Here is a 57,671-nt window from a genome sequence, read left to right as displayed (position 1 = left end):
TTCCGCCGGGACACGCCGCTGGCCACGCTCGCGGCGGTGGTCGACGAGCCGCTGCCGGAGCCGCACCGGGCGGGCGCGCTGGCGCCGGTGCTGGCCGCGCTGATGGGCAAGGACCCGGCCGGGCGGCCGGGCGCGGACGAGGCGCTGCGTATGCTGCGCGAGGTCGCGGCCGGGGCGACGCTGGGCATCCGGGTGTCCGGGCCGGGCCCGGCGGAGCCGTCCCGGGTGCCCACCCAGTACGTGCCGGTGGTGGACCGGGTCGACCCGCCGGCCGCCGGCCCCGCGGCGGACGGGGCGGCCTCGCCCACCGCCGCCACCGCACCCGCCGGTCCCGCAGACCCCGGTGTTCCCGCCGTTCCCGGTGTTCCCGCCGTTCCCGGTGTCCCCGCAGGTCCCGGCGCTCCCGCCGGTCCCGCGGCTCCCGGCGCGACCGCGGCGACCCTGCCGGGCGCGCCGACCGAGCCGGTCCCCGCGGTGAGTCCCCGTCCGGCCCGTCGTCGGCGCCGGCCGCTGGTGCTGCTGGGCGGCGCGCTGGTGCTGGCGCTGCTCGCGGGCGGCGGCGCCTGGGCGGTGCTGCAGAACCGTGCCGACGGCCCGGGCGGCGACCCGAACCCGTCGGCGACCGCGGTGGACCCGATCGCGTCGGGCGACCCGGCGCCGGCCGGCTGGACCTGGCGGGACGACGTCGAGGGCTTCCGCTTCCTGCTGCCCACCGACCAGCAGTGGCTGCGCACCGAGGAGAACGGGCAGGTCTACTACAGCCCGGACGCCAAGGTGCACTACCTGCAGTTCGCGGTGACGGTCGGGCAGCCGCTGACCCCGCGCGAGCACTTCAAGGAGATGGAGGCGTCGGTCAGCAAGAGCCTCAAGGACTACCTGTCGCTGAGCATGGCCGCCGCCCGGATCAACGACCGGGAGGGCGCGGTGTGGGAGTTCTCGTACACCGCGAAGGATGGCTCGCGCCGGCGGGCGAAGGAGGCGGAGTTCCGGGACACCGACGGCACCTCGTACGCGGTGTACATCTCCGGCCCGGAGAAGGACTGGACGGCGCTGCAGCGCCGCTTCACCACCGTCCTCAACAGTTTCGCGCCCACCCGCTGAGGTAACTCCGACACAGAGCATTTCCTGTTACCGACGGGTACACAACGGCGCGCGGAGCGCCTAGGGTGTCCGCCATGACGGACATCTCGGCAGACGCACAGGCCCCCGCCGCCGGCACGGCCGGGCGCAACCCCGCGGCGCCCGGCGGCGGGCGCACGGTCGGCTCGGCGGTCACGCCCGCCGTGATCGCCCGGCTGGCCCGGGGCGTCACCGCGGACGGCAGCGCCGGCACCGCCGGCACCATCGCCCCGCTGACCGGCGAGAAGCTGGCCGAGCTGCCGCTCTCCGGCCCGGTCGACGTCGAGCGCGCCTTCCGGCAGGCCCGGGCGGCGCAGCCCGCCTGGGCGGCGCTGCCGGTGCGCCGCCGGGCCGCGGTGCTGCTGCGCTTCCACGACCTGCTGCTGAAGCGGCAGGACGAGGTGCTGGACCTGATCCAGGCCGAGACCGGCAAGGCCCGGCTGCACGCCTTCGAGGAGGTGATGGCGGTCGCCTCGGCCGCCCGCCACTACGGCCGCAAGGCCGCCTCCTACCTGCGCGACCGCCACCGCGGCGGCGCGGTGCCCGGCCTGACCAGCGCCGTCGAGGCGCGCCGCCCCAAGGGCGTGGTCGGCCAGATATCGCCGTGGAACTACCCCTTCGAGCTGTCGGTCGGCGACGCGCTGCCCGCCTTCGTGGCCGGCAACGCGGTGGTCAACAAGCCGGACACCCAGACCGCGCTCACCGCGCTGTGGGCCCGCGAGCTGTTCGTCGAGGCCGGGCTGCCCGCCGAGATCTGGCAGATCGTGCTCGGCGACGGCCCGGTGGTCGGCCCCGAGGTGGTCGACCGGGCCGACTACGTGGCCTTCACCGGTTCCACCCGCACCGGCCGCGAGGTCGCCCAGAAGGCCGCCGCCCGGCTGGTCGGCGCCTCCCTGGAGCTCGGCGGCAAGAACGCCATGCTGGTGCTGGCCGACGCCGACCTGGACAGGGCCGCCGAGGGCGCCGTCCGGGCCTGCTTCTCCTCCGCCGGGCAGCTGTGCATCTCGATCGAGCGGCTGTACGTGCACCGCTCGGTCGCCGAGGACTTCCTGGCCCGGTTCGCCGCCCGCACCGCCGCGCTGCGGCTCGGCGGCGGCCTGGCGTACGGCGCCGACATGGGCTCGCTGGTCTCCCCGCGCCAGCTGGAGACGGTCGCCCGGCACGTCGAGGAGGCGGTCGGGGCCGGTGCCACCGTGCTGGCCGGCGGCCGCGCCCGCCCCGACCTCGGCCCGCTGTTCTACGAGCCGACCATCCTGGACGGCGTCACCCCCGGGATGGCGGTCTGCGCCGAGGAGACCTTCGGCCCGGTCGTCTCGATCTACCGCTTCGACACCGACGACGAGGCGGTCGCCGCCGCCAACGCCACCCCGTACGGCCTGAACTCCAGCGTCTGGACCAGGGACACCCGGCGCGGCCGGGCGGTCGCGGCCCGGCTGCGCACCGGCACGGTCAACGTCAACGAGGCGTACGCGGCCGCCTACGGCTCGGTCGCCTCGCCGATGGGCGGCATGGGCGAGTCCGGCCTCGGCCGGCGGCACGGCTCCGAGGGCATCCTGCGCTACACCGAGGCGCAGACCGTGGCCGTGCAGCGGATCCTGCCGATCGGCCCCTCGATGGGCCTGGACGACGAGGCGTTCGCCCGGCTCTTCACCACCGGCCTGAAGGCCATGAAGGCGTTCCGGCTCAAGTGAGCGACCACCACACCCGAAAGCAGGAGTCGGTCATGACGGACAGCGGTTTCGACTACGACGTGGTGGTGGTTGGCTCGGGATTCGGCGGCGCGGTCTCCGCGCTGCGGCTCACCGAGAAGGGCTACCGGGTCGCGGTCCTGGAGGCCGGGCGCCGCTTCGGCCGCGACGAGCTGCCGAAGAACTCCTGGGACACCAGGAACTACCTGTGGGCCCCGGCCCTGGGCCTCTACGGCATCCAGCGGATCCACCTGCTGCGCAACGTGCTGATCCTGGCCGGCGCCGGCGTCGGCGGCGGGTCGCTCAACTACGCCAACACCCTCTACGTCCCGCCGAAGCCGTTCTTCGAGGACCGCCAGTGGGCGCACATCACCGACTGGCAGGAGGAGCTCGCGCCCTTCTACGACCAGGCGCAGCGGATGCTGGGCGTGCGGCTCAACCCGACGCTGACCCCCTCGGACGTCCACCTCAAGGAGGCCGCCGAGAAGATGGGCTGCGGGGACACCTTCCACATGGCCCCGGTCGGCGTCTTCTTCGGCGACGGCCAGGACTCCGACGGCGAGGCCAGGACGACCCCCGGCGCTGAGGTCCCCGACCCGTACTTCGGCGGCGCCGGCCCCAGCCGCAAGGCCTGCGTGGAGTGCGGCGAGTGCATGACCGGCTGCCGGCACGGCGCCAAGAACATGCTCACCGAGAACTACCTCCACCTCGCCGAGCGGAACGGCGCCGAGATCCACCCGCTGACCACCGTCGCCCGGCTGCGCCCGCACGGCGAGGGCTACGCCGTGGACGTGCGGCGCACCGACTCGCGCTCGAAGGACCCGAAGAAGGCCGGCGCCCGCACCGTCACCGCCGCCCGGGTGGTGGTCGCGGCCGGCACCTACGGCACCCAGACCCTGCTGCACCGGATGCGCGAGGGCGGCCACCTGCCCGCGATCTCCGGCCGGCTCGGCGAGCTGACCCGCACCAACTCCGAGGCGCTGGTCGGCGCGCAGACCACCGACCGGCGGTACGGGGAGAGGGTCGACTTCACCAAGGGCGTCGCCATCACCTCGTCCATCCACCCGGACGCGAACACCCACATCGAGCCGGTCCGCTACGGCAAGGGCTCCAACGCGATGGGCGCGCTCTCCATCCAGCAGGTCCCCGGCGCCGGGCGCGGCCCGCGCTGGCTGCGCTACGCGCTGACCGCCGCCCGCCACCCGTGGATCTTCGCCCAGTCGATGAACCAGCACCGCTGGTCCGAGAAGATCATCATCGGGCTGGTGATGCAGTCGCTGGACAACTCGCTCACCGTCTCGCTGAAGAAGTCCGGCACCGGCAAGGGCAAGCTGACCTCCCGCCAGGGCCACGGCGCGCCCAACCCGACCTGGATCCCGGCCGCCGAGGAGGGCGCCAAGGCGCTCGCCGAGTCGATCAACGGCTTCCCCGGCTCCACCGTCGGCGAGATCTTCGACATCCCGATGACCGCGCACTTCCTCGGCGGCTGCCCGATCGGCGACAGCGCCGAGACCGGAGTCGTCGACCCCTACCACCGCCTCTACGGCTACCCCGGGATCAGCGTGGTGGACGGCTCCGCGGTCTCCGCCAATCTCGGCGTCAACCCCTCGCTGACCATCACCGCCCAGGCCGAGCGCGCCATGTCGATGTGGCCCAACCGCGGCGAGGCCGACCCGCGCCCCGCCCAGGGCGAGGACTACCGCCGCGTCCGGCCGGTCGCGCCGGAGCGGCCCGCCGTCCCCGAGAACGCCTTCGGCGCGCTCAGGCTGCCGCTGCTCGCCGTGCCGGAGGTGCCGAAGCGCACCGGGGCCTGAGCGTCCGACAGCCCCCGCGGCCCCATGGGATATAACAGCCCTTCCGGTGAACCACAGGGCTACGGGGGCGGGGACGGCATGGCGATCTGCATGGTCTGCGGGGCGGGCTCACCGGAGGGCACCCGGCGGTGCGCCTCCTGCGGCACGGCCTTCACCACCGGGAGCGGTGCCGCCCCGGGCACCGGCGCCGACCCGTTCGGTCCGGCCATCGGCGAGGTGGTGGAGGAGACCGGCGGCGAACCGGCCACGTCGGTCTGGGGCAAGGGCGTGGTGCACCACGCCCGCGGCGAACGCCTGCGCTTCGACCGCGCCTGGCTGGTCGCGCCCCGTGTCCTGCTGCTGCCGACCGCGCTGCTGCTCGTCGTCCCGCTCGTCCTCGGCGGCGCCGCGAGCGGCTGGCTGATCCGCGGCGGCGGCGACTACGCGGAGCACTACGGCACCTGGCTCGGCTTCGTCCTCACCGCCTTCGGGGCGCCCTGGCGCTCGACCACCGTGTTCGAGGGCGGTGCGGTCTCCTTCGGCACCACCACCGAGCTGCGGGCCGTGCCGCTCGTGGTGTCGCTGGGCTGGCTGCTGCTGCTCCGCCTCACCGCGCGGCGGGCCCTGCGCGCCCGGGTCCGGACCGGCGCCGCGCCCTCGCTGCGCGAGGCGGGGGTCGAGGCGGCCCGGACCGCCCTCGCCGCGGGCCTGATCGCCTGGCTGCTGGCCACCGTCGGCGGCGTGCGGATCGCGGTCGGCACCGACGAGGACATGGACCGCTACACCGGGATCGACGCGGGAGCGGTGGTCTGGCAGGCGGCCCTGACCTTCGCCCTCGCCGCCGGCCTGCTCGCCTTCGCCACCTACGGCCGGGACGCGCTGCGCGCGGAGGCCGGCCGGCGCCGCGCGCTCGACGACTGGCTCACCGCGGCGGGCATCTCGGCCCGGGTGGCCGCGGCCACCCTGGGCCTGGCCGCCGTGGTGGGCTGGGTCTTCGCCGCGCTCGACGGGGAGAGCTGGACCCGCTCGCTGCTCGGCGCGAACGTCGGCATGTTCGCGCTGGGCATCGGCTCCGGCGCCGAGGCGGTCGCGCCCGAGGGCGGCTACCTCGGGGCCGGCGAGCAGGTCTCCGTCTCGCTGCTCGACCTCGACGGCAGGTCCCCGCACCTGTGGTGGCTGGTGCTGCTGCCGCTGGCCTGCGCGGCGCTGCTCGCGGTGCTCGCCCGCCGCGCGGCCCTCGGCCCGGCGGACCGGCTGAAGCTCGCGGCGGTGCACGGCGCGGTGCTCTGCGGGCTGACCCTGGCGGCCGGGGCGACCTTCACCTTCTCCCGGAACAGCCCCGACGAGTTCGGTGCGGAGGCCGTCCGCAACGCCCAGTCGCTCGACCTCTCCACCGGGTGGACGGCGGGAACCGTCCTGCTGGCGAGCGTGTTCTGGGCCGCGCTCGGCGCGTTCAGCGGGGTCTCCTCGCTCCGGCCCGCCCCGCCCGTCGTCCCGGCGGAAGGGGCGGTGCCGGCTCAGGTCGAGCAGGTCGGTGCGGTGCTGCCGGACGGGCCCGCGCCGGTGTCGGACGGGCCCGCGCCGGTGTCGGCGCCCGTCGGCGGGGACGCGCACGCCGCCTACCGGCGGCCGGTCGGCGACTGAACCCGCGCGGGACGGCGGCGGAGCGGCCGGGCCGGGCAAAGGGCCGGGCCGGGCAGGGCAAAGGGCCCCGCGGGGGAACGGGGCCCTTTGTCGCTCAGCACGCGGCGTCAGGGCTGCGCCGGTGCTGGGGTGACGGCGCCGGGGGAGGAGCGCCGTCTCGTCGAATGGTCTGTGGCACGCGCGCGGGCCACGTGGGGCTCACGGAGCGTGAGGTGATAACCGTTCTCGTCAACGGTCTTCGGGTGGGCCGGATCGGTGGTCCGGTGGCCCCCACATCAGCATCGTGCTGGAAGGAGGCCTTACTGTGCAACCGATTCGACGCACTTCGGCACAGTCCAATTTCGGGCGGACCGCCCCGGACCGGCCCGTCCGGGAGCCGGCGGGCAGTCACGGTGCGTAGTAATCGGCAGGTGGGGGCGCACTGGGGCGTACGCCGGGGCGGGCGGTCCGAAGGGGTGTGGCGGTCGGCACCGGTACCGGCCGCCACACCCCCGGGTCCGCCCGGTCGCGGTCGGGGGTCGCTGTCCCCTGCTGACCCGACCGCAGCACCGGGGCGCGGTCCCACGGCGGGCCCGTGCCCGCCACGCGCACCGGTGGACCGGAGTGTTGATCCACGCGTGGTTCCCCGTACCCACCGCCCGCTTCCTGGCTGGCCGCGCGGCGGTCGTACGGTCTGCCGGGTGCAACGATTCGGCACCCCGGCCGGTCACGGTGCGCCGGATCGGCAGACGAGTGAACCGGGGGCGTTCGAGCAGCCCGGTAGACTCGACCTCAGACACTCCCCACACCGCTGCCGGAAGGCCGTCCGTGTCCTCTGCTATTCCCGTTCAGTCCGTACCTGAGAACGACACCGTCCTGGTGGTCGACTTCGGTGCCCAGTACGCCCAGCTCATCGCCCGTCGGGTGCGTGAGGCGCGGGTCTACAGCGAGATCGTGCCGAGCAGCATGCCGGTCGCCGAGATGCTCGCCAAGAACCCGAAGGCGATCATCCTCTCCGGCGGTCCGTCGTCGGTCTACGAGGAGGGCGCGCCGCAGATCGACCGGGCGCTCTTCGAGGCCGGCGTCCCGGTCTTCGGCATGTGCTACGGCTTCCAGCTGATGGCCGTGACGCTCGGCGGCACCGTCGACAACAGCGGCGCCCGCGAGTACGGCCGCACCCCGCTGTCCGTCTCCCGCCCCGGCTCCACCCTGTTCGAGGGCACCCCGGCGCAGCAGTCGGTGTGGATGTCGCACGGCGACGCCTGCTCCGCCGCGCCGGAGGGCTTCACCGTCACCGCCTCCACCGACGTGGTGCCGGTCGCCGCCTTCGAGAACGACGCGCTGAAGCTGTACGGCGTGCAGTACCACCCGGAGGTCATGCACTCCGAGTACGGCCAGCAGGTGCTGGAGCACTTCCTGTACCGCGGTGCCGGCATCGCCCCGAACTGGACCACGGTCAACGTGGTCGACGAGCAGGTCGCGCTGATCCGCGAGCAGGTCGGCGACAAGCGCGCCATCTGCGGCCTGTCCGGCGGCGTGGACTCCGCCGTCGCCGCCGCGCTGGTGCAGCGCGCCATCGGCGACCGCCTGACCTGCGTCTACGTCGACCACGGCCTGATGCGCAAGGGCGAGACCGAGCAGGTCGAGAAGGACTTCGTGGCCGCGACCGGCGTCAAGCTGGTGGTCGTGGACGCCGAGGAGCGCTTCCTGAACGCCCTCAAGGGCGTCTCGGACCCCGAGGAGAAGCGCAAGATCATCGGCCGGGAGTTCATCCGGGTCTTCGAGCAGGCCCAGGCCGACATCATCGCGGACGAGGGTCCGGCGGTGGAGTTCCTGGTCCAGGGCACCCTGTACCCGGACGTGGTGGAGTCCGGCGGCGGCACCGGCACCGCCAACATCAAGTCCCACCACAACGTCGGCGGCCTGCCGGAGGACCTCGAGTTCCAGCTGGTCGAGCCGCTGCGCAAGCTGTTCAAGGACGAGGTCCGGATGGTCGGCCAGGAGCTCGGCCTGCCGGAGGAGATCGTCCAGCGCCAGCCGTTCCCCGGCCCGGGCCTGGGCATCCGGATCGTCGGCGAGGTCACCAAGGAGCGCCTGGACCTGCTCCGCGACGCGGACGCGATCGCCCGCGAGGAGCTGACCGCGGCCGGCCTGGACCGTGAGATCTGGCAGTGCCCGGTCGTCCTGCTCGGCGACGTCCGCTCGGTCGGCGTCCAGGGCGACGGTCGCACCTACGGCCACCCGATCGTGCTCCGCCCGGTCTCCTCCGAGGACGCGATGACCGCCGACTGGTCGCGCCTGCCGTACGAGGTGCTGGCGAAGATCTCCACCCGGATCACCAACGAGGTCCGCGACGTGAACCGCGTGGTGCTGGACGTCACCAGCAAGCCGCCGGGCACCATCGAGTGGGAGTAGTCTCCCCACGCGTTCGAAACGGCCGCGCCGCCGCTCCCGTACGACAAGGGAGTGGCGGCGCGGCCGTGTGTGCACCGTGTGTGCGCACGAGAAGGCAGAATCGGACCGGAACCGGTCGGAAGTCGACCGGTGGTGAGCGAGAGGCAGCGGCATGACGGGCGGGCATGGCGACCAGCGGACGACGGACAGAGCCGGCTGGAAGGAGACCGCTTCCACGTACGCACTGCTGCCGCTGCGGCTCTTCCTCGGCGTGACCTTCGTCTACGCGGCCTTCGACAAACTCTCCGACTCCCACTACCTGGCCGGCGCCGGGGACGCGGCGTCCTTCTACTCCCAGACCCAGGCGGTCAAGGGGAGCAGCCCGATCGGCTTCCTGCTCGGCCCGGCGCTGTCCGCGCCGACCCTCTTCGGCCTGCTGATCGCCTTCGGCGAGCTGGCGGTCGGCCTCGGCACCCTGTTCGGCCTGTGGGGCCGGGTCGCCGCGGCCGGCGGCGCCGCGCTCAGCGCCACCCTCTGGCTGACCGTCAGCTGGGGCGTCAGCCCGTACTACCTGGGCAACGACCTCGCCTACCTCTTCGCGTGGACGCCGCTGCTGCTGGCCGGAACCCCGTACCTCTCGGTCGACGGCTACCTGGCCGCCCGGGCGCGGCGCGACCGGCGCCGGGGCCTGGACGACGCCGCGGTGCGCCGGCGCTCGCTGCTGGACGGCGGCATCGCGGCGGTCGCGCTCGGCGGCGCCGGGCTGCTGGCCGGCTCGCTGACCGCCACCTTCGTCCGGAAGAAGGACACCGCCCCGGTCGCGGCCACGCCCGGCTCCACCGCCCCCGCGCCGGCCGCGTCCGGTGGCGCGCCGGGCGGGGCTTCCGGCGGGGCTTCCGGCGGGGCGAAGGTGACCGTGGCGGCCTCCTCGGTGCCGGTCGGCGGCTCGGCGCAGGTGCAGGAGCCCGGGACCGGCGACGCGGTGTACATCGTGCAGCCGACCGCCGGCCAGTACTGCGGCTTCTCCTCGATCTGCACCCACTCCGGGTGCACCGTCAACGCGCCGAAGAACGGCGAGCTGTACTGCCCCTGCCACGGCTCCAAGTTCAACGCGACCACCGGAGCGGTGATCACCGGCCCGGCCACCAAGCCGCTGCCCAAGTACACCGTCACCAAGAACGGCGACCAGCTGGAACTCGGCGCCAAGCAGAGCTGACCCGCCCCCCGGCAGGTCAGCCGCCCCGGCAGGTCAGCCGCCCCGCCGGGTCAGCCGCCCCGCCGGGTCAGCGGCCCCGCCGGGTCAGCGGCCGCGGCCGCGGCGGGCCATCGCCACCACCGCCCCGCCGAGGCCGCCGGCCACCAGCGTCACCACCGCGACCGGCACCACCAGGTGCCCGGCCACCTCGCGGTCGGTCGCCGCCGCCACCAGGTACAGCACCGCGATCCCGGTGAACAGCACCCCCGCGACCAGCGAGAACAGGTCGAACCCGTGCTTCCTCATCCCTGCACCACCTCAGCGTCGCCGAGCCCGACCAGCACCGTGAGGTCGAGCGTTCCCCTGGCGGTCCGACCGCCCGTCGGATGGAGCTGCACGTCCCGGTCGGTGCCCCCGCCGGAGATCTTCTCCCCGCCCGGCAGCGTCACCTCGCCCAGGCCGTTGCGGACCGTCAGCCGCACCTCCACGTCGTCCGGCACGGTCACCGTCAGATCGCCCGCGCCGAGCCGGACCTCGGTGGTCAGCGTTGCGCCCGCCGGGTCGAGCCCGGACAGGTCCAGCTTCACGTCGCCCGCGCCCAGGCTGTAGTGCGGCTTCAGATCGGCCGCCGAGGTCACCGTCCAGTTCCGGTCGCCGAAGGTCGAGTCGACCGTCGCCGCCGAACCCGCCGACCCGGCCAGTCCCAGCGTCAGCAGCATCGCCGGCACGGCCAGCCCCCGCACCCGGCCCCACCGGGTGCCGACCAGCATCGCCAGGCCGAGCGGCAGCAGCGCCGCCGCCAGCACCGCGGTGAGCGGCAGACCCGGGTGGTCGCGGCCGACCAGGAACGCCGCCGTCCCCGCCCCCGCCGAGGCCAGCACCGCGAGCGGACCCAGGTACGAGCGGTGCTTCACCACCTTCACCGGCGCCGCGGCCCCGCCCTCCGCGTCCAGGGGCCGCTTGCGCAGCGGGTCGCCCTCCGGCAGGTCGGTCCGCTGCCACCAGGCCGGCGCCGCAGCCCCCGGCGGCGGCGTCGCCCCCTGGTACGGATTGCGCTCCGGATGCCGCGGGTCCCACAGGTAGCCGCTCGGGCCGGCCGGCGGGGTGTCGGCGGGTACCTTGCCGCTCTCCCGCGCCTCGGCGTGCGCCCGGTGCGCCGCCGTCATCCGCTCGTGCACCTCCGCCGCCCGCGCCTCCCACTCGCTGCGCAGGTCCGCCGAGAGCCGCCGGCCCCAGGTCGCCCAGTCCACCGGCTCGCCGGAGTCCGCCAGCCGGTCCCGCGGGGCCTTCGCGTCCGCGCCGGGACTGCCGTGGCCGTGCCCGTGCCCGTGCCCGTGCCCATGCCCATGGCCATGGCCGTGCTCGCCGTGCGCCCGGCGACGGCGCTCCGGGTCGTACCGGACCGCCAGGAACACCAGGCCGCCGAGCAGCAGCAGCGGGAACAGCTGATCGCCGTCGCCCATCGAGGAGAAGAACACCCCCGTGCCGATCACGGTCAGCAGCACCGCGCCGATCGACTGCCCGTCCACCCGCCCGGTCAGCACCCGCTGCACCTCGCTGCGGCCGCCGTCCCCGTCGCCGGCCACCGCCTCGCGCGGAACCACCAGCCAGGCCAGGCCGTACAGGAAGAGGCCGAGGCCGCCGGTCAGCCCGAGCACCGCGACGACCACCCGGAAGACCACCGGGTCGATGTCCAGGTAGCGGCCGAGGCCGCCGCAGACACCCGCCACCACCCGGTGCCGGGAGGAACGGGTCAACGGCGGTCGAGCCGGGGTCTGTTCGCGCTCGTTGTCAGGGGCGTCCGTCATACCCACCATCCTGGCCGCTCCGGTCGCCTTCTTTAACCGCCGGACGCCCCGGCCGGACCCTGAACTCTCCCTGATACCCGTCTCAGGGCCGGACCCTGATGCGCCCGCACCCGCGCACCTGCGACCATCGGACCCGTGGCAGCACCCGACACCAGGCCGAGCGCCCCCGAGACCGCGGCGGGCGACCCCGCGACCGCCGAACCCCTCCCGTACCGCCGGCTCTACCGCAGCCCGCGCGGCCGGATCCTGGGCGGCGTCGCCCACGGGCTCGCGGTCCACCTCGGCCTGCCGGTCGCCTGGGTGCGGATCGCCTTCATCCTGCTCTTCTTCACCGAAGGCATCGGCGCGCTGCTGTACGCCGCGTTCTGGGTCGTGGTGCCGCTCGGCATCGGCGAGCCCGCCCCCGGCAGCGCCGACCGCTGGGTCTACACCCGCGGCGGCTTCGTCCGGGCCGGCGCCGGCGACGGCGGCGGCGAGATCAGCAAGGGCGCCTCCGGCCGCGCCGGCCGGCTGCGCGAACTGGTCCAGCGCTCCTTCCACGGCGAGACCGACCGCGACCCGGCCGCAGAACCCGGCGCCGTCGGCGCTTCCGGGGCCTCCGCGGCAGGGGCCGGCGACACCAAGCGCGGCGGCGGGCTCGGCCAACTCTTCGCCCTGCTCGCCCTGGTGATCGGTCTGATGGCCCTGCTCAGCGCCCTCGGCATCCAGACCGCCAAGCCGTACGTCTGGCCGCTGCTCGCCGTCGGCGTCGGCGTCGCCCTGGTCTGGCGGCAGGCCGACGACTCGCGCTGGCAGCGCTGGTTCGGCCTGGAGGACGGCAGCCGCAAGAGCCGCGCCTACCTGCGGATCGGCGCCGGCGTCCTGCTGGTCCTGGTCGGCATCGTGGTCTTCTTCATCCTCCAGGGCCACGCCTCCCCGCTCGCCCTGGTCATCGAGTCGATCGTCGCCGTCCTGGCCGGCTGCCTCGTCCTGGTCGGCCCGTACGCGCTGCGCCTGTGGCAGGACCTCGGCGACGAGCGCACCGCCCGCATCCGCGCCCAGGAGCGCGCCGAGATCGCCGCGCACGTCCACGACTCCGTCCTGCACACCCTCACCCTGATCCAGCGCCGCGCCGAGGACCCCAAGGAGGTCCTGCGCCTCGCCCGCGCCCAGGAACGCGAACTGCGGCTGTGGCTCTACCGCCCCGAGGCGGTCGCCGAGGCCGCACCCGACACGCTCGCCGAGCGGATCCGCTCCGTGGTCGCCGAGGTCGAGGACCGGCACGGCGTCCCCGTCGAACTCGTCTGCGTCGGCGACTGCCCGATGGACGAGAAGATCTCCGCGCAGATGCAGGCCGCGAGGGAGGCGATGGTCAACGCGGCCAAGTACGGTGGCGGGGGACCGGTCCAGGTCTACGCGGAGGTCGAGGGGAGGACGGTGTCGGTGTTCGTCCGCGACCACGGCCCCGGCTTCGACCCCGACGACCTCCCCGAGGACCGGATGGGCGTACGCGAGTCGATCATCGGCCGGATGAGGCGCAACGGGGGCACCGCCAAGGTGCGCCCCGCGCCGGACGGCGGCACCGAGGTCGAGCTGGAGATGGAGAGGGCAGATGACTGAGTCCGGCGTTGAGACCGCCGCGGAACCGGGACGCACCGCACGCGTGGTCCTGGTCGACGACCACCGGATGTTCCGGACCGGCGTGCGCGCCGAGATCGGCCGCACCGAGACCACCGGCATCGACGTGGTCGGCGAGGCCGACGACGTCGAGTCCGCCGTCCAGGTGGTCGCCGAGACCCGGCCCGACGTGGTCCTGCTCGACGTCCACCTGCCCGGCGGCGGCGGCGTCGAGGTGCTGCGCCGCTCCGCCCCGCTGATGGGCGAGTCCGGCGGCGTCCGCTTCCTCGCGCTCTCCGTCTCCGACGCCGCCGAGGACGTCATCGGCGTCATCCGCGGCGGCGCCCGCGGCTACGTCACCAAGACCATCACCGGCACCGACCTGGTCAACGCCATCTTCCGGATCGCCGACGGCGACGCCGTCTTCTCCCCGCGGCTGGCCGGCTTCGTCCTCGACGCCTTCGCCGCCACCGACACCCCGCCCGTCGACGAGGACCTCGACCGCCTCACCCAGCGCGAGCGCGAGGTGCTGCGCCTGATCGCCCGCGGCTACGCGTACAAGGAGATCGCCAAGCAGCTCTTCATCTCGGTGAAGACCGTCGAGAGCCACGTATCCGCCGTGCTGCGCAAGCTCCAGCTGAGCAACCGTCACGAACTCACCCGCTGGGCGGCCGCGCGCCGCCTGGTCTGACCGGGGCCCGGCGGGAGGTTCGGCCGGGGGCTCGGTCCGGGGGTGACCGGGTCGGTGCGGCGGACGGGCCGTCAGGCGGGGCGCACCGCCCCGGCGAAGGGCATCGCGTCGATGGACTCGTAGCGGACCGGGGCGCCCGGGTGCGGGGCGTGGATCATCCGGCCGTTGCCGGTGTAGAGGCCGACGTGGCTGATGCCGGAGAAGAAGAACACCAGGTCGCCCGGGAGCAGCTGGTCGCGGGTGACCCGGGGCGCGGCCGCGATCTGGGACCAGGTGGTGCGGGGGAGCGAGACGCCGGCGCTCCGCCAGGCCGCCTGGACCAGGCCGGAGCAGTCGTACGAGTCCGGGCCGGTGGCGCCCCACACGTAGGGCTTGCCGAGCTGGGCGCGGGCGAAGGCGATGGCCTGGGCGGCCCGCGCGTCGGTGACCGGGACCAGGGCGTCGAGGGCGGTGGCGGTCAGCGCGTCGAGGCCGGTGCCGGTGTCGAGCAGGGCGCGGGCGCCGCTGCGGGAGGCCCGGGCGACGGCAGCGCGCTGGACCGGGTCGAGGCCGGCGAGCAGGGTCTGGGTCTCGGCGAGCCGCCGCTGCACCTCGGCCTTCTGGCCGGCCAGGCGCTGCTGCCGCTCGGCGAGGTCGGCCAGCCTGGCCCGGGCCTCGGCGGCCCGGTCGCGGGCGGCGGCCTGCTGGCGGCCGAACTGCCGCAGCGCCTCCTGCTCGGCCTGGCCGGCCTGCCCGAGCCGGGCGGAGCGCTCCAGGAACTCCTGCGGGTCGTCGGAGAGTGCCAGCTGCATCGCGGCGGAGAAGCCGCCGCTGCGGTACTGCTCGGCGGCGACGGCGCCGAGCCGCGTCCTGGCCTCCTCCGCCTCGGAGGTGCGCCGGGCCAGCTCGTCCTGGAGCTGGGTGACCTGCCGCTGCAGGGTGTCGATCTCGTCCTTGGTGCCGTCGTACTGCTGGGTGGCCTGCTCGGCCTGCTGGTACGCCTCGTCGATCCGGGCGGCGATCAGGTCCGGACCCGCGAGCGGCTCGGCGTGGGCGGCCGGCGCCAGCGTGCCGGTGACCGCGGCGGCCCCGGCGGCGGTGGTGAGTGCGAGGGCGTGGGTGCGGCGGACCGGGGCGGGCTTGCGGTGGCGGTTGCCGACCGGTTTTTTGTGCGACGCCATGGCGGCGCTCTCCTTTCGAGCCGGCCCGCGCGGGTGGTTCCGGGGTGGGCGGTCCGGCGATGGGAGGGCGACGCTAGCGGGCCGCGGCGCGCGACAGGCCGTGCGTCACGGGCGTGAGCGCAATCCTGCGGAACTGTCCGTTCCTGTCCGCCTCGGTGGCGGTGATGGTGCGGACGGTGACCGCTTCGGGTGGCCGGGGCGACCGGAGATGAAGGGCCTCCGGACTGTCGGCGGCGGGCCATAGACTCGGAGTGCCATGAGTAGCCTCTTTGACGACCTCCCGCTCCCCGGTTTCGAGGACCCCGCCGTCGGGTCGAGCCGTCCCGCCGCCGAGCCCGTGCCCTACGACGAGGAGCCCCCGTACGAGGAGGCTCCGCCCTACGACGCCGTGCCCTACGACGCCGTGCCGTTCGAGGAGGAGATCCCGGGGGATCTGTTCCAGACCGACTTCGCGGCGCAGGACGAGCGCGACGCCTTCTACCGCAACGGCGCCGCCCGGCCGGTGATCGACCCGGCGCAGCTGCTGGAGGGCATGAACGACCCGCAGCGCGAGGCGGTGCTGCACCACGGCTCGCCGGTGCTCATCGTGGCCGGCGCCGGCTCGGGCAAGACCCGGGTGCTGACCCACCGGATCGCCCACCTGCTGGCCGCGCGCGGCGTGCAGCCCGGCGAGATCCTGGCGATCACCTTCACCAACAAGGCCGCCGGTGAGATGCGCGAGCGGGTGGAGGCCCTGGTCGGGCCGCGGGCCCGGGCGATGTGGGTGTCCACCTTCCACAGCGCGTGCGTGCGGATCCTGCGCCGCGAGTCCAAGCTGCTCGGCTTCACGTCCAGCTTCTCGATCTACGACGCGGCCGACTCGCAGCGGCTGATGGCGCTGGTCTGCCGCGACCTCGACCTCGACCCCAAGCAGTTCCCGCCGAAGTCCTTCACCGCGAAGATCAGCAACCTGAAGAACGAGCTGATCGACGAGGAGACGTACGCCGACCAGGCCGCCAACCCGATGGAGAAGAAGCTCGCCGAGGCGTACTTCCTCTACCAGCGGCGGCTGCGCGAGGCCAACGCCCTCGACTTCGACGACATCATCATGACCACGGTGAACCTGCTGCAGGCGTTCCCGGACGTCGCCGAGCACTACCGGCGCCGCTTCCGGCACATCCTGGTCGACGAGTACCAGGACACCAACCACGCCCAGTACACGCTGGTCCGCGAGCTCAGCGGCGGCGCCGCCGCGCACGCGCCGAAGCTCACCGCCGACGGCGACTTCGTGAACCCGGCCGACGCCCGGCTCGCCCAGATCGCCCCCGCCGAGCTCTGCGTGGTCGGCGACGCCGACCAGTCGATCTACGCCTTCCGCGGGGCGACCATCCGCAACATCCTCCAGTTCGAGGAGGACTACCCGAACGCGACCACGATCCTGCTGGAGCAGAACTACCGCTCCACCCAGACCATCCTGAGCGCCGCCAACGCCGTCATCGAGCGCAACACCAACCGGCGCAAGAAGAACCTCTGGACGGCGGGCGACCAGGGCGAGCAGGTGGTCGGGTACGTCGCCGACGACGAGCACGGCGAGGCGCAGTTCATCGCCGACGAGATCGACCGGCTGACCGACGCCAAGGACGCCCGCCCCGGCGATGTGGCGATCTTCTACCGGACCAACGCGCAGTCCCGCGTCTTCGAAGAGGTGTTCATCCGGGTCGGCCTGCCGTACAAGGTGGTCGGCGGTGTGCGCTTCTACGAGCGCAAGGAGGTCAAGGACGTCCTCGCCTACCTGCGGGTGCTGTCCAACCCCGAGGACACCGTGCCGCTGCGCCGCATCCTCAACGTGCCCAAGCGCGGCATCGGCGAGCGCGCCGAGGCGATGATCGACGCCCTGGCGGCGCGCGAGCGGATCAGCTTCGCCCAGGCGCTGGTCCGGGTCGACGAGGCGTACGGGATGGCCGCGCGCTCCGCCAACGCCGTCAAGAAGTTCAACGACCTGCTGGCCGGGCTCCGGCAGGTCGTCGAGTCCGGCGCCGGGCCGGCGGCCGTGCTGGAGGCCGTCCTGGAGGAGACCGGATACCTGGCCGAGCTCCAGGCCTCCACCGACCCGCAGGACGAGACCCGGGTGGAGAACCTCCAGGAGCTCGCCTCGGTCGCCCTCGAGTACGAGAAGGACCCCGGCGAGCGCCCCGAGAGCGACGGCGACGACGGCCCGCCGGTCGGCTCGCTCGCCGACTTCCTGGAGCGGGTCGCCCTGGTCGCCGACTCCGACCAGATCCCCGAGGACGACGAGGACGGCGGCGGCGTCATCACCATGATGACCCTGCACACCGCCAAGGGCCTGGAGTTCCCGGTGGTCTTCCTGACCGGCATGGAGGACGGGATCTTCCCGCACATGCGCGCCCTCAACCAGGTCAAGGAGCTGGAGGAGGAGCGCCGGCTCGCCTACGTCGGCCTCACCCGCGCCCGGCAGCGGCTCTACCTGACCCGCTCGGTGCTGCGCAGCGCCTGGGGGCAGCCCTCGTACAACCCCGCCTCGCGCTTCCTGGAGGAGATCCCGGACTCGCTCGTGCAGTGGAAGCGCACCGGCGCCGCCTCGGCGCCGCCCTCCCGGCTCACCGGCGGGTCGTACGGCTCGTACGGCGGCTCCTCGGGCGGTTCCGGCTCGGGCGGTTCGGGCGGTTCGCGGGGCGGCGGGCGGATGTCGGGCGGCGGCGCGCACGCCGCGCCGAAGGCCGGCTGGGGCAAGTCCGCGCGCACCGTCGCCGACCGGGACGTCGTCGCGCTCGCCGTCGGCGACCGGGTCACCCACGACACCTTCGGCCTCGGTACGGTCGTCGCCACCCAGGGCGTCGGCGACAAGGCCCAGGCCACCGTCGATTTCGGCTCCGCCGGGCGCAAGCAGCTCCTGCTGCGCTACGCGCCGGTGGAGAAGCTGTAGCGGAGCACCGGCCGGCCTGGTAGCCGGCCGCTCGGTCGGCGCGGTCGGCCGTTCGCTCGGCGCCGCGGGCGGCCGGTAGCCGGTCGGTGGTCGGTCAGCGGGGGTCCAGGCCGTGGCCGAGCAGCCACGGGACGGGGTCGACCGGGTCCTCGCCGTCCGGCCGGACCTCGAAGTGGAGGTGCGGCCCGGTGCTGTTGCCGGTGGAACCCGAGTAGGCGATCACGTCGCCCGCCCGGACGGGGCCCTTGCGCACCCGGTACGACCGCAGGTGGCCGTACCAGGTCTGGGTGCCGTCCGGCGCGGTGACCGTCGCCAGGTAGCCGTACGCGCTGCTCCACCGGGTGGAGACGGTGCCGTCGGTGACCGCCCGGACCGGCGTGCCGGTGGCCACCGGGAAGTCGATGCCGGTGTGCCGGGCGGTCCAGTGCGCGCCGGTCTGTCCGAAGCCGGCGCTGAGCCCGTGCTGCTCGACCGGCAGCGCGTAGCGCGGTCGGGCGGCCTCGGCCTCCGCCTGGCGCTGGGCCGGGGCGGCGTGGTCGGCCCGCTCGCGGTCGGCGCGCTGGGCCTCCCGGCGGGCGAGCTGCCGACGGACGGCCTCCTGCTGCTCGGCCCGCTGTTCGGCCTGGTGCCGTCCGGCCCCGCCGACGTCGGTGCCGGCGAGTCCGGTGCCGGCGCGGGCGTCGGTGGCGCCGTTCCCGCCCCGGCCGGAGGAGGGGGTGGGGCGGTCGGCGGTCCGCTGGTGCACCGCCACGGCGGCCGCGGCGAACACGCCGAGGGTCGCCGCCGAGGGCAGCGCCACGGTCAGGACGGCCGTCCGGGTCGCGCTGCGGGCGCGGGCGCGTCGCTCGGCCCGGAGTTCGCCGCGGTTTCCGGTGCGGGTGGTCGGTGCCATGGTGCCGCCTCGGGGAGGTGCTGCCGAATCAGGAGAAATCAGCCGAGACTGTAGTCCTTTGCGGTCAGAGCGGACAAAGTGTGCATCTCAGCAGGCGTGGCGCTCCGTCAGCTCCGGCCCGGAGAGCGCGTGCCGGACCAGGTCGAGCGCCAGCGGGTGCGCGGGCAGCGCGAGATGGCCGACGCCCGGGACCATCAGATTGTCGGACGGCAGGTCCGGGTGGCGGATCCAGGCGCTGCGACGGGGCACCACCACCTCGTCCAACTCGGCGGCGAGCGCGGTGAACCGGGCGGTGCAGCCCGGCGCAGGCCGCCGCAGCTCGACCAGCAGGTCGCTGCCCGGGCGCAGCTGGCGGGTGATCGGCAGCAGTGCGGGCAGCCGTGCGACGGCCGTGCCCTCGTGCGGGGTCGCGAGGGTGACCACGTGCGGGGCGAGGCCCGCCCCGCCGAGGCGTTGGACGTAGTACCGGGCGATCAGGCCGCCCAGGCTGTGCCCGATCAGGGTGACCGGGCGGCCGTCGTGTGCGCGGGCCGCCCACTCGACGTGCCGGGCGAGCAGGACGGCGGCGGCCCGGACGTCGGCGGTCAGCGGTGAGTGGTTGAGGGCGTGCAGGTGCGTCCAGCCGTGCCGGTGCAGGTGGCGCAGCAGCGGGCCGAAGACCGCGCGGTTGTCCACCAGGCCGTGCAGCAGCAGGACCGGGCCGTGGTGCGGCGGGGCGGTGACCGGCCGGGCCGGGCACACGGCGGCGACCGTACGGTTGCCGCCCACGCCGGTGGGGTAGCGGAGCAGGTGGTGGGCGAGCGCGGCCGCTTCGCCGCCCGCGCCCCGGAGCGCGGCGGTGGTCCGGCCGAACGGGATGGTCATCGGCTCTCCCGGGGTGGGGCTTTGATTTTCCCCGCGCCGCGGCAGCCGGAAACGGCCGACCGGCCCGGCGGGCGCCACCCGCCGCCCGGTCCGGAGGGAACCCGTCGGCACGGTAGTCGTGGACGGCGTCGCCCGGGAGGCAGCGATGGGTGTGGCAGGGCCGATCCGTGTCGTGGTCGCCGGGCCGGGGCTGGACGGCCACGACCGCGGGGCGAAGGCCGTCGCCCGCGCGCTGCGCGACGCCGGCATGGAGGTCGTCTGCACCGGCCCGCACCAGACGCCGGAGCAGATCGTCGACACGGCGATCCAGGAGGACGCGGACGGCATCGGGCTCTCCGTCCTCTCCGGTGCGCACATGACGCTCTGCGCCGAGGTCGTCGAACTGCTCCGCGAACGGGACGCCGAGGACATCACCGTGTTCTGCGGCGGGATCGTCCCGGACGAGGACATCGCCGAGCTGAAGGCCCTCGGCGTCGCCGACGTCTTCACGCCCGGCACCTCCACCCGGGCCCTGGTGGGCTGGGCCGAGGCGAACCTGCGCCCGGCGGGCTGAGGCCCGTCCGTGCGGCGGCGCGGGGGCCGGGCGGGTGCCCGACCCCCTTCGCGCCTCGTCCTGCGTCCGGTGCTCGGTGCTCGGTGCTCAGTGCTCGGTGCTCGATGCTCGGTGCGGTTGCCCGGTGAGCTCGTCGAGCATCGCCGCGCGGAAGCGCAGGGTGCCGGCCAGCCGGCCGAAGGTGTCCGCCCAGGCGGTGTCCGGCGAGGCGCCGGCGGCCAGCGCCTCCACCGCCGGCGCGGTCTCCGGGGCGAGCGCCCGCTCGGTCATGCCGAGGACCCCGCTGTGGCTCCACGGGTACGCCCCGGTGGTGGCGGCCCGCTCCAGCGCGGCCACCACGGCGGTGCTGAGCGGTGGCGTCCACGGCGTCGCGCAGGCGCCGAGCAGCTGGAAGGCATCGCCGAGCCCGTGGGTCCGGACGAACGCGGCCGTCCAGGTGGCGCGCTCGGCCGGGGGCAGGACGGCCAGCAGCCGGGCGGGCGCGCCGGGGGTGCGATCGGCCCGGTCGGGCTTCGGCGCGGGGCCGAGCAGCGCCCGGGCCCAGGTCGCGTCCTGCTGGCGGACCGCGGCGCGGGCCCAGGCCTCGCGCAGGTCGTCCGTCCAGTCCGCGTCGCCGTCGGCGGCGGGCAGCCGCAGCAGCTCGTCGGGCGTCAGGCCGGTGTCCGCGGTCCACAGCGAGAGCGGGGCGGCGGCCACGATCTCGCCGAACCACCACGCCCGCTCGCCCCGGCCGGTCGGCGACTTGACGGGTATTCCGTCGTGCTGCATCGCGGCGTCGCACTCGGCGGGCGGGGTGACGACGATCCGCCCAGGGGCGGACTCCAGGTGGACGGCGGCCCGGGCACGCTCGGCCATCCGGGCCGCGAGGGCGGAGCCGGGCAGGGTGGAGAGCAGCTCGGCGGCGGTGGCCCGGACGTTCTTCGAACGGTCCGTCAGGGCCGCCTCGACGAAGGGCTCGTCGGCGAGGGAGAGGCCGTCCTGCAGGGCGTCCAGGAAGAGCACCCTGTCCTCGGCGCGCTCGGTGGACCAGGTGGAGCGGAGCAGGGCCAGGCCGGCGGCCGGATCCCGACGGCGCAGCCTGGTCAGGTGGGTGACCCGCTCGGCGAACAGGCCCTCCTGCCAGAGCTGGTCACCGCTCTCGGCGCCGCCCCGGCCGTCCGCGTCGGCCGCGTCGGCCGCGTCGGGTGCGTCGCCGGGGTTGCCGGTGGGGTTGCCGGCGGCGGGTGCGGGTGTGGCTTCCGGGGCTTCGGCCGTCCCGGCGGTCCCGGCCGTCCCGGCGGTCTCGGCGACGGTGCGGGCGACGAAGCGCCACTCGGTGTTCCGCGCGGCGAGCCAGCGGCCGAGCGGGCCGGCCAGGGCGACCGCGTCGGGCCGCAGCTCGCTGCGGGCGCGGGCGGCGTCGAGCAGCGCCGGGACGAGCGCGGGCGGCAGCCGGTACTCGTGCTCGCGGGCGACGGCGAGCCACTGCGGCAGCAGCTCGGCCAGATTGGCGGTGGTGACGGCGGACCGGCCGCCGAGCAGGACGGAGAGCCGGCGGGCGGCGGCCTCGGTGACCTCCGGGCGCGGGTCGGCGGGTGCCGGCTCCGGCAGCTCGGGTGCCGGGTCGGCGAGCGCGCCGGCCCGGCGGCGGACGGCGGCGAGCGCGGCCAGGTCGAGCAGCGCGGTGGCCTGGTCGGTGCGGTCGATCGCGTCGGCGGCGGCCAGCAGCGCGGTGCTGCCGACCGGTGCGGGCAGCGGCCGCCGGTCGGTGCCGAGCAGGGCGGCGGTGCGCAGCTCGGTCCAGTCGTCGCCGACGGGCGCGGCGGCGGGCGTGGCGGTGGTGGCGGTCACGGCCGGGCTCCGATCGACGGGCGCGCTCCGACCGGACGGCGGGCGCCGGGCGCCGGCCGGCCGGTGGCGCGCGCGGTGCCCGGGCCGGGGGCCGGGCGCCCGGCGAGGGCCGGCGCCTCGCAGCGGCGGACGGTGCGCCACCTGCGGCTCCAGCCGGTGGCGGTGGGCATGAGGTGCGTCGTCACTGGCTCACTCCGATCGGTCGGGCGGACTGCGTCCAGGCGGTGACGGGGGCGAAGCCGGCGTGGCCGCACTCGCCGAAGAGGGTGACCGGGTGGCCGGCCGAGACGGCGGCCAGCCGCCACAGGGCCGACTCGGGCACCGAGCCGGGGCGGACGCGCAGGGCCCGGTGTCCGTCCGTCAGCTGCCAGCCGTCTGGTCCGAGGACCGGGACCACACCGGTGAGGACGGTGGGCCAGGCGTCCAGCCAGGGATCGTCGGCGACGGCGGAGCCGTACTCGGCCATCGCCTCGGCGGGGGACAGCCCGGCCGGCGGCTCGGCCGGCCCGGCCTCGGGCGCGCCGTACCGGGTGCCGAGGACGGCGCGCAGCTGCCGGGCGCCGGGGTGGAAGGCGAGCTCGGCCTCGACCGTCTGCCCGGTGGGCAGGGCGAGGTCGGGGGCCTGGCCGGGCCGCCCGAAGGCGAGCAGCAGGGCGTCGCGGCCGGTCTTGGCGCCGCGCAGCCACAGCCGCCGGGTGGTGAGCCGCTCGTCGGCCGTGTCGCGGCTGCCGAGGACGTGCCAGCGGTCGCGGACGGTGGGGCCGGCCAGCAGCTCGGCGGAGTCGGCGGTGAAGCCGACGCGGGTGCGGACGGTGGCCGCCAGCGGGGCGGGCAGGGCGTCGATCCGGCCGTAGGCGCCGGCCAGCAGGTGCAGCATCGCGTACTCCTCCAGCAGGCTCTCCTGCGGTGCGTCGGCCAGCTCGCGGACCCGGCCGGCCAGGCCGGGGGCCTGGGCGTCGACCATGCGGGCCGCGACCTCCTCCCAGACGCCGGGCGGGGTGGGCTCGGCGAGGCCGCGCCGGATGTCGTCGGCCAGGCGCAGCCGCAACTCCTGCGCGCCCGCGGCGACCCGGGCGGCCCGCCGCTCGGCCCGGCGGCCGGCGGCGGCCGGGTCGGCCTCGGCGGCCCTGGCCTGCTGCCGGGTGGCCTTCTGCTCGGCGGCCCGGCGACGCCCGCCGGTCCACTCGGAGACCCACTCGGGCGGCTCGGACCCCTCCTGGACCGCCTCCGGGCTGCCGCTCCACAGCAGGAGCAGCCCGAGGGCGTGCTTGCACGGGAACTTCCGGCTGGGGCAGCTGCACGTGTACGCGGGCGTGCCGAGCTCGACGGCCGTCCGGTACGGCGTGCTGCCGCTGCCCTTGCACTGGCCCCACAGGACGCCCCCGCCCCAGCCGGTCTCGGACCATGGCGCGGGGGCGGACAGCTTGCCGGCGGCCTTCCGGGAGGCCGGGTCGGGGGCGAGGGACAGGACGTGTTCGGTGCTCCAGCGTTCCTCCATGGCCACGACGCTAGGAGCCGCCACTGACAAATCCGGGAGGGTCGGGCCCGGCTGTCACTCGAACTGATGAACGATCAAAATCCGGGCCGGGTTCTGTCAGTGCCGGGGTGCATGGTTGTTCCCACAGGCCGCGAACGGGCGTACGAAACGCCTGGTCCCGGCCCCTGCACGGCCTCTGCGCCGATGGTCCCGCCGACCCCCTGAGCTGCTCGCGCCCCGCCACCGGTGCATCCCGAGCCGCCCGTCCGAAGGAGCAGTTGATGACCACGACGACCAGCGAGCCGACGACCACCGGGGCGGTGCTCCGGCAGCACGCGGAGGACGCCTTCGCCGCCGAGCTGGCCGCGCTCGCGGCGCACGACGACCGGCCGCGCCCGGAGCGCTGGCGGCTCTCGCCGTGGGCGGTGGCCACCTACCTGCTCGGCGGCGAGCTGCCCGACGGCACCGTGATCACGCCGAAGTACATCGGCCCCCGCCGCGTGGTGGAGGTCGCGGTCACCACCCTGGCCACCGACCGCGCGCTGCTGCTGCTCGGCGTCCCCGGCACCGCCAAGACCTGGGTCTCCGAGCACCTCGCGGCCGCGATCAGCGGCGACTCCACGCTGCTCGTCCAGGGCACCGCGGGCACCCCCGAGGAGGCCGTCCGCTACGGGTGGAACTATGCGCAGCTGCTCGCCCACGGCCCCAGCCGCGACGCCCTGGTCCCGTCCCCGCTGATGCGGGCGATGGCCGACGGCCGGATCGCCCGGGTGGAGGAGCTCACCCGCATCCCCGCCGACGTGCAGGACAGCCTGATCACCATCCTCTCCGAGAAGACCCTGCCGGTCCCCGAGCTCGGCACCGAGATCCAGGCCGTCCGCGGCTTCAACCTGATCGCCACCGCCAACGACCGCGACCGCGGCGTCAACGAGCTCTCCTCCGCACTGCGCCGCCGGTTCAACACCGTCGTGCTGCCGCTGCCGGCCACCCTGGAGGAGGAGGTCGAGATCGTCACCCGCCGGGTCGGCCAGCTCGGCCGCTCGCTCGACCTGCCGGAGCTGCCCGGGGGCGCGGAGGAGATCCGACGGGTCGTCACCGTCTTCCGCGAGCTGCGGGCCGGCCTGACCGCCGACGGCCGCACCAAGGTGAAGACGCCCAGCGGCACCCTCTCCACCGCCGAGGCGATCTCGGTGGTCACCAACGGCCTCGCCCTCGCCACCCACTTCGGCGACGGCGTGCTGCGCGCGGGCGACGTCGCCGACGGCATCCGCGGCGCGGTGGTCCGCGACCCGGTCGCCGACCGGCAGGTCTGGCGCGAGTACCTGGAGGGCGTGGTCCGCGAGCGCGACGGCTGGAAGGACTTCTACCGGGCCGCCCGGGAGGTGCGCGCATGACGACCCCCCAGGTGACCCTGCTGGGCATCCGCCACCACGGTCCCGGCTCGGCCCGGGCGGTGGCCGCCGCCCTGGAGCAGCTCCGGCCGGACGCCGTGCTGATCGAGGGTCCGCCCGAGGCGGACGCGCTCGCCGCGATGGCCGGCGACAAGGAGCTGGTGCCCCCGGTGGCCCTGCTCGCCCACGTGGTGGACGACCCGGGCCGGGCCGCGTTCTGGCCGTTCGCCGTCTTCTCCCCGGAGTGGGTGGCCCTGCGGTACGCGGCCGACGCCGGGTCCGCGGTCGGCTTCATCGACCTCCCCGCCGCGCTGACCTTCGCGCTCGCCGCCCGGCGGGCCGAGGAGGCGCAGGGCGGGCCGGGCGCCCCGTCGGGAGTGCCGGGGGGCACTTCCGACGGGACGGGCCCGCAGGAGGACGACGGCCCGACGATCGGCGACCCGATCGGCGAGCTGGCCCGCGCCGCCGGCCACGACGACCCCGAGCGCTGGTGGGAGGACGTGATCGAGCACCGCTCGCCCGGCGCCGACGCGCTCGCCCCGTTCGCGGCGGTCGCCGAGGCGATGGCCGCCCTGCGCGAGGAGGGCGCCGCCGGGCGGAGGGACGAGCTGCGCGAGGCGTGGATGCGCCAGCAGATCCGGGCCGCCCGCCGCGCCGGACACCAGCGGATCGCCGTGGTCTGCGGCGCCTGGCACGTCCCCGCCCTGCAGTCCATGCCCAGCGTCGCCCACGACCGCGCGCTGCTCGCCGGCCTCCCGAAGAAGCCGAAGACCGAGGTCACCTGGGTGCCGTGGACGCACCGCAGGCTCTCCCAGCACACCGGGTACGGCGCCGGGATCGACTCGCCCGGCTGGTACCACCACCTCTTCACCACCGGTCAGGACGACACCCGAGTCACCGACGGCACCGGCCCGGCCACCGGGCGGAACACCATCGCCCACTGGATGACCCGGGTCGCCGAACTCCTCCGCGCCGAGGACCACCCGGTCTCCTCCGCCCACGTCATCGAGGCCGTCCGGCTCGCCGACACCCTGGCCGCCGTGCGCGGCCGCCCGCTGCCCGGCCTCACCGAGACGCTGGACGCCGTGCGCGCCGTCATGTGCGACGGGTCGGACGTCGCGCTCGCCCTGGTCCAGGACCGGCTGGTGGTCGGCGACGCGCTCGGCGAGGTCCCGGCCGACGCACCCGCCGTGCCGCTCCAGCGCGACCTCGCCCGGGTCCAGCGCAGCCTGCGGCTCAAGCCGGAGGCGGGTGAGCGCGAGCTCGTCCTCGACCTGCGCAAGGAGCTCGACGGCGAGCGCTCCCGGCTGCTGCACCGGCTGCGCCTGCTCGGCATCGACTGGGGCACCCCCAGCCGATCCGCCGTCAACTCCACCGGCACCTTCCGGGAGACCTGGCGCCTGCGCTGGGAGCCGGAGTTCGCCGTCCGGGTGGTCGAGGCCGCCCAGTGGGGCACCACCGTGGAGTCCGCGGCGACCGGCAGGGCCGTCGAGGAGGCGGTCCGCGCCGCCGAGCTCGCCGAGCTGACCGCGCTGGCCGAGCGCTGCCTGCTGGCCGGGCTGCCCGACGCCCTGCCCGCCGTGATGCGGCTGCTCGCCGACCGCGCCGCGCTCGACACCGACGTCGCCCACCTGGCGGCCGCCCTGCCCGCCCTGGTCCGCTCACTGCGCTACGGCGACGTCCGGGCCACCGACGGCCACGCCCTCGGCGAGGTCGCCCACGGCCTGGCCGAGCGCATCTGCGTCGGCCTGCCGCCCGCCTGCACCGGCCTGGACGCCGACGGCGCCACCGCCATGCGCGCCCACCTGGACGCCGTCCACGCCGCCGTCGCCCTGCTCGCCGGCCCCGGCCGCGCCACCGGCTCCGCCGCGCCGGCGACGGACGGCGGAGAGGCCGGCGGCCCGGCCGCCGCCGCCGCGGGCCCTGCTGCCGCCGCCGCGGGAGCCGACCGGGGCCGCCCCGCAGGAGCCACGGGCGCGCACGGCACGGTCGAGGCCCACACCGAGTCCGGTGCCCAGCCCGCCACCGTGCCCCAGCCCGCGCCCCCGTCCGAGCCCGGTGCCGGTGCCGGTGCCGGTGCCGTTGCCGTCGCCGCGCACGCGGGCGCCCCGGGAGTCCCCGCCGACGGGGCCGGGATCGACGAGCGGTGGGCCGCCGCCCTGCGCTCGCTGGCCGAGCGGGAGCCGGCCGGCGGCCCGGCGACCGGGGTGCCGGGGCTGCTGCGCGGCCGCGCGGTCCGACTGCTACTGGACGACGCCCGGCTCGACACCGCCGAGGCGGGCCGCCGGATGGGGCTGGTGCTCTCCACGGCGGGCGCGCCCGCCGACGCCGCCGGCTGGATCGAGGGCTTCCTGGCCGGCCAGGGCGCCCTGCTGCTCCACGACACCGCCCTGCTCGGTCTGCTCGACGACTGGCTGTGCGCGGTCCCCGCCGACTCCTTCACCGATCTGCTGCCGGTGCTGCGCCGCACCTTCTCCGCACTGGAGGCGGGTGTCCGCCGCACCGTCGGCGAGCGGGTCGCCACCGGGCCGCTCACCGACCGGCCCGTCCCGGTCGCCGCGGTCGCGGCCGACCTCGACCCGGACCGCGCCGACGCGGCCCTGCCCACCCTCGCCCTGCTGCTCGGGCTGCCCGCCGCGGCCCCGTGCCACCGGCCCGGCGGGCCGCGCATCCCCCGCCAGACCGACCGCCGGGCCTCCTGACCGGGCACCGCTGCCCGGCCGCGTCGCCCGCCGCCCCGGAGCGCCTCCGCCACCGCGGACAACGCCCCGCCCCACCCCCAGCTCGAAGGAGTGTCAGATGACCACCGTTCAGGCACCCGCCGACCCCGCCGTCGAGCGGCTGCGCCGCTGGCGGCTCGTGCTCGGCGGGGAGGCCGACGGCACCGGCTGCCGGCTCTCCGGCCGGGACGCGGCGATGGACGGCGCGCTGGCGGCGCTGTACCGGGGCGCCGAGTCCGGCGGCGAGGCCCGGTCCCGGTCGGCCCGCTCGGCGGGCCTGGGCGGTTCGGCCCCGCAGGTGGCCCGCTGGCTGGGCGACATCCGCGAGTACTTCCCGACCTCCGTGGTGCAGCTGATGCAGCAGGACGCGATCACCCGCCTCGGGCTCGACCGGCTGCTGCTGGAGCCGGAGATGCTGGAGGCCGTCGAGCCGGACGTGCACCTGGTCGGCACCCTGCTCTCGCTCAAGCACGCGCTGCCCGAGACCACTCGGGAGAGCGCCCGCGCGGTGGTCGGCAAGGTGGTGGCGGAGCTGGAGCGACGGCTGGCCGACCGCACCCGCTCCACGCTGGGCGGCGCCCTGGACCGCAGTGCCCGGGTCAACCGGCCGCGCCACCGGGACATCGACTGGGGCCGCACCATCCGGGCCAACCTGAAGAACTACCTGCCCGACGCCGGGCCGGACGGGCGCGGCACGGTCGTCCCCGAGCGGCTGGTCGGATACGCCCGCGCCCAGCGGGCGGTGAAGAAGGACGTCATCCTCTGCATCGACCAGTCCGGTTCGATGGCGGCCTCGGTGGTGCACTCGGCGGTGTTCGGCGCGGTGCTGGCCTCGATGCACAGCCTGGACACCCGGCTGGTGGTCTTCGACACCTCGGTGGTCGACCTGACCGAGCAACTGGACGACCCGGTCGACGTGCTGTTCGCGACCAGGCTCGGCGGCGGCACCGACATCAACCGGGCCCTGGCGTACTGCCAGTCGAAGATCACCCGGCCGTCGGAGACCGTCGTGGTGCTGATCAGCGACCTCTACGAGGGCGGCATCCGCAACGAGATGCTCAAGCGGGTGGCGGCGATGAAGGCGTCGGGCGTCCAGTTCATCGCGCTGCTCGCGCTCTCCGACGAGGGCGCCCCCGCGTACGACCACGGCCACGCGGCCGCGCTGGCCGCGCTCGGCGCGCCGGCGTTCGCCTGCACACCGGACGTGTTCCCGGACATCATGGCCGCCGCGATCGAGAAGCGGCCGCTGCCGGTGCCGGAGCAGCGCTGACCCGATCCGGTTCACCCGGCCGAGTGATCCCGGCGGGTGCTTTCCGGACGCTTCCGGTCCGGTCGGGGTCGGCCCCGCCGGACCTCACGGTGCGTCGGCGGTGGAGGTGAGGCCCACGGAAGGACAAGGCCGGAGCCACCCGCTGTGACGGTTCTCACCAAAGCGGACCCGGTCCCGGGCGAAACACGCCCGTCGTACGGGGATAACCTGCCAGACGGACGTGACGCGCGTGTTGATTGACGATGCGCCCGGTAGCTGCGTGGGCCGCAAGGCTGTACATCTGCGTACCCGCTCAGCCCCGACGACCCGCAGCGAAGATCCTGCCGTGGCACGCTCGTAGAGACACATTCCGCGACCACGAACAAGGACAAACACGTGGACCTGTTCGAGTACCAGGCGAGGGACCTCTTCGCCAAGCACGGTGTACCCGTGCTTGACGGTGATGTCATCGAGACCGCCGCAGACGCTGCCGCCATCGCGGAGCGCTTCGGCGGCCGCGCCGTCGTCAAGGCTCAGGTGAAGGTGGGTGGCCGAGGCAAGGCCGGTGGCGTGAAGCTCGCCGCCGACCCGGCGGACGCCGTCGCCAAGGCCGAGGCGATCCTCGGCATGGACATCAAGGGCCACACCGTGCACAAGGTGATGCTGGCCCAGACCGCGGACATCAAGGACGAGTACTACGTCTCGTTCCTGCTGGACCGCACCAACCGCACCTTCCTGGCCATGGCCAGCGTCGAGGGCGGCGTGGAGATCGAGGTCGTGGCCGAGGAGAACCCGGACGCGCTGGCCAAGATCCCGGTGGACGCCAACGAGGGCTGCACCCCGGCCAAGGCCGCCGAGATCGTCGCCGCGGCGAAGTTCCCGGCCGACGTCGCCGACCAGGTTGCCGATGTCCTGGTGCAGCTGTGGAAGGTCTTCATCGCCGAGGACGCGCTCCTCGTCGAGGTCAACCCGCTGATCAAGTCCGGCGACGGCAAGATCATCGCGCTTGACGGCAAGGTCTCCCTGGACGAGAACGCCGAGTTCCGCCAGCCCGAGCACGAGGCGCTCGAGGACAAGGCCGCCGCCAACCCGCTCGAGGCGGCGGCGAAGGCCAAGGGCCTGAACTACGTCAAGCTCGAGGGCGAGGTCGGCATCATCGGCAACGGCGCGGGTCTCGTCATGAGCACCCTGGACGTCGTCGCCTACGCCGGTGAGAAGCACGGTGGCGTCAAGCCCGCCAACTTCCTCGACATCGGTGGCGGCGCCTCCGCCGAGGTGATGGCGAACGGCCTGGAGATCATCCTGGGCGACACCGACGTCAAGTCGGTCTTCGTCAACGTCTTCGGCGGCATCACCGCGTGCGACGCGGTCGCCAACGGCATCGTGCAGGCGCTCGCCCTCCTCGAGGAGAAGGGCGAGGCCGTCACCAAGCCGCTCGTCGTCCGCCTGGACGGCAACAACGCCGAGCTGGGTCGTCAGATCCTGACCGACGCCAACCACCCGCTGGTCCAGCAGGTGGACACCATGGACGGTGCGGCCGACCGCGCCGCCGAGCTGGCGAACGCCAAGTAAGGAAGGGGACTAACACCATGGCTATCTTCCTTACCAAGGACAGCAAGGTCATCGTCCAGGGCATGACCGGCTCCGAGGGCATGAAGCACACCCGCCGCATGCTCGCCTCCGGCACCCAGATCGTCGGCGGTGTGAACCCGCGCAAGGCCGGCACCACCGTTGACGTCGACGGCACCGACGTGCCCGTCTTCGGCACCGTGGCCGAGGCCATGAAGGAGACCGGTGCCGACGTCACCGTCATCTTCGTGCCGCCGAAGTTCACCAAGGACGCCGTCGTCGAGGCGATCGACGCCGAGATCGGCCTCGCCGTCGTCATCACCGAGGGTGTGCCGGTCCACGACTCGGCCGCCTTCTGGGCGTACGCCGGCTCCAAGGGCAACAAGACCCGGATCATCGGCCCGAACTGCCCCGGCCTGATCTCCCCCGGACAGTCCAACGCGGGCATCATCCCGGCGGACATCACCTCCACCGGCCCGATCGGCCTGGTCTCGAAGTCCGGCACGCTGACCTACCAGCTCATGTACGAGCTGCGTGACCTCGGCTTCTCCTCCGCCGTCGGCATCGGTGGCGACCCGGTCATCGGCACCACCCACATCGACGCCCTCGCGGCGTTCGAGGCGGACCCGGAGACCAAGATCATCGTCATGATCGGCGAGATCGGCGGCGACGCCGAGGAGCGTGCCGCGGCCTACATCGCCGAGCACGTCACCAAGCCGGTCGTCGGCTACGTCGCGGGCTTCACCGCGCCCGAGGGCAAGACCATGGGCCACGCCGGCGCCATCGTCTCCGGCTCCTCCGGCACCGCCCAGGCGAAGAAGGAGGCCCTCGAGGCCGCCGGCGTCAAGGTCGGCAAGACGCCGTCCGAGACCGCCCGCCTGGCCCGCGAGCTGTTCAACGCCGCGAAGTAACACTCGGGGCGACACCCACGCGGTACACGCCGAGGGCGCCGCGGACGGTTCTTCCGTCCGCGGCGCCCTCGGCGTTCGTGCGCTCTGGAGAAACGTTTCAGCGGGTAGCCGGCGGCGGCTGCACCGACTGCGTCGGATCCTGGGCGGCGGGTGCCTGCCCGACGGGCCCCTGCCCGGCCGACGGCTGGACCCCGGACGGCTGGACCCCGGACGGCTGGGCGGCCGCGGCCAGGGCGGGCGGCGCGACGAACCGGGCTGGCAGGCCCGGCGCCGGGCTGCACCACGCGCTGCGCAGACCGGGCGCGCCGTCCGGCAGCGCGGCCGGTCCGGCGCTGCCCAGCGACGCCGTGGTGCACACCGCGGGCGGCGCGGGCTCCGCCGGCCGGAACAGCTCGGACGGGCCGCTGCCCAGCAGCGTCGTCACCACCGCCGTCCCCATCGCCGCCGACAGCAACGCCGCCGAACCCGTGGTCACCGCCGACCGCAGCCGGCTGCCGGACACCAGCATCGCGGCAGCGGGCAGCCGCGGCGAAGGGCAGCCGTGCACCGCCGCCCGGTACAGCAGGCCGCCGAGCCGCTCGCCGAACCCGTCCTCCGTCGGATCCCCGCCGACCAGCTCCGGCACCGACCTGGCCAGCGCCGCCCGGGCCGTCAGCACCCGTCCCTCGGCGGCCGCCGTGCTCGACTCCACCGACGCCGCGACCGCCGACACCGGCAGGCCCAGCGTGTCGTGGAGGACCAGCGCCTGGCGCTGCGGGCGGGACAGCCGGTGCAAGGCCTTCAGCAGCGCCCGGTCACGCGGGGTCAGCCGGTCCGGTGCCTCCGGTTCCGTCGCCGGGCCGACCCTGATCCGGCGGTGCGGCAGCCGCAGCAGGTGCGAGCGGCGCGGGCTGCCCCGGCGCCACGGCGACAGTGCGGACTCGAACGCCCGCGCCCGGACCCAGCCCTCCGGGTCGGGCAGCGCCGACACCGCGGCCCAGCTGCGGCACGCGTCGCCGAGCGCGAGGTTCACGCAGTGCGTGGCGCGGCGACGGTGCCCGGTCAGCAGGTACGTCTGCTGCACCAGGCGGGTGTGGGCGACCGCGCACAGCTCGGCGAAGCCCACCGGTGCGGCCTCGGCCGCGACGGCCGGCGGGGGTGCGGGGTCCGGCTCCGTGGGTGCGGGCCTGGCGGGCGCCGGCGAGGGCCGGTGGGCCTCCGCCCCTGGAGTCGCGACCGGGGCGGGTCCGGACCCGGGGGCCGTGTCCGGCGACGGAGCCGCCACCGGAGTCGGGGGCGCAGCCGGGGCCGGAGCCGGGGCCGGGGTGGCGGTCGGGCCGGGGACGAGGGGCGCGGCCGCAGCGGGTGACGGTGTCGGGCTCGGCGCGGTCGCGGGGGCCGGAGGCGTAGTCGCGGGGGCCGGAGGCGTGGTCGGCGTCGTGGCGGTCGGGCTCGGGCTGAGGGGCGCAGCCGCAGCGGGCGGTGGGGCCGGGGCTGCGCCCGGTGTCGGCGGCGGTGCGGGCGCGGAGGCCGGTGCGGGCGCCGGGGTGGGGCCGGCGAGCAGGCCGGTGAGGGCGAGGGCCTCGTCCCGGCTGCTGACGCCGAGCTTGCGCATCGCGCGGTGGACGTAGGCGCGCACGGTGGCGGGCGCCAGGTCGAGGTGGTCGGCGGCGGCGCGCAGGTCGTCCCCGGCGGCGAGCCGGGCGAGGACCTCGGCCTCGCGGGGCGTCAGCAGGCGCAGCGCCTTGGCGGCGTCGGCCCGGGCGCGTGCGGACGGACCTCCGGGCTGCGGGGGCTCGGCGGTCTCGGGCGAGGTCGGGGGCGAGGGGGTGGTCACCGGGCGTGGACCTCCCCACCGGACGGGCGTCCCGGAATTACGCACATAGCCTGATAATCAGGGACACGGCGAAGGTTCGCCCGTTGACACCCCGCAACGGGTGATCTTGGGAGCATGAAGCCCATGACGCAGCTGATGGGTCGTCCGATTCTGGGGCTGCCGGGCGAACTGGGTGCCCGTTCGGCCCTCGCCGACCTGCTCGCCGGGGTCCGTGCCGGGCTGCTCACCTTCTCCCTGGTCGCGGTCCCCGTGCTGGGCCTGTGGGTCCTGGCCCCGTACGGCGACGACACCGCGCCCGCAGCGGCCCGGGTGGCGTCCGCGGTCTGGCTGCTCGGCCACGGCGGACCGCTGCGCAGAGGCGTGGAGGAAGCGCCGGTGACGGTCGCCCCGCTGCTGCTGACCGTGGTCGCGGCGGTCCTGCTGCACCGCGCGGGGCGGCGCATCGCCCGGCGCGGACGGTTCAGCTGGCGCGCCCCGCTGGCGGTGGGCGCCGGATACCTGCTGGTGGCGGCCGGGGCGGTGGCACAGTGCGCGGTACCGGACGCGACCCTGCGCGCCCGTCCGGTGGCCGACCTGGCGGCGGTGGCGGCACTCGCCGCAGCCGCGCTGACCACCGGCGTACGGGCCGGCCTGCGCGGCGCCCACCGGGACGGGACGGCCCGGCACCCGGCCGCCCGACGTGCTGTCCGCCCGGCCGCGCACCGGGCGGCCGGCGGGGTCGACGGGACCCGCGGGGCCGGCGGGGGCGAACGCCGGACGGGCCGCTGGTCGCACCGGGTGCCGGCGGCGCTCCGGCCCGCCGGGGCGGCCCGGGTGGCCGGCCGGGCAGCCGCGCTGTGGCTGCTGGCGATGGTGGCGGCCGGGGGAGCGGTGCTGGTCCTCGCGGTGGTGCTGGGCACGGCGGGCCGGTCGGCACGGCTGCTCGGGAGCGGGCCGGCGGACTGGCTCGGGATCCTGCTGGCGTGCGCCGCGCTGCTGCCGAACGCGGTGGTCTGGGCGGCGGCGTACGCGCTCGGCCCGGGCTTCGCGGTCGGCACGGGGACGGTGGCGGCGCCGCTCGGCACCCGGCTGGGCGCGGTGCCCGACTTCCCGCTGTTCGCGCTGGTACCCGCGCCGGGCGGTGCGGGCTGGGGGCTGCTGGCCTGCGCCCTGCCGCTGGGGGCGGGCGTCCTGCCCGCGCTGCTCCTCGGCCGGGCGGCGATCGAGGCGGACTCCCGGTACCCGGCCGACCCGGCGGGACCTGAGAGGGCGGGGGACCTGGTCGACCCGGTGGAGTACGGCGCTTCCGGCGACGGGTCGCGGGTCCTGCGGGGCCGGGTGGTGGCCGCCGACGGCCGGGCCCCGTTCGGCTCGGCCCGCTACGGAGACCACGGCTACGGAGACCACGGCTACGGAGACCACGGCGCGGTGGGGGCGGCCGACGCGGGGCACGGCCCCGGCGGTCGGTGGTACCCGGGCGGCTCGCGGCACTCCGGCGGGCGGTACGCCGACGCCGCGCAGGGCCCGGCCGGTGCCCTGCGGGACGGCGGGCGGTGGGGGGTGCGGGGGACGGCGGTGGCGGCGCTCGGGGCGGCGGGGTGCGCGGGGATCGCGGCGGCGGTGGTGGCGTGGGCGGCGGGCGGTGCGCTCGGGGCGGGGCGGATGTCGGCACTGGGGCCGTCCGTCTGGCAGACCGGGGTGGCCGCGGCGGGCTGGCTGGCGCTGGCGGCGGTGCCGGGCGCGGTGCTGGTCCGCTGGTGGGGCCTGCGCGGCGCGGAGCGGGACTGGTGGGCGCGGCTGACCCGGCTGGGCGTGCGATGGACGGCACGGCCGCGGGTGGCGCTCAACCGGACGCTGGCGTGGCTCGCCGCTCTGCCGTCACCCTGGGCGGCCCTCCGGCGAAACGGCTGACCCGCCCGGCGGAGTCGACGGGCCGGGCCGGTCGGGGCCGGTCCGCTGCCCGCAGGGCCGCCTGCGGCGGGCCGTCCGGGGCCGGTCGCGGGCTGAGGACGCCGGCGCCGGGCTGTCGCTGCGCGGCCGCCGAGTGCGGGGCGTGGAAGGAGCGCGGCCTGTCGAGCCCAGGTGGTCAGGGCTGGTTCGTTGCCACAGGGCCGCCCGGGGCCGCCCGGGGCCGCCCGGGGCCGGGTCGCGGGCTGAGGACGCCGGCGCCGGGCCGTCGCTGCGCGGCCGTCGAGCTCGGGCGCCGGGGGCCGGGACCGGGGTGCTGCTCCGGTTCCGGCGGGGCCGGCTACTGCGGGCCGGTGATCAGGTTGACCAGCCAGTGCGGTGCGAGGTCGCTGCAGGAGGCGGCGCCCTGGTCGGTGAGGGCGTCGCTCACGCAGCTCAGGTAGTCCTGGTAGTACAGCTGGACGCCGAACCAGGCGAAGGTGAAGAGCAGCGCGATGCCGCCGGTGATGAGTCCGCCGAGCGCGGCCGGGACCTGGGGCGGGGTGGGCCAGCCGGCCAGGTTCCCGCCGTTGCCGTTGCCGCCGACGGCGGGCGCGCCGCTCGGGGCGGGTGCGGCGGCGGCGCGTCCGGCGCGCAGGGAGCTGAGCGCCCAGTGGACCGCGAGCAGGCCGAGCACCAGGGCCACGTACGACAGGCTGAGCAGGGTGCAGAACATCGCCCCGAGGCCGGCGCTGAGCGCGTAGCGGGAGCGGCGCTGGACCGGGTCGTTGGGGTCGAACTTCGGCTGCGGCGGTGTGGGCGGCTGCTGCGGGGGAGCGGACCAGCCGCCCCGGTAGCCGGGGCTCCAGGGGTGCGGCGGCGGCACCTGGACGGGGCCGTCCTCGTCCGCACCGCCGGACCAGCCGTTGCCGGACGGACCGTTGTCGGCAGACCCGCCGTTCGGGCCGCCGTTCGGCCCGCCGGCCGGGGTGCGGGGACGCCACGGCTGGTCGGGGGTGCCCTCCGGCGGGGGCGCGAAGGGGTTGCGCTCGCCGGTGTCCTCGCCGCTGCTCATGGTGTCGGCCCGTTCCTTCTCGTGGGGGCGTGCGGGCGCCGGGGTGGCGGCCCGCGGGTCAATGATCCCCCAGCCGTTCGACGCCCGGACGGCGCCCCGCCCGTTGGGTTCGGCGGGTGGTGGCGGGAGCTCGGCCCGGGTCGGGTCCGGACCGGGGCGAGATCCCCGTCTCAACTACGCGCGTAGCGTTGCCCGGCGGTTACGGATGGCCTTCGACCAGCCGTTATCGTGGTGACGGTCAGCAGCTCACCACGGTTCCCGGGCGGTCCGCAGCGCCGCGTCTCCCGGTGCATCCGCCGGTACCCGGTTCGACCTTCCGCGCCCCTTGTAGTGGCCCCACCGCCGGTGGATGTACCAGCACGGGGGCACCTCCCGGCCGAAGGCTGGGGGGAGCAACATGACGTACGGAGATTCGCGCAGTGGCCGCCGCTTCCGCCCAAGTGTTCCCGCCCCGCACGCCCGGACCGGCCCGGCTGGTGGTGCTGGTCTCCGGTTCCGGCACCAACCTGCAGGCGCTGATCGACGCCGCGGCGGACCCGGCGTACGGCGCCGAGATCGTCGCCGTGGGCGCCGACCGCACCGACATCGCCGGCCTGGACCGTGCCGAGAAGGCCGGTATCGGGACCTTCGTCGAGCGGATCAAGGACCACGCCGACCGGGCCGCCTGGGACGCCGCGCTGACCGCCGCCGTCGCCGCCCACCAGCCCGACGTGGTGGTGACGGCCGGCTTCATGAAGATCCTCGGCCCGGAGTTCGTCGCCGCCTTCGCGGGCCGGATCGTCAACACCCACCCGGCCCTGCTGCCGGCCTTCCCCGGTGCGCACGGCGTCCCGGACGCCCTCGCGTACGGCGTGAAGGTCACCGGCTGCACGGTCCACCTGGTCGACGCCGGGGTGGACACCGGGCCGATCATCGCCCAGGGCGTGGTGGAGGTCGAGGACGCCGACCACGCCGACGGCGGCGAAGCGCTGCACGAGCGCATCAAGACTGTCGAGCGCAAGCTGCTCGTCGAGGTCGTGGGCCGGCTGGCCCGCGAAGGCCATCGCATCGAAGACCGAAAGGTATGGATTCCGGCATGAGCGCCGCCTCCAGCACCACGCCCCCCGTGTCCGAGAACGTCCGCCCGATCCGCCGCGCGCTGATCAGCGTGTACGACAAGACCGGTCTGGAGGAGCTGGCCCAGGGCCTGCACGCCGCCGGGGTCACCATCGTCTCCACCGGCTCCACCGCCGGCCGGATCGCCGCCGCCGGCGTGCCGGTCACCGAGGTGTCCGAGCTGACCGGCTTCCCGGAGTGCCTGGACGGCCGGGTCAAGACCCTGCACCCCCGCGTGCACGCCGGCGTCCTCGCCGACCTGCGCCTGGAGTCGCACCGCGCGCAGCTGGCCGAGCTCGGCGTCGAGCCCTTCGACCTGGTCGTGGTGAACCTCTACCCGTTCAAGGCGACCGTCGCCTCCGGCGCCACCCCGGACGAGTGCGTGGAGCAGATCGACATCGGCGGCCCGTCGATGGTCCGCGCCGCCGCCAAGAACCACCCGTCGGTCGCCGTGGTCGTCGACCCGGCCCGCTACGGCGACGTGCTGAAGGCCGCCGCCGAGGGCGGCTTCGACCTGCTGACCCGCAAGCGCCTGGCGGCCGCCGCGTTCGCGCACACCGCCGCCTACGACGTGGCCGTGGCCTCCTGGTTCGAGGAGTCCGGCTACACGGAGTCCGAGGCTGCGGACACCAGCGGCTCCGCCGCGGGCTTCCCGGCCTTCCTGGGCGCCACGTACGAGCGCCAGAACGTGCTGCGCTACGGCGAGAACCCGCACCAGTCGGCCGCCATCTACTCCGACGGCTCCGGCGGCCTGGCGGGCGCCGAGCAGCTGCACGGCAAGGAGATGTCGTACAACAACTACGTGGACACCGACGCGGCCCGCCGCGCCGCGTACGACCACGCCGAGCCGGCCGTCGCGATCATCAAGCACGCCAACCCGTGCGGCATCGCCACCGGCGCGGACGTCGCCGAGGCGCACCGCAAGGCGCACGCCTGCGACCCGCTGTCGGCGTTCGGCGGCGTGATCGCGGTCAACCGCCCGGTGAGCGTGGAGATGGCGGAGCAGGTCGCCGAGATCTTCACCGAGGTCGTGGTGGCCCCGGGTTACGAGGACGGCGCCGTCGAGGTGCTGGCCCGCAAGAAGAACATCCGCGTGCTGGTCGCGCCCGAGGCCCCGGCCAACGCCAAGGAGGTCCGTCCGATCTCCGGCGGCGTGCTGCTGCAGGAGACCGACCGGATCCACGCCGAGGGCGACGACCCGGCGACCTGGACGCTGGCCACCGGCGAGGCGCTGGGCGAGGCCGAGCTGGCCGAGCTGGCGTTCGCCTGGCGGGCCTGCCGGGCCGTCAAGTCCAACGCGATCCTGCTGGCCAAGGACAATGCCTCGGTGGGCGTGGGCATGGGCCAGGTCAACCGGGTCGACTCCGCGAAGCTCGCGGTCGAGCGGGCCGGCGAGCGGGCCAAGGGCTCGTACGCCGCGTCCGACGCGTTCTTCCCGTTCCCGGACGGTCTCCAGGTGCTGATCGACGGCGGCGTCAAGGCCGTGGTCCAGCCCGGCGGTTCGGTCCGTGACGAGGAGGTGGTCGCGGCCGCGACCGCCGCCGGGGTGACGATGTACCTCACCGGTACCCGGCACTTCTTCCACTGACGGAACGGCGAAGGCCCCGCACCCCGAGCTCGGAGTGCGGGGCCTTCGCCGTGCGCGTCACTGGGACTTGACGACCACGGTGCTCATGATCTTGTCGGCGAAGGTCTGCTTCTTCGCGTCCCACAGCGGCCACAGGTAGCCGAGGCAGCAGAAGCCGTCCAGCACGTGGCAGAGCTGGCGGACGAACGCCATGCCCCAGCCGACCGGCTGGCCGTCGGCCTCGCGGACCAGGCGGATGTTGACCGCGCGCTGGCCGAGGCTCTGGCCCTTCACACCCTGCAGGTAGGTGTAGAACGCCACGGCGGCGAGCTGCAGCAGACCGCCGATCAGGAAGAAGACGGTGCCGCTGCCGGCGTCGCTCGCGTTCACGGTGCCCGCGACGTACTCGCCGTTGGCGTCGATGTAACCGGCCTGGGCCGCGCCGACCGTGGCGCTGATCATCTTCGAGTAGCCGATGCCCAGCACGATGCCGGGGATCAGGAAGATGGTGAACTGGTCGATGATGCGCGCCACCACGCGGCTGCCCCAGCCCGCGTAGAAGTTCGCCACCATGCCCGCGTTGGGGTAGCCGCCCGGGTAGCCGGGCTGCTGCGGGTAGCCGTAGCCCTGCTGCGGGACGGTGCCGTAGCCCGGGGCCGGCTGCTGCTGCGGGTAGCCGTAGCCGGGGGCCTGCTGCGGGTAGCCGTAGCCGGGCTGCTGCGGGGCGCCGTAGCCCTGCGGCGGCTGCTGGCCGTACGGGTTGTTGGGGTCGGGCGGGTAGCTCATCAATGCCTCCGGGCAGGATGGGACATGAGGACGGGTGACAGGAAGTTCCTGGGACGGACGGGCATGTGAGACACCGACCGGGTGGGAGATTAGCGGACGGCGGTGACGCCGGGGAGAGCGATCTCGACCCGACGGACGTCCGCCGGAGCGCGGTTCAGGGCCGGGAGATGCCCAACCGGTGCAGCTGCCAGGTCCAGGCGGCGACCACGGCCGCGCCGATCAGGGCGCCCCGGCGGCGGCTCGACAGGCCCCACCACCAGCGGCCGGGGCCGAGCGGGGCCAGCAGCAGGCCGGTCGCGGCGATCACGGTGACCGGGTTGGCGGCCAGGGCGGCGGTCCAGTCGCCGTGCCCCGCCTCGATGAACACCGTGGTCGACCCGCAGGCCGGGCACGGGACGCCGGTGAACCGGCGCAGCAGGCACAGCACTCCGGGGTCGTGCGCGTCGTGCACCTGGGCGACCGCCACCGCGGCGACCGCGCCGCCGGCGCCGCGCAGCAGCACCCGCAGCAGCGCGCCCTGCACCGAGTCGGCGGAGCGCCGCCAACGGTCGGTCAGTCGTGCGGCGGCCGCGCCGGTGCCACTCATGCGTCCGGGGCGACGACGACGAACACGATGACGGCGATGAAGACCAGCACCGCCAAGGTGTTGAGGACGATCCCGCCGATCGCCGCGCCGCGGCCCTGGCCGGTCTTGGTCGACCGGTTCAGGCCGCCGATGCCGATGCCGAGGCCGACCAGGCCGAGGATGCCGCCGTAGAAGCAGGAGAGCAGGATCGCGATGAAGCCGATCACCACGGACGCGGTGGCCAGCTGGTTCTGCGGCGCGGCCGCGCCCGGCTGCTGCGGGTAGGGCTGGTACGGCTGCTGCGCCTGGTACGGCGGCTGCTGCTGCGGGTACCCGCCCTGCTGGTAGCCCGGCGGAGGCGTCTGCTGGGGGTACCCGTAGCCGGGCTGCTGCTGCGGCTGGCCGTAGCCGCCGCCCTGACCGTACGGGTCGGGTGTCTGGTACGGATTGCTCACCTTGGTTCCCCCGAGATCGTTCCCCCGTCGCGCCCGACCCCCCGTCACCAGGTCGGATCGGCACATGTCTGCAGCCCACATCGTCGCGGGTGGCGCCCCGCGGTGTCCAGCGGCGCTCATCGCACGGACACAACTGTGGCGCAACCGCAACGCGCTCCATACGGGAGAATGGGCGCATGACTGCCCAGATTCTCGATGGCAAGGCCACCGCGGCCGCGATCAAGTCCGAACTCGCCGTCCGCGTGGCGGCCCTCAAGGAGCGGGGCATCGTCCCCGGCCTCGGCACCGTCCTGGTCGGCGACGACCCGGGCAGCCGCTGGTACGTCAACGGCAAGCACAAGGACTGCGCCGAGGTCGGCATCGCGTCCATCCAGCGCGAGCTCCCGGCCACCGCCACCCAGGAGGACGTGGAGAACGTCGTCCGCGAGCTCAACGCCGACCCGGCCTGCACCGGCTACATCGTGCAGCTGCCGCTGCCCAAGGGCCTCGACCCCAACCCGGTCCTGGAGCTGATGGACCCGGACAAGGACGCCGACGGCCTGCACCCGACCTCGCTCGGCCGCCTCACGCTCGGCATCCGGGGCCCGCTGCCCTGCACCCCGCTGGGCATCGTCGAGCTGCTGCGCCGGCACGACGTGCAGCTGGACGGCGCCGAGGTGGTCGTGGTCGGCCGCGGCGTGACCGTCGGCCGCTCGATCGGCCTGCTGCTCACCCGCCGCACCGAGAACGCCACCGTCACGCTGTGCCACACCGGCACCCGCGACCTCGGCTACCACCTGCGCAAGGCCGACGTGGTGGTGGCCGCCGCCGGCGTGCCGCACCTGATCAAGCCGGAGGACATCAAGGCCGGCGCGGCCGTGCTGGACGTCGGCGTCAGCCGCAGCGAGGGCAAGATTGTCGGTGACGTCCACCCGGGCGTGGCCGAGGTGGCGGGCTGGATCTCCCCGAACCCCGGCGGTGTCGGCCCGATGACCCGCGCGATGCTGCTCAACAACATCGTCGAGGCGGCCGAGCGCCGCGCCGGCGTCTGACAGGCATGGCCAGCCGACGCCGGTTGCCCGGGCGGACCACCAGCACCCATCCGCCCGAGGGTGCCGCTCCCGCGCTGGACCGCAGCCACCCGCTGCCGGTCCGGCAGTGGCCGATAACGATGGTGCTGGCCGTCGCGGGACTCGGGCTGCTGATCACCTCCACCGGCGGGTTCCGGCTCGGCCTGCTGGTGGTCGGCGGTTCGCTGCTGATCGCGGCGGCGCTGCGCCTGGTGCTGCCGGAGGTCGGCATGCTGGCGGTGCGCAGCCGCTTCACCGACGTGGCGGTGCTGCTGTTCCTCGGCGGGGTGATCACCGTGCTCACCCTGGTGGCCCAGCCGGACCCGTGGCTGCGGATGCCGCTGCTGGACAACATCGGGCGGCTGGTCGGCCGCGCGCCGCACTGACCCGGTCGGCCGCGCGCCGCACCGACGGCGAGTAACGCTCGTCTCATGGGGAGCCCGTTCGCAACCGGCGGGCTCCCCTTGCGATAACCTGGGTCGGTTCTCTCGATATCGAGAGATCATCCTCGGCTCCAGTGCGCCGACGTGCCTGGGGCACCTGGCGATTTGCTGGAGTAGGTAGATATGACTCGCACCCCCGTCAACGTCACGGTCACCGGAGCGGCCGGCCAGATCGGCTACGCGCTGCTCTTCCGCATCGCCTCGGGCCACCTGCTCGGCGCCGATGTCCCGGTGAACCTCCGTCTGCTGGAGATCCCGCAGGGCCTCAAGGCCGCCGAGGGCGTCGCGATGGAGCTCGACGACTGCGCCTTCCCGCTGCTGCGCGACATCACCATCACCGACCAGGCGAACGTGGCCTTCGACGGCGCCAACGTCGCCCTGCTGGTCGGCGCCCGCCCGCGCACCGCCGGCATGGAGCGCGGCGACCTGCTGTCCGCCAACGGCGGCATCTTCGGCCCGCAGGGCAAGGCGATCAACGACAACGCCGCGGACGACATCAAGGTCCTGGTGGTCGGCAACCCGGCCAACACCAACGCCCTGATCGCCCAGCGCAACGCCCCGGACGTGCCGGCCGAGCGCTTCACCGCGATGACCCGCCTCGACCACAACCGCGCCGTCGCGCAGCTCGCCAAGAAGGCCGGCGTCACCGTCGAGGACGTCAAGAAGGTCACCATCTGGGGCAACCACTCCGCCACCCAGTACCCGGACCTGTTCCACGCCGAGATCTCCGGCAAGTCGGCCTTCGAGGCCGTCGGCGCCGACCAGAAGTGGGTCGAGGACTTCTTCATCCCCAAGGTCGCCAAGCGCGGCGCCGAGATCATCGAGGTCCGCGGCGCGTCCTCGGCCGCCTCGGCCGCCAACGCCGCCATCGACCACGTGTACACCTGGGTCAACGGCACCCCGGCCGGCGACTGGACCTCCATGGGCATCGTCTCCGACGGCTCGTACGGCGTGCCGGAGGGCCTGATCTCCTCCTTCCCGGTCACCACCCAGAACGGCACCTTCGAGATCGTCCAGGGCCTGGACCTCTCCGAGTTCGACCGCAAGCGGATCGACGCCTCGGTCGGCGAGCTCGCCGAGGAGCGCGACGCGGTCCAGGAGCTCGGCCTCATCTGAGCCCCCGCGACCTGAACGGCCCGACGGCCGGGCCCCCCGGGAACGGGGTGCCCGGCCGTCGGCCGTCGGGGGTGCGGCGCCGTCAGCGGCGGACCAGGAGCGACACGGACATGCCCGACACCGTCTTGACGTGGTCCAGCTTGTAGCGCTCCTGGAGCGCCTTGGCGTACGCGGGCGGCAGGGTGCCGAACGGGTCCTGGCCGCCGTCCTTGGCCACCAGCCAGATCCGCGGCGGGGGCGTGGTGCCCAGCGCGGCCTTCGGGTCGGGGGTCATGGTCGGCCACAGGTCGTCGCGCTGCTGCCCGCTCTGCCCGGCGAACACGTCCCGCAGCACGACGTCCTCGGGCAGGTAGTACCGGACGCCGATGTCGACGCCCCACCACAGCTGCCACTGGTTCTGGCCGAACGCGGCGGCGTCGCCCGGGTGGTAGCCCGCCGCCACCAGGCGGGCGGCGGCGCGGTAGTCCAGCGGGTCGAACCAGGTGACCGGCACCGGGTAGACGTACTTGGCGTGCGAGAGCGTGCCGTGCAGCACCCGCTGGTCGGGGAGCGCCAGCAGGCCGATCACCGCCAGGCCGGCCAGGGTGGCCCGGAGCCGGACCAGGGCGAGGCCCGCACCGGCGAGCACCGACACGCCCGGCAGCACGAAGAACATGTACTTCGGCATGAAGTACGACACCGAGCCGTGCGTGGACGCCACCCAGAGCGCCCCCACCGGGATCAGCACCAGGCACCAGCCGAGCAGCACCGAGCCCGGCCGCTTCGAGCCGACCGCCAGCACCGCGACCGTCAGCACGGCGACGGTGACCGACGTGCCGCCGAGTATCTGCGGCCAGATGTTCCAGAGGTCGCCGAACACCGGTCGGCCGATCCAGCCGATCTGACGGGCGGCCTGCTTGCCGCTCAGGTGGACCAGCGGGTAGGCGGCGGCCACCGCCGCCAGCACCGCGCCGACGAACCCGGCCGGCAGCCGCCAGTTCCGCCGGTCCCGCCACCAGGCCAGGGCCACCCCGACGGCGTGCGGGGCGAGGTAGACCAGCGACACCAGGTGCAGGTAGCCGGAGCAGCAGAGCGCCGCCGCGTAGGCCAGCCAGCGCAGCGCGGTGGGCCGCTCCAGGGCGCGCAGCAGCAGGACCAGGGCCGCGGCCGCCGCGAACACCACGAAGCCGTACGACCGGGCCTCCTGGCCGTACCGGGCCACCGTCGGCAGCATCGCGAAGACCAGGCCGGCGACCAGGCCGGCGCGCGCGTCGAACATCCGGCGTCCGGCGAGCGCCGTGCACCCGGCCGCGCCGGCCATGGCCAGCACGCTCGGCAGACGCATCGCCAGCGGGCTCTCGCCGAAGACCGAGATCCAGAAGTGCAGGAACAGGTAGTACGTGCCGTGGACCGCGTCCACGTGCCGGATCATGTCGACGATGTCGCCGGCCGGCCGCCGCACCACCGACAGGGTGGCCAGCTCGTCGTGCCACATCACCGGGACGGTGACGTGGTACAGGCCCACCACCAGCGTCGCCAGGACCGGCCACAGCCAGACGCTGCGGACCGGTCGCGGCACCCGGTGCAGCGCGTCGAGACCGCGTCTGTGACGTGGCTGTTCCGGGCGCCGCTCGGAGGCGTCCGGGGCGCTGGACAAGGTCGGGGGCATGGAATCGGCCGTCCTTCGGGAAAGATCGCTCTTGGCCCTGGAATTATCACAGTCCGATGCGGTGACCCGCGGCCGCCCTAGGATGTCCGGCTGTGAGCGAAACCCTTCAGGATGCGGCACTCGTCCTGGTCTTCATCATGCTGGGCGGCCTGTTCAACGTGGCCGAGATCTCGCTGATCTCGCTGCGCGAGGGCCAGATCCGGGCCTTGGAGGCGACCGGCTCCCGGCGCGCCGTCCGGGCCGCGCACCTGGCCGCCGACCCCAACCGCTTCCTGGCCGCCGCCCAGGTCGGGGTGACCTGCATGGGCTTCCTGTCGGCCGCGCTCGGCGCCGACACGCTGGCCGGCAAGGCCGCGCCGCTCTTCGTCGAGCTGGGCCTGGACCCGGCGGTCGCGGACGCCGTCGCCCTGGTCGGCCTGACCCTGGTGATCTCCTACGTCTCGCTGGTCCTCGGCGAGCTCGCCCCCAAGCGGCTCGGCCTGCAGCGGGCGGAGTCCGTCGCGGTGCTCGCCGCCCCCGTGGTGGACGTCATGTCGGTCACCCTGCGGCCGGTGATCTGGCTGCTCGGGCACTCCACCAATCTGGTGGTCCGGCTGCTCGGCGGCGACCCCAAGGCCGGCCGCGGCCACATGAGCTCGGAGGAGCTGCGCGGCCTGGTGGCCGCCAACACCGAGCTGGGCAGCGACGAGCGGGCGCTGATCAACGACGTCTTCGCGGCCGGCGAGCGCCAGCTGCGCGAGGTGATGGTGCCGCGCACCGAGGTCACCTTCCTGGACGCCGAGCGGCTGGTCGCCGAGGTCCGCCCGGAGACCGACGACTCCCCGCACTCGCGCTACCCGGTGGTCGAGGGCTCCTACGACGCGGTGGCCGGCTTCGTGCACGTCCGCGACCTGTACGGGGCGCGCGGCGAGCGGGCCGCCCGGGTCCGCGACCTGGCCCGGCCGATCAAGCTGCTGCCCGCCACCAAGCGGGTGCTGGAGGCGATGAGCGAGATGCGCCGGGAGGGCCACCACCTGGCGATCGTGGTCGACGAGTACGGCGGCACGGCCGGCATCGTCACCCTGGAGGACCTGGTCGAGGAGGTGATCGGCGAGATCCGCGACGAGTACGACGCCCAGGACACCACCGCGACCCGGCTGCTGGCCGGCGGCGCGCTGGAGCTGGACGGCCTGCTCAACCTGGCGGACTTCGCCCAGGAGACCGGGTTCGCGCTGCCGGAGGGCCCGTACGAGACGGTCGCCGGCTTCCTGGTGCGCGAGCTGGGCCGGCTGCCGGCCAAGGGCGACCAGGTGACCACCGCGGACGGTGCCCGGCTGACCGTGGCCCGGCTGGACGGCCGGCGGATCGAACGGATCCGGGTGAGTGCGGTCACACTGTCGGATCCTCCAGGAGCGGAAGTTTCCTGAGCGGACGCCGAAGCTGGAACAATGGCGCCCATGGTCAACGCAGCGGTCACCGGTCCCGTGAAGGACCGTCCTCGGGTGCTCTCCGGCATCCAGCCCACGTCCGGCTCCTTCCACCTGGGCAACTACCTCGGCGCGGTGCGCCAGTGGGTGGACCTCCAGGAGGCCAACGACGCCTTCTACATGGTGGTCGACCTGCACGCGATCACCGTGCCGCAGGACCCGGCGACCCTGCGGGAGAACACCCGGATCTCCGCCGCGCAGCTGCTCGGCGCGGGCCTCGACCCGGAGCGCTGCACCCTGTTCGTGCAGTCGCACGTGCCCGAGCACGCGCAGCTCGGCTGGGTGATGAACTGCCTGACCGGCTTCGGCGAGGCCAGCCGGATGACCCAGTTCAAGGACAAGTCCTCCAAGCAGGGCGCCGAGGGCACCACGGTCGGCCTGTTCACCTACCCGATCCTGCAGATCGCCGACATCCTGCTGTACCAGGCGGACGCCGTCCCGGTCGGCGAGGACCAGCGCCAGCACGTGGAGCTGACCCGCGACCTCGCGGAGCGCTTCAACAGCCGCTACGCGCCGACCTTCACCGTCCCCAAGCCGTACATCCTCAAGGAGACGGCGAAGATCCAGGACCTGCAGGACCCGGCGATCAAGATGAGCAAGTCGGCGTCCTCGCCGAAGGGCCTGATCAGCCTCCTGGACGAGCCGAAGGCCTCCGCCAAGAAGTTCAAGAGCGCGGTGACCGACACCGGCACGGTGGTCTCCTACGACGAGCAGGAGAAGGCCGGCGTCTCCAACCTGCTGCGGATCCACTCCGCGCTGAGCGGGCAGAGCATCGAGCAGTTGGTCGCGCACTTCGAGGGCAAGATGTACGGCGCCCTGAAGACCGAGCTGGCCGAGCTGTTCACCGAGTGGGTGGAGCCCTTCCAGGCCCGCACCCGCGAGTTCCTGGACGACCCGGCCGAGCTGGACCGGGTCCTCGGGCTGGGCGCCGACAAGGCGCGCGCGGTGGCCTCCGAGACCCTGGCCACCGTCTACGACCGCATCGGCTTCCTCCCGCCCAAGCGCTGATGCCCGCCGACGTCGCCGCGCCCGGTGACGGCCTCCCCGAGGCCGTCACCATCGGCGTGTCCATACACGTGCCCGAGCCGTACGGCACGGCCCTGCAGGACGCCCGGGCCGGGCACGGCGACCCGGCGGCACGGTCGATACCCACCCACGTCACGCTGCTGCCGCCGACCGAGGTGGCGGCGGCCGCGCTGCCCGGCATCGAGGCGCACCTGCGCGCGGTGGCGGCCCGGCACCGGCCGTTCCGGATGCTGCTGCAGGGCAGCGGCACCTTCCGGCCGGTCTCCCCGGTCGTCTTCGTCCGGGTCGAGGAGGGCGCCCAGGAGTGCCGGGTGCTGGAGGCCGAGGTCCGTTCCGGGCCGCTCTCCCGGGAGCTGGCGTTCCCGTACCACCCGCACGTCACGGTGGCCCACGGCCTCGCCGAGCAGGTGCTCGACGAGGCGTACGAGAAGGCCCGGGGCTTCGCCGCGGCCTTCGCGGTGGACGGCTTCGTGCTCTCCCGGTTCGGGCCGGACGAGGTCTGGCGGCCCTGCCGCGACTACCCCTTCGGCTCCGCCCGCTGACCCTCCCGGCGGGCGGTGAGCAGGGTCAGGCAGAACGCGCCGATGAACATCGGCCCGACCATGTAGCGGTACAGCGGCGCCGGGTTGGCGACCAGGATGGACAGCTGGTAGCCGGCCGTCACGCCGGCCAGCGCCAGCACCGGGCGCATCCGCCGGCCGCGGGCGAACAGCCACAGCGCCGCGTACCCCAGGTACGCCCAGGTGGCGCCGCGGAACAGCAGCCAGTCCAGCTGCCGGGTCTTGGACGCGTTGTACCAGGCCCGCGCCGCGTGGTTCAGCCGGGTGGAGAGCGGGTCGGTGAGCAGCGCCGCCTTATACGGGTTGCGCGACATCTCCCACCCCGGCTGCGCGAGCCCGTACAGGTCGTCCGGTGTCGGGCCGGGCGAGCCGATCCAGGTGTAGCCGTTCAGCGCCTTCGGGCCGGGGAACGGCGCCCAGGCGATGTGGCCGCGGCAGATGTGGGCGTCCGCGATCAGGTCGGGCCGCTCCTTCAGCACCCGCTTCCAGATGCCGATCAGCCGGTCGTCCAGCCGCCCCGCGGCGGTCTGGTCGAAGGACGCGTCGTGGAAGAGCTGGTCGCCGACGTAGCAGTTGGTGCCGTCGTTGCTCCACCGGTCCAGCGGCATGACGGCGGCCAGCACCGCCCGGTCGGAGTCCCGGAAGGCGGCGGGATCGCCCGCGTAGGCCACCGCCAGGTCGTGGTAGTGCAGTGAGTGCACCGAGACCACCGAGGGCTGCCGGATCCCGAGCGCCGGGTACAGGTACAGCTGGCAGACCAGCGACAGCGAGACCGCGACCACGGTCAGCACCGACAGCAGCAGCCGCCTGCCGCGCACCGCGACGACCAGGAAGACGCCCGCGACCAGGGCCATGCCCAGTCCGTTGTTGCGGAACAGGCCCATCGCGGCCAGCGAGACGCCCAGCACCCACCAGTCCGGCCGGCCCGCCCGGCGTGCCACCAGCCGGGCGGACGCCGCGAACACCAGCACCGCGCACAGCGTGAACGGCACGTCCTTCCAGATGAACAGGACGAACGCGCCGGTCGGCGGGGCCGCCGCGAGCAGGATCGCCACCGCCGCCGTCCACCGGCCGCGCACCCCGAGCGCGCGCAGCGCCACGCAGGTGTACGCCAGGGTGGCCGAGGCCAGCACGGTCTGCCCCAGGGTCAGCACCGCCAGCCGACCGGGGAGGTGCAGGGCGCACCAGACCAGGGCGTCGTAGAGCACCGAGTGGTCGGAGGCCCAGTCGCCGGTGGTCACCTGCAGGACGTACATCGCCGAGTCGTAGCTGCTCAGGCCCGGGTAGACGGCCGCCCACCAGAGCAGCAGCACCACTTCGGCGAAGACCGCGACGGCCAGCGGCAGCCGCCACCGGGGCGGGACGGTCCGGGCGTGTCGGCGGGACCGCACCGGAAGGCCGGTGGGCTGGTCGATCGTGGCAGTCATGGATGGCCTCGGGGGAGCGGCTGGTGGAAGGTCGTTCGGGACGAGCGGGGTTACCCTACCGGCGCCTGTTCGGCACCCAGTTCCAGCATCCGGGTCACCACCCGGCCCGCGGCGCCGCCGTCGTCGAGCCGACAGTGCAGCTCCCGGAACCGCCGGTACTTCTCCTCGTACCGCTCGGGCAGCGCGCCCTCGTCGGCGAGCCGGCGCAGCCCGGCGACCAGCTCCGCGGAGCCGGGCACCAGCGGACCGGGCGCGTCCTGCTCGAAGTCGAAGTAGAAGCCGCGCAGGGTGTCCCGGTAGTGCTCCAGGTCGTAGGTGAAGAACAGCATCGGCCGGCCGGTCACCGCGAAGTCGAAGGCGATCGAGGAGTAGTCGGTGACCAGCACGTCGGCGACCAGCAGCAGGTCCTGCACGTCCGGGTAGCTGGCCAGGTCGTACAGGAAGCCGTCGCCGGCGCCCAGCAGCGGCTCGCGGACGTGCGCGTGCGGGCGGACCAGCAGCACGTGGTCCTCGCCGAGCGCTTCCTTGGCGGCGGCCACGTCGATCCGCAGGTCGAGGCGGAAGCCCTCGCCGCCCTCCGCCTGCTGGTCCTCGCGCCAGGTCGGCGCGTAGAGCACCACCCGCTTGCCCTCGGGCAGGCCGAGCCGGCGGCGGACCCCGGCGGCCTCGGCCGCGCCGGCCCGGGCCAGCACGTCGTTGCGCGGGTAGCCGGACTCCAGGATCTCGCCCTCGTACCGGAAGGCCCGCCGCAGGATCGGCGTCGCGTAGCCGCTGGGGGAGACCAGCAGGCTCCAGTTGGGCACCTCGCGGTCCAGCGCGGCCAGGTAGCCGGCGTCGCCGAGCCAGCTGTTCTCCACGTCGTGGGCGATCCGCTTGATCAGCGAGCCGTGCCAGGTCTGCACCACCACCTGGCCCGGCCGGCGCTCCAGGAACTCCGGCAGGTGGGTGTTGCCCACCAGGTACCGGGAGGTGGCCAGCGCCTCGTACCACTCCGGGCTGAAGACCCGCACCGGCCGCACCCCGGCGGGCACCTCGGCCTGCGCGTCGTCCACCGCCCACAGGTGCTCCAGCGGCTCGCCGCGGCGCACCAGTTCGGCGTGGACGGCGCGCGGCGAGTCCGCGTAGCCGCGGCCGCTGAACACGTCGTACAGCACCGCCTCGCGCAGCGGCTGCTGCCGGGCCTGCGGGTAGTGCACCTCGCGCAGCCGCTCCTGGGCGTACGCGCTGCGCTCGGCGGCGGACAGCACCGGGGTGGAGTCCACGATCAGGGTGTCGTGCCAGCGGCGCTGGAGCAGCACCCGCTTGGTGCCGGTGGTGTCGGAGCCGACCTCGACCGGCAGCGGCAGCGCGGTCAGCGCGTCCGGGGCGAGCAGCACCGGCCGCTCGGCGTCGGGCTGTCCGGCCGGGCGGATCCGCAGCCCCCACACGCCCTTGCGCAGCGGGAAGCGCCGGCCGTCCGGGTCGGTCCGCATCGCGGGCAGGTGCACGGTGAAGTGCTCGCCGCCGTCGAGCCGGTGGACGCTCTCGCCGGTGCCCTGGTCGTGCCGCAGGACCAGCTCCAGCGGGCCCCGGTCCGGCAGCGGGGCGTGGCCGGTCAGCTCGAACCCGTCCGCGGTGGCGGTGATCCGCCCCACCAGGCCGGCCGCCTGCTGGGCGCAGAACTGCGGGTACCCGTCGGAGAGCTCCTTGAGGTAGAGCACCCGGTCGGCGCCGGGCAGCCGGAACTGGCCCGCTATCGGCGCCTGCCGGTGGTCCAGGACCGGGCGCACCGCGGAGCCGTCCGGGCGGACCAGCTCGGCGTCCCAGTGCTCGCGCTCCGGGTCGGCGACGCCGGTGAAGTGCTCCAGCCCGACCCGGACGGTGAACCGGCCCGCTCCGGCCGGCCGGAGCGGGAAGGCGGGCTCGGCGGACGACTCGCGGTGCCGCAGCCGCAGGACCGAGCCCTCGGGGAGGTCGGCCGCCCCGGAGAGCAGCAGCGCGTCGCCGTCCCGTTCGGCGCCGGTGATCCGGGCCCGGACGTTCTCCACCCGTATCCGCAGCGCCCCGTCGTGGAAGTGCGGGACGATCCGGGCCGCGTCGCCGACCCACCGGCTCAGCGGGTACTCGCCGGATCCGCACCAGTGCTGGGCGATCGGCCCGTGCACGGTGCGCAGGCCGTCCTGCAGCACCACCTCGACCTGCCACTCGCCGTCCCGCCAGCGCCCGCCGCGGCGCAGCCGCTCCGGATCGACGGACGCGGTGAAGCCGGCCCAGTCGTGGCTGAACCTGGTCTGCTCGCTGTCGTCGGTGGCCTCCGGCAGGAACAGCGCCCGGGTGCGCACCCGGACCGCCGGGCCGTTGCCGGTCGGCCGGAGCCAGACCCGGGTGAGCGCGGCGGCCAGCCGGCCGGTGTCGCGGTCGCCGTGCCGGGCGACCCCGGTGATCTCGAACCCGCGCGCCGTCCAGGTGGTGGACATCGCGCGGATCACCGGCTCGGCCGGTTCGGGCGGGGCGGTCGTCCCACCGGAGCGGGGGGACGGGACGACGGAGGTGGAAGTGGACAGCGGCACCGGGGGACGCCTCTTACTCTCGTGCAGGAACAGACAGTCATCTCACAGGGCGGAGACACCCCTGGTCAATGAATGTCCGGTGAAAAAATCCCCCGGTGCGGCGTGTGCGATCAGTCCCCCAGCATCGCGTCCACCACCCGCTCCGAGGCGTGACCGTCCTCCAACGAACAGTAGGCCTCGCGGAAGGCGCGGTAGGCCTCCCGGTGGGCGGCCGCGTCGGCCTCGACCCGGCCCAGCGCGGCGATCAGCTCCGCGGAGTCGCCCACCATCGGGCCCGGCGCCTGGGCGGTCAGGTCGAAGGTGAAGCCGCGCAGGTTGTCCCGGTAGTGCTCCAGGTCGTAGGTGAAGAACACCATCGGACGGCCGGTGACCGCGAAGTCGAACATCACCGAGGAGTAGTCGGTGACCAGGACGTCCGTGATCAGCAGCAGCTCGGCCATGTCGGGGTAGCTGGTGACGTCCCAGACGTAGCCGTCGCCGGCCTCCGGCACCCGGGCGCAGACCAGCTCGTGGCCGCGGACCAGCAGCACCTGGTCCTCGCCCAGCGCGTCCTTGGCGGCGGCCAGGTCGATCCGCAGGTCCAGCTGGTAGCCGTCCTGCGGCCGGCGCCGGTCCTCGCGGTAGGTCGGCGCGTACAGCACCACCTTCTTGCCCTCGGGCAGGCCGAGGCGCTCGCGGACCTGCTCGGCGGTCTTCTCCCGGTCGGCGGCGAACAGCACGTCGTTGCGCGGGTAGCCGCTCTCCAGCACCGTGCCCTCGTACTTGAAGGCGCGGCGCAGCACCGGGGTGGAGACCTCGTTCTGCGACAGCAGCAGCGACCAGTGCGGCACCTCGCGGTCGAGGTGCTCCAGGTACTCCGCGTCGGTGAACCAGACCTTCTCGAAGTCGTGGCCGATCTGCTTCAGCGGGGTGCCGTGCCAGGTCTGCACGACCTGCTGGCCGGGCCGCCGGGTGAAGAACTCCGGCAGGTGCGAGCTGGTCACCACGTACTTGGCGGTGGCCAGGGCCTCGTACCACTCCGGCGACCAGCGGCGCAGCGGCTCGGCGGTCTGCGGCAGGTCGGCCTGCAGGTCGTCGCTGGCCCACAGGTGGCGCACCGGCGTGCCGCGGCGCACCAGCTCCTCGTGGATCGCGCGCGGCGAGCCGGCGTAGCGGCTGCGGCGGCCGGTGTAGTACACCACGGTGTCGGTCAGCGGCCGCTGCTGCATCGCCGGGTAGGCGGCGCGCTGTGTGCGCTGGCGGTAGCCGCTGCGCTCCTCGGGCGGCAGCACCTCGTGCGACTCCAGCGACAGCAGGTCGAACTGGCGGCGCTCCAGCGCGACCCGCTTGCCGCGGGCGAGCACCTCGACGGGCAGCGCGGCGTGGCAGGACGGGGCGAGCAGGATCTGCGGCCAGTGGGAGTCGGCCGGCGCGTCGACCGGGCGGAAGTAGACCTCCCAGGTGCCCTTGTGCAGCGGCACCTGGCCGGCGTAGCTGGCGGTCGGCACCGCGGGCAGCGCCGCGCGGAACCGGCCGTCGGCGATCTCCACCGGGTAGTGGTGCTCCTCCTCGCGCCAGTCGTGCCGGATCACCAGCTCGTACCGGTGCGTGCCGGGCAGCGGGAAGCTGCCGCTGAGTACGAAGCCCTCGCCGTCGAGGGCGGCCGAGACCTCCTCGACGACCGGCTGCAGCACCTGGTCGCACAGCTGCAGGTGCCCGTTGGAGGACGGCTTGGAGTACAGCGCGCGGGCGCCGTCGGTGCCGATCGGCACGTGGACGTGGGTGGCCGCGGCGCGCTCGTCGACCGCGATCGGCAGCACCGTGCCGTCGGCGAGCAGCAGGGCGGCGTTCCAGTGGTCGCGGTAGCGCTCGTCGGCGGCCGGGTCGAGGGCGTCCCACGCGTCGCGGACCACGGTCAGCTCGGCGACCGGCACGTCGGCGGAGAACGGGACGCTGCGGTCGACGGGGGTGCCGAGCTCCAGGGGGAAGGTCAGCGGCCGGTCCGACTCGGCGTGGGTCAGCCGCAGGACGGCGCCGGACAGCTCGGAGCCGGACAGCGCCGAGCCCTCGATCCGGACGGTGCCGCGCGCGGCGGTCACCGCGGTCATCCGGGCCTTGACCAGCTCGACCCGCAGGTTGACGTGGCCGTCCTTCAGCCAGGAGGTGATCCGCACGTCCCGGTCGACCCAGTGCGCCGGCGGGTGCTCGGCGGTGTCGCTCCAGCCGCCGGAGACGCGGCCCTTGTAGACGCCGCCCTTGCCGGCGCCCGCGATGAGCACCCGCCAGGAGCCGTCCTTCCACTGGCCGCGGTGCTTGAGCCGGGCCGGGTCGATCACGGCGTCGAAGCCCGCCCAGTCGCAGCTGTACAGCGCGTGCGGGGAGCTGGCGGTGGCCTCCGGGCTGTACGTCGTCCGGGTCTGCACCATGACCACGCGGCGGCCCCTGGCCTCGCGCAGCACCAGCACCTTGATCATGTCGTGCTTGTTCTCGGCGCCCAGGTGCTCCGGGAAGGCGTGCCCGGTCAGGTGCAGCTTGCCCTCCCGCCAGGTCGCCTCGTACAGCCGGCTGCGCATCACCAGCGCGTTGTTCAGCCGCAGCAGCTCGGCCGGCACGCTCTTGCGGCCGCCGCGCAGGAAGGGGTAGTCCGCGTACGGACGCAGCAGGCCGCGCGCCGGGGCCGCGCCGTTGCTGTCCTTCTCGAACTCCATCTGCTCGATCAGCTCGTCGATCCGGCCCTGCAGCGTCAGGTGGTACTTCAGCCGCAGCGGCGCGCGCAGCTTGCGCACCTGCTCGGGGCCGATCGCGCGCAGCAGCCGGCTGACCGACTCCTGGTAGGCCGCGTTGTACGCCGGGTCGCCCTCCGCCACCGACCAGAAGAACATCGGAATCTCCTCGAGGAGATTGTTCTCGTCGTAGGAGTTGAGGTAGCCGCGGAACTTCGGGTCGGTCTGCTCCAGCATCCAGGCGCGGACCAGCTCCATCGACTTCACCCGGTCGATGACGCCCTTGGGGTTGGTCTTCATCTGCGTGATCGACATCTCGCCGACCTCGCGCTCGCGCCAGTGGTAGATCGGCTCGGAGAGCACGTCGACGCTCTTGGCGAGGTAGTGGTGCGGCACGCTGACCGGGGCGTCCTCGTAGAGGATGCCCTCGGGGTAGAGGATGCCGGCGGTGTCGAAGAAGGTGCGGCGGTAGACCTTGTTCCAGGCGGTGCGGTCGGTGACCAGCGCCGGGATCTCGGTCACGTGGGTCTTGAGCCGGGTCTCCTTGAACGGCTTGCGGTGGCCGCCGGACGGGTAGTACCCGACGGCGCGGAAGCGCAGCACGTTGCCGGTGCAGAAGTCGGACCCGGTCTCGTCCAGGGTGCCGATCATCAACTCGTAGGCGCTCGGCGGCAGCGTGTCGTCGCTGTCCACGAAGGCCAGGAACTCGGTGCCCTCGGAGAGGTGGCGCCAGCCGGTGTTGCGGGCGGCGCCGAGGCCCTTGTTCTCCTGGCGGACGAGACGGAAGCGGGAGTCCTTGGCGGCGTACGCGTCGGCGATCGCGGCGCTGGAGTCCTTGGAGCCGTCGTCGACCATGACGCACTCGAAGTCGCTGAAGGTCTGTGCGGCGATCGAGTCGAGGCATTCCTCCAGGTAGCGCTCGACGTTGTAGATCGGGACGACGACGGAGAGGCGGGGTGCCATCGGCTGCGCAGAGCCTTTCATCAGGGAGTGCGACCGGGGTGCCCGGACGGGAAGATCCGGCAGGTTACCAGCCGAAATCCTACCTGCCGAACCTCGCTGATCGTCGCGTGGCCAGGCCGGGTCGGGGGAGCCGGCAGCCGTGACACGTGGCCGCGCCGGTCCCGCACGGGCGCTGCGCAGCACGGTATACACCCTGCGTGGAGTTCCTCACCAAGCTGCCCGTGATCGGCCCCGCCGCCGCCCGGGTGATGCGCAGCCGCCCGTACCGGACCTACGAACACTTCACCGCGGTGAAGGCCAACCGGCTGGCCGGCGCGGTCACCTTCTTCGGCTTCCTCGCGCTGTTCCCGCTGCTCACCGTGGCCCTGGCGATCGCGGTGGCGACCCTCTCCGACCACCGGGTGCAGGAGCTCCAGGACAAGATCTCCGAGCAGCTGCCCGGCCTGTCCGACGCGCTCGACCTGGACTCGCTGGTCGCCAACGCCGCCACCGTCGGACTGGTCAGCGGCGTGATCCTGCTGCTCTCCGGCCTCGGTTGGGTGGACACCATGCGCGGCTCGATCCGGGACGTCTGGCGGCTGCCCGCCGAGAGCGGCAACCCGGTGCTGCTCAAGGCCCGCGACTGCGTGGTGCTGCTCGGCCTCGGCGTGGTCTGCCTGCTCTCGCTCGGCGCCTCCGCCGCCGCCACCACGCTGGCCCGCCGCCTCGCCGACGCGATCGGCCTGGACGGCGGCGCCGGCCGCTGGGCGCTGACCGCGGTCGGCTTCCTGATCGCGGTCGGCGCCGACCTGCTGCTCTTCGCCTACCTGCTCGGCCCGTTCCCGCTGATCACCGACCAGCTGGCCACCGGCCGCAGTCGCCGCGACCTGCTGCAGGGCGCGCTGATCGGCGCGGTCGGCTTCGAGCTGCTCAAGCTGCTGCTCTCCTCGTACCTCGGCTCGGTCGCCGGTCGCAGCCTGTACGGCGCCTTCGGCGTCCCGGTCGCCCTGCTGCTGTGGATGAACTTCGTCACCCGGCTGCTGATGTACTGCGCGGCCTGGACCGCGCTCGCCGACCGCAAGGACGCCCGCGAGCGGGCCCTCGCCCAGGCCGACGCCGCCCGGGACGAGGCCCTGGCCGACCTCTGACCGCTCAGCGGCGGCGGCGCACCGCCCGCGCGCGCAGCAGCGCCAGGCCCGCCGCGACGGCGCCGAGCAGCGCGGTGGCCCAGCCCAGCGCCCCGCCGTCGCCGACCGTGAGCGCGGCCGGGGCGGCCTGCGGCGCGGCCCCCGCCGGGCGGTCGGCGGCGGCCGCGGGCCGGTCGGCCGGCGGGGCCAGGTCCTCGGCCAGCGTGCCGACCGGCGCCACCTTGCCCGCCGCCGCGAAGCCCCAGTCGAGCAGCGCCGCGGTCTCGTCGTACACCTTCGGATTGGTCTCCGTGTGCATCACCGTGACCAGCAGCGTCCGCCCGCCGCGCTCGGCGGCGCCGGTGAAGGTCGCCCCGGCGTTGGTGGTGTAGCCGTTCTTCACCCCGATCAGCCCCGGGTAGCGGCCCAGCAGCCGGTCGGTGTTGGCGATGCCGAACGAGCCGCGCTGCCCGGTCGCCTTGTCCACCGCACCGGGGAACTGCGCCGAGCGGGTCGCGCAGTACGCCCGGAAGTCGGGGTTGCGCAGGCCCGCCCGGGCGAACAGGGTCAGGTCGTACGCCGAGGAGAGCTGCCCGTCCTCGTCGTAGCCGTCGGGGGTGACCACCCGGGTGTCGTCGGCCTGCAGCGACCGCGCCCGGTCCTGCATCTCGGCGACGGTCCGCTCGATCCCGCCGTTCATGTGGGCGAGCACCCGGACCGCGTCGTTGCCGGAGGCCAGGAACACCCCGCGCCACAGGTCCTCGACCCGGTACTCCAGGTCCTCCTTGATCCCGACCAGGCTGGAGCCCGGGCCCATGCCGGCCAGCTCGGCGGGCGCCACCCGGTGCACCGCCGCCCGGTCGAACTTGGGCAGCACGGTGTCCGCGAACAGCATCTTCAGGGTGGACGCCGGTGGCAGCTGCGCGTGCGCGTTGAACGAGGCCA

General features: G+C 74.6%; 43 protein-coding genes (2 of these 43 cut by a window edge). 25 read left to right on the top strand and 18 right to left on the bottom strand.

Annotation, left to right across the window (positions count from 1 at the left end):
• The 6 genes from ABEB06_RS15915 to ABEB06_RS39370 form a co-directional block, all read left to right on the top strand.
• Positions 1–1,101, top strand: the 3' portion of a protein-coding gene (locus ABEB06_RS15915; protein ID WP_345697524.1) for a serine/threonine-protein kinase. It extends 657 nt beyond the left edge of the window; only the last 1,101 of its 1,758 coding nucleotides appear in the window; its start codon lies beyond the left edge, outside the window; its stop codon occupies positions 1,099–1,101.
• A gap of 74 nt (positions 1,102–1,175) precedes the next feature.
• Positions 1,176–2,810 (top strand): succinic semialdehyde dehydrogenase, encoded by a 1,635-nt coding sequence (locus ABEB06_RS15910; protein ID WP_345697523.1) that lies wholly within the window; start codon positions 1,176–1,178, stop codon positions 2,808–2,810.
• A 32-nt stretch (positions 2,811–2,842) separates the two neighbouring features.
• Positions 2,843–4,621, top strand: coding sequence for a GMC oxidoreductase (locus tag ABEB06_RS15905; RefSeq protein WP_345697522.1), 1,779 nt, complete (start codon positions 2,843–2,845; stop codon positions 4,619–4,621).
• Between the two features lie 78 nt (positions 4,622–4,699).
• A complete protein-coding gene (locus ABEB06_RS15900) occupies positions 4,700–6,244 on the top strand; it encodes a hypothetical protein (protein ID WP_345697521.1) in 1,545 nt (514 codons plus the stop codon).
• Positions 6,245–7,063: 819 nt separating this feature from the next.
• Positions 7,064–8,638: a glutamine-hydrolyzing GMP synthase gene (guaA, locus tag ABEB06_RS15895; RefSeq protein WP_425559778.1), complete on the top strand. Its 1,575-nt coding sequence runs from the start codon at positions 7,064–7,066 to the stop codon at positions 8,636–8,638.
• A 151-nt stretch (positions 8,639–8,789) separates the two neighbouring features.
• Complete coding sequence (locus tag ABEB06_RS39370) at positions 8,790–9,833, top strand: Rieske 2Fe-2S domain-containing protein (RefSeq protein WP_425559631.1); 1,044 nt, start codon at positions 8,790–8,792, stop codon at positions 9,831–9,833.
• A gap of 84 nt (positions 9,834–9,917) precedes the next feature.
• On the opposite strand, the gene ABEB06_RS15880 is transcribed toward ABEB06_RS39370, so the two are convergent.
• Positions 9,918–10,118, bottom strand: a complete 201-nt coding sequence (locus ABEB06_RS15880; RefSeq protein ID WP_345697519.1) for a hypothetical protein — start codon at positions 10,116–10,118, stop codon at positions 9,918–9,920.
• Entirely contained in the window at positions 10,115–11,620 is a 1,506-nt protein-coding gene (locus tag ABEB06_RS15875; protein ID WP_345697518.1) for a PspC domain-containing protein, read from the bottom strand. The genes ABEB06_RS15880 and ABEB06_RS15875 overlap by 4 nt, the downstream gene beginning before the upstream one ends.
• A 135-nt stretch (positions 11,621–11,755) precedes the next feature.
• Between ABEB06_RS15875 and ABEB06_RS15870 the strand changes: the two genes are divergently transcribed.
• A complete protein-coding gene (locus ABEB06_RS15870; protein ID WP_345697517.1) occupies positions 11,756–13,219 on the top strand; it encodes a PspC domain-containing protein in 1,464 nt (487 codons plus the stop codon).
• Positions 13,212–13,907, top strand: coding sequence for a LuxR C-terminal-related transcriptional regulator (locus tag ABEB06_RS15865; protein ID WP_345697516.1), 696 nt, complete (start codon positions 13,212–13,214; stop codon positions 13,905–13,907). The genes ABEB06_RS15870 and ABEB06_RS15865 overlap by 8 nt, the downstream gene beginning before the upstream one ends.
• A gap of 71 nt (positions 13,908–13,978) precedes the next feature.
• Here ABEB06_RS15865 and ABEB06_RS15860 read toward each other — a convergent pair whose 3' ends face one another.
• Entirely contained in the window at positions 13,979–15,067 is a 1,089-nt protein-coding gene (locus ABEB06_RS15860) for a C40 family peptidase (protein ID WP_345697515.1), read from the bottom strand.
• A gap of 256 nt (positions 15,068–15,323) precedes the next feature.
• On the opposite strand from ABEB06_RS15860, the gene pcrA reads away from it, so the two are divergent.
• Positions 15,324–17,990 (top strand): DNA helicase PcrA, encoded by a 2,667-nt coding sequence (pcrA, locus tag ABEB06_RS15855; protein WP_345697514.1) that lies wholly within the window; start codon positions 15,324–15,326, stop codon positions 17,988–17,990.
• Between the two features lie 94 nt (positions 17,991–18,084).
• Here pcrA and ABEB06_RS15850 read toward each other — a convergent pair whose 3' ends face one another.
• Together ABEB06_RS15850 and ABEB06_RS15845 are read right to left on the bottom strand one after the other, a co-directional pair.
• On the bottom strand, positions 18,085–18,882 hold the full coding sequence (locus ABEB06_RS15850) for a M23 family metallopeptidase (RefSeq protein WP_345697513.1): 798 nt from the start codon (positions 18,880–18,882) through the stop codon (positions 18,085–18,087).
• A gap of 87 nt (positions 18,883–18,969) precedes the next feature.
• A complete protein-coding gene (locus ABEB06_RS15845; RefSeq protein WP_345697512.1) occupies positions 18,970–19,746 on the bottom strand; it encodes an esterase/lipase family protein in 777 nt (258 codons plus the stop codon).
• 145 nt (positions 19,747–19,891) lie between these two features.
• On the opposite strand from ABEB06_RS15845, the gene icmB reads away from it, so the two are divergent.
• Positions 19,892–20,299 carry a coenzyme B12-dependent isobutyryl CoA mutase small subunit gene (icmB, locus tag ABEB06_RS15840; RefSeq protein ID WP_345697511.1) on the top strand — a complete coding sequence of 136 codons (408 nt, stop codon included), beginning with the start codon at positions 19,892–19,894 and terminating at the stop codon, positions 20,297–20,299.
• Between the two features lie 87 nt (positions 20,300–20,386).
• Here icmB and ABEB06_RS15835 read toward each other — a convergent pair whose 3' ends face one another.
• The 3 genes from ABEB06_RS15835 to ABEB06_RS15825 are packed head-to-tail and all read right to left on the bottom strand — an operon-like array spanning position 20,387 to position 23,627.
• Positions 20,387–22,129 (bottom strand): DUF5691 domain-containing protein, encoded by a 1,743-nt coding sequence (locus ABEB06_RS15835; protein WP_345697510.1) that lies wholly within the window; start codon positions 22,127–22,129, stop codon positions 20,387–20,389.
• The gene (locus tag ABEB06_RS15830) at positions 22,126–22,314 is read right to left on the bottom strand and encodes a hypothetical protein (protein WP_345697509.1); all 189 of its coding nucleotides are present in this window, start codon (positions 22,312–22,314) and stop codon (positions 22,126–22,128) included. Before ABEB06_RS15830 ends, ABEB06_RS15835 begins: the two co-directional genes overlap by 4 nt.
• On the bottom strand, positions 22,311–23,627 hold the full coding sequence (locus tag ABEB06_RS15825; protein ID WP_345697508.1) for an SWIM zinc finger family protein: 1,317 nt from the start codon (positions 23,625–23,627) through the stop codon (positions 22,311–22,313). Before ABEB06_RS15825 ends, ABEB06_RS15830 begins: the two co-directional genes overlap by 4 nt.
• Positions 23,628–23,887: 260 nt before the next feature.
• Here ABEB06_RS15825 and ABEB06_RS15820 point away from each other — a divergent pair, with 260 nt between their 5' ends.
• The 5 genes from ABEB06_RS15820 to sucD all read left to right on the top strand — a co-directional run bounded on the left by ABEB06_RS15820 (position 23,888) and on the right by sucD (position 31,446).
• Positions 23,888–25,000 carry an ATP-binding protein gene (locus tag ABEB06_RS15820; RefSeq protein ID WP_345697507.1) on the top strand — a complete coding sequence of 371 codons (1,113 nt, stop codon included), beginning with the start codon at positions 23,888–23,890 and terminating at the stop codon, positions 24,998–25,000.
• Positions 24,997–27,699 carry a DUF5682 family protein gene (locus ABEB06_RS15815; RefSeq protein WP_345697506.1) on the top strand — a complete coding sequence of 901 codons (2,703 nt, stop codon included), beginning with the start codon at positions 24,997–24,999 and terminating at the stop codon, positions 27,697–27,699. The genes ABEB06_RS15820 and ABEB06_RS15815 overlap by 4 nt, the downstream gene beginning before the upstream one ends.
• A 97-nt stretch (positions 27,700–27,796) precedes the next feature.
• Positions 27,797–28,987: a VWA domain-containing protein gene (locus ABEB06_RS15810; protein ID WP_345697505.1), complete on the top strand. Its 1,191-nt coding sequence runs from the start codon at positions 27,797–27,799 to the stop codon at positions 28,985–28,987.
• Between the two features lie 375 nt (positions 28,988–29,362).
• Positions 29,363–30,538, top strand: a complete 1,176-nt coding sequence (gene sucC, locus ABEB06_RS15805; RefSeq protein WP_345697504.1) for an ADP-forming succinate--CoA ligase subunit beta — start codon at positions 29,363–29,365, stop codon at positions 30,536–30,538.
• Positions 30,539–30,555: 17 nt separating this feature from the next.
• Complete coding sequence (gene sucD, locus ABEB06_RS15800) at positions 30,556–31,446, top strand: succinate--CoA ligase subunit alpha (RefSeq protein WP_345697503.1); 891 nt, start codon at positions 30,556–30,558, stop codon at positions 31,444–31,446.
• A gap of 97 nt (positions 31,447–31,543) precedes the next feature.
• On the opposite strand, the gene ABEB06_RS15795 is transcribed toward sucD, so the two are convergent.
• A complete protein-coding gene (locus tag ABEB06_RS15795) occupies positions 31,544–33,262 on the bottom strand; it encodes a LuxR C-terminal-related transcriptional regulator (protein ID WP_345697502.1) in 1,719 nt (572 codons plus the stop codon).
• A 123-nt stretch (positions 33,263–33,385) separates the two neighbouring features.
• Between ABEB06_RS15795 and ABEB06_RS15790 the strand changes: the two genes are divergently transcribed.
• The gene (locus ABEB06_RS15790) at positions 33,386–35,152 is read left to right on the top strand and encodes a cell division protein PerM (RefSeq protein ID WP_345697501.1); all 1,767 of its coding nucleotides are present in this window, start codon (positions 33,386–33,388) and stop codon (positions 35,150–35,152) included.
• 337 nt (positions 35,153–35,489) lie between these two features.
• On the opposite strand, the gene ABEB06_RS15785 is transcribed toward ABEB06_RS15790, so the two are convergent.
• The gene (locus ABEB06_RS15785; protein ID WP_345697500.1) at positions 35,490–36,203 is read right to left on the bottom strand and encodes a hypothetical protein; all 714 of its coding nucleotides are present in this window, start codon (positions 36,201–36,203) and stop codon (positions 35,490–35,492) included.
• A 419-nt stretch (positions 36,204–36,622) separates the two neighbouring features.
• On the opposite strand from ABEB06_RS15785, the gene purN reads away from it, so the two are divergent.
• Positions 36,623–37,282 carry a phosphoribosylglycinamide formyltransferase gene (purN, locus tag ABEB06_RS15780; RefSeq protein ID WP_345697499.1) on the top strand — a complete coding sequence of 220 codons (660 nt, stop codon included), beginning with the start codon at positions 36,623–36,625 and terminating at the stop codon, positions 37,280–37,282.
• On the top strand, positions 37,279–38,886 hold the full coding sequence (gene purH, locus ABEB06_RS15775) for a bifunctional phosphoribosylaminoimidazolecarboxamide formyltransferase/IMP cyclohydrolase (protein ID WP_345697498.1): 1,608 nt from the start codon (positions 37,279–37,281) through the stop codon (positions 38,884–38,886). The genes purN and purH overlap by 4 nt, the downstream gene beginning before the upstream one ends.
• 57 nt (positions 38,887–38,943) lie before the next feature.
• Here purH and ABEB06_RS15770 read toward each other — a convergent pair whose 3' ends face one another.
• From ABEB06_RS15770 to ABEB06_RS15760, 3 genes are all read right to left on the bottom strand, one after another.
• Positions 38,944–39,651, bottom strand: coding sequence for an RDD family protein (locus ABEB06_RS15770; RefSeq protein ID WP_345697497.1), 708 nt, complete (start codon positions 39,649–39,651; stop codon positions 38,944–38,946).
• Positions 39,652–39,805: 154 nt separating this feature from the next.
• Entirely contained in the window at positions 39,806–40,237 is a 432-nt protein-coding gene (locus tag ABEB06_RS15765) for a DUF2752 domain-containing protein (protein ID WP_345697496.1), read from the bottom strand.
• On the bottom strand, positions 40,234–40,671 hold the full coding sequence (locus tag ABEB06_RS15760) for a hypothetical protein (RefSeq protein ID WP_345697495.1): 438 nt from the start codon (positions 40,669–40,671) through the stop codon (positions 40,234–40,236). Before ABEB06_RS15760 ends, ABEB06_RS15765 begins: the two co-directional genes overlap by 4 nt.
• 176 nt (positions 40,672–40,847) lie before the next feature.
• Here ABEB06_RS15760 and ABEB06_RS15755 point away from each other — a divergent pair, with 176 nt between their 5' ends.
• The 3 genes from ABEB06_RS15755 (at position 40,848) to ABEB06_RS15745 (ending at position 43,279) form a co-directional block, all read left to right on the top strand.
• Positions 40,848–41,702 carry a bifunctional methylenetetrahydrofolate dehydrogenase/methenyltetrahydrofolate cyclohydrolase gene (locus ABEB06_RS15755; protein ID WP_345697494.1) on the top strand — a complete coding sequence of 285 codons (855 nt, stop codon included), beginning with the start codon at positions 40,848–40,850 and terminating at the stop codon, positions 41,700–41,702.
• Between the two features lie 5 nt (positions 41,703–41,707).
• Entirely contained in the window at positions 41,708–42,106 is a 399-nt protein-coding gene (locus ABEB06_RS15750) for a DUF3017 domain-containing protein (protein ID WP_345697493.1), read from the top strand.
• 180 nt (positions 42,107–42,286) lie between these two features.
• Entirely contained in the window at positions 42,287–43,279 is a 993-nt protein-coding gene (locus tag ABEB06_RS15745; protein ID WP_345697492.1) for a malate dehydrogenase, read from the top strand.
• 82 nt (positions 43,280–43,361) lie between these two features.
• Here ABEB06_RS15745 and ABEB06_RS15740 read toward each other — a convergent pair whose 3' ends face one another.
• On the bottom strand, positions 43,362–44,927 hold the full coding sequence (locus ABEB06_RS15740; RefSeq protein ID WP_345697491.1) for a glycosyltransferase family 39 protein: 1,566 nt from the start codon (positions 44,925–44,927) through the stop codon (positions 43,362–43,364).
• A 92-nt stretch (positions 44,928–45,019) separates the two neighbouring features.
• Here ABEB06_RS15740 and ABEB06_RS15735 point away from each other — a divergent pair, with 92 nt between their 5' ends.
• The 3 genes from ABEB06_RS15735 to ABEB06_RS15725 are packed head-to-tail and all read left to right on the top strand — an operon-like array spanning position 45,020 to position 47,961.
• Positions 45,020–46,333, top strand: coding sequence for a hemolysin family protein (locus tag ABEB06_RS15735; RefSeq protein ID WP_345697490.1), 1,314 nt, complete (start codon positions 45,020–45,022; stop codon positions 46,331–46,333).
• Positions 46,334–46,363: 30 nt separating this feature from the next.
• Positions 46,364–47,401: a tryptophan--tRNA ligase gene (gene trpS, locus ABEB06_RS15730; protein WP_345697489.1), complete on the top strand. Its 1,038-nt coding sequence runs from the start codon at positions 46,364–46,366 to the stop codon at positions 47,399–47,401.
• Positions 47,401–47,961, top strand: coding sequence for a 2'-5' RNA ligase family protein (locus ABEB06_RS15725; RefSeq protein WP_345697488.1), 561 nt, complete (start codon positions 47,401–47,403; stop codon positions 47,959–47,961). The genes trpS and ABEB06_RS15725 overlap by 1 nt, the downstream gene beginning before the upstream one ends.
• Here the strand turns inward: ABEB06_RS15725 and ABEB06_RS15720 are convergent.
• The 3 genes from ABEB06_RS15720 to ABEB06_RS15710 all read right to left on the bottom strand — a co-directional run bounded on the left by ABEB06_RS15720 (position 47,937) and on the right by ABEB06_RS15710 (position 55,620).
• Positions 47,937–49,406 (bottom strand): hypothetical protein, encoded by a 1,470-nt coding sequence (locus ABEB06_RS15720; protein ID WP_345697487.1) that lies wholly within the window; start codon positions 49,404–49,406, stop codon positions 47,937–47,939. The two genes, ABEB06_RS15725 and ABEB06_RS15720, sit on opposite strands and share 25 nt — an antisense overlap.
• 50 nt (positions 49,407–49,456) lie before the next feature.
• Entirely contained in the window at positions 49,457–51,955 is a 2,499-nt protein-coding gene (locus ABEB06_RS15715) for a CDP-glycerol glycerophosphotransferase family protein (RefSeq protein WP_345697486.1), read from the bottom strand.
• 110 nt (positions 51,956–52,065) lie between these two features.
• Positions 52,066–55,620, bottom strand: a complete 3,555-nt coding sequence (locus tag ABEB06_RS15710) for a bifunctional glycosyltransferase/CDP-glycerol:glycerophosphate glycerophosphotransferase (RefSeq protein WP_345697485.1) — start codon at positions 55,618–55,620, stop codon at positions 52,066–52,068.
• Positions 55,621–55,817: 197 nt separating this feature from the next.
• Here ABEB06_RS15710 and ABEB06_RS15705 point away from each other — a divergent pair, with 197 nt between their 5' ends.
• Positions 55,818–56,747 (top strand): YihY/virulence factor BrkB family protein, encoded by a 930-nt coding sequence (locus ABEB06_RS15705; RefSeq protein ID WP_345697484.1) that lies wholly within the window; start codon positions 55,818–55,820, stop codon positions 56,745–56,747.
• A gap of 4 nt (positions 56,748–56,751) precedes the next feature.
• On the opposite strand, the gene ABEB06_RS15700 is transcribed toward ABEB06_RS15705, so the two are convergent.
• A protein-coding gene (locus ABEB06_RS15700) for a D-alanyl-D-alanine carboxypeptidase family protein (RefSeq protein WP_345697483.1) crosses the window boundary here: on the bottom strand, positions 56,752–57,671 show its 3' portion. Its footprint extends 238 nt past the window's final position; 920 of the gene's 1,158 nt are visible here — the last part of the coding sequence; its start codon lies beyond the right edge, outside the window; the stop codon is at positions 56,752–56,754.

Origin of the sequence: Kitasatospora terrestris (genome assembly GCF_039542905.1) — a bacterium.
Lineage (GTDB): Bacteria > Actinomycetota > Actinomycetes > Streptomycetales > Streptomycetaceae > Kitasatospora > Kitasatospora terrestris.
This window is presented reverse-complemented; position numbering and strand designations above follow the sequence as displayed.

Excerpts from the sequence above, each read along its gene's own strand:
- ABEB06_RS15910 (WP_345697523.1), top strand. The coding sequence starts at position 1,176 with ATGACGGACATCTCGGCAGACGCACAGGCCCCCGCCGCCGGCACGGCC.
- ABEB06_RS15905 (WP_345697522.1), top strand. The coding sequence starts at position 2,843 with ATGACGGACAGCGGTTTCGACTACGACGTGGTGGTGGTTGGCTCGGGA.
- ABEB06_RS15900 (WP_345697521.1), top strand. The coding sequence starts at position 4,700 with ATGGCGATCTGCATGGTCTGCGGGGCGGGCTCACCGGAGGGCACCCGG.
- ABEB06_RS39370 (WP_425559631.1), top strand. The coding sequence starts at position 8,790 with ATGACGGGCGGGCATGGCGACCAGCGGACGACGGACAGAGCCGGCTGG.
- ABEB06_RS15880 (WP_345697519.1), bottom strand. The coding sequence starts at position 10,118 with ATGAGGAAGCACGGGTTCGACCTGTTCTCGCTGGTCGCGGGGGTGCTG.
- ABEB06_RS15875 (WP_345697518.1), bottom strand. The coding sequence starts at position 11,620 with ATGACGGACGCCCCTGACAACGAGCGCGAACAGACCCCGGCTCGACCG.
- ABEB06_RS15865 (WP_345697516.1), top strand. The coding sequence starts at position 13,212 with ATGACTGAGTCCGGCGTTGAGACCGCCGCGGAACCGGGACGCACCGCA.
- ABEB06_RS15860 (WP_345697515.1), bottom strand. The coding sequence starts at position 15,067 with ATGGCGTCGCACAAAAAACCGGTCGGCAACCGCCACCGCAAGCCCGCC.
- pcrA (WP_345697514.1), top strand. The coding sequence starts at position 15,324 with ATGAGTAGCCTCTTTGACGACCTCCCGCTCCCCGGTTTCGAGGACCCC.
- ABEB06_RS15850 (WP_345697513.1), bottom strand. The coding sequence starts at position 18,882 with ATGGCACCGACCACCCGCACCGGAAACCGCGGCGAACTCCGGGCCGAG.
- ABEB06_RS15845 (WP_345697512.1), bottom strand. The coding sequence starts at position 19,746 with ATGACCATCCCGTTCGGCCGGACCACCGCCGCGCTCCGGGGCGCGGGC.
- icmB (WP_345697511.1), top strand. The coding sequence starts at position 19,892 with ATGGGTGTGGCAGGGCCGATCCGTGTCGTGGTCGCCGGGCCGGGGCTG.
- ABEB06_RS15825 (WP_345697508.1), bottom strand. The coding sequence starts at position 23,627 with ATGGAGGAACGCTGGAGCACCGAACACGTCCTGTCCCTCGCCCCCGAC.
- ABEB06_RS15820 (WP_345697507.1), top strand. The coding sequence starts at position 23,888 with ATGACCACGACGACCAGCGAGCCGACGACCACCGGGGCGGTGCTCCGG.
- ABEB06_RS15815 (WP_345697506.1), top strand. The coding sequence starts at position 24,997 with ATGACGACCCCCCAGGTGACCCTGCTGGGCATCCGCCACCACGGTCCC.
- ABEB06_RS15810 (WP_345697505.1), top strand. The coding sequence starts at position 27,797 with ATGACCACCGTTCAGGCACCCGCCGACCCCGCCGTCGAGCGGCTGCGC.
- sucD (WP_345697503.1), top strand. The coding sequence starts at position 30,556 with ATGGCTATCTTCCTTACCAAGGACAGCAAGGTCATCGTCCAGGGCATG.
- ABEB06_RS15790 (WP_345697501.1), top strand. The coding sequence starts at position 33,386 with ATGACGCAGCTGATGGGTCGTCCGATTCTGGGGCTGCCGGGCGAACTG.
- ABEB06_RS15785 (WP_345697500.1), bottom strand. The coding sequence starts at position 36,203 with ATGAGCAGCGGCGAGGACACCGGCGAGCGCAACCCCTTCGCGCCCCCG.
- purH (WP_345697498.1), top strand. The coding sequence starts at position 37,279 with ATGAGCGCCGCCTCCAGCACCACGCCCCCCGTGTCCGAGAACGTCCGC.
- ABEB06_RS15770 (WP_345697497.1), bottom strand. The coding sequence starts at position 39,651 with ATGAGCTACCCGCCCGACCCCAACAACCCGTACGGCCAGCAGCCGCCG.
- ABEB06_RS15765 (WP_345697496.1), bottom strand. The coding sequence starts at position 40,237 with ATGAGTGGCACCGGCGCGGCCGCCGCACGACTGACCGACCGTTGGCGG.
- ABEB06_RS15755 (WP_345697494.1), top strand. The coding sequence starts at position 40,848 with ATGACTGCCCAGATTCTCGATGGCAAGGCCACCGCGGCCGCGATCAAG.
- ABEB06_RS15750 (WP_345697493.1), top strand. The coding sequence starts at position 41,708 with ATGGCCAGCCGACGCCGGTTGCCCGGGCGGACCACCAGCACCCATCCG.
- ABEB06_RS15745 (WP_345697492.1), top strand. The coding sequence starts at position 42,287 with ATGACTCGCACCCCCGTCAACGTCACGGTCACCGGAGCGGCCGGCCAG.
- ABEB06_RS15740 (WP_345697491.1), bottom strand. The coding sequence starts at position 44,927 with ATGCCCCCGACCTTGTCCAGCGCCCCGGACGCCTCCGAGCGGCGCCCG.
- trpS (WP_345697489.1), top strand. The coding sequence starts at position 46,364 with ATGGTCAACGCAGCGGTCACCGGTCCCGTGAAGGACCGTCCTCGGGTG.
- ABEB06_RS15725 (WP_345697488.1), top strand. The coding sequence starts at position 47,401 with ATGCCCGCCGACGTCGCCGCGCCCGGTGACGGCCTCCCCGAGGCCGTC.
- ABEB06_RS15720 (WP_345697487.1), bottom strand. The coding sequence starts at position 49,406 with ATGACTGCCACGATCGACCAGCCCACCGGCCTTCCGGTGCGGTCCCGC.
- ABEB06_RS15710 (WP_345697485.1), bottom strand. The coding sequence starts at position 55,620 with ATGGCACCCCGCCTCTCCGTCGTCGTCCCGATCTACAACGTCGAGCGC.